The 56,524-nt window shown below is 67.7% G+C and carries 52 protein-coding genes, 1 tRNA gene and 1 other RNA gene (1 of these 54 cut by a window edge); 28 read left to right on the top strand and 26 right to left on the bottom strand.

What is annotated here, in order from left to right:
• Positions 1-305 carry the 3' end of a co-chaperone DjlA gene (gene djlA / locus UU7_RS08560; protein ID WP_007807365.1) on the top strand. The gene continues 508 nt to the left of window position 1, outside the view, so 305 of the gene's 813 nt are visible here — the last part of the coding sequence; its start codon lies off the left edge, out of view; the stop codon is at positions 303-305.
• 187 nt (positions 306-492) lie between these two features.
• Positions 493-1,173 carry a ribulose-phosphate 3-epimerase gene (gene rpe / locus UU7_RS08555; RefSeq protein WP_007807364.1) on the top strand — a complete coding sequence of 227 codons (681 nt, stop codon included), beginning with the start codon at positions 493-495 and terminating at the stop codon, positions 1,171-1,173.
• A gap of 144 nt (positions 1,174-1,317) precedes the next feature.
• Here the strand turns inward: rpe and UU7_RS08550 are convergent, their stop codons facing one another.
• Positions 1,318-1,965, bottom strand: a complete 648-nt coding sequence (locus tag UU7_RS08550) for a class GN sortase (RefSeq protein WP_007807363.1) — start codon at positions 1,963-1,965, stop codon at positions 1,318-1,320.
• Complete coding sequence (locus tag UU7_RS08545; RefSeq protein WP_007807362.1) at positions 1,956-3,917, bottom strand: marine proteobacterial sortase target protein; 1,962 nt, start codon at positions 3,915-3,917, stop codon at positions 1,956-1,958. Before UU7_RS08545 ends, UU7_RS08550 begins: the two co-directional genes overlap by 10 nt.
• Positions 3,918-4,567: 650 nt before the next feature.
• On the opposite strand from UU7_RS08545, the gene pdsR reads away from it, so the two are divergent.
• From pdsR to trpE, 4 genes are all read left to right on the top strand, one after another.
• Complete coding sequence (gene pdsR / locus UU7_RS08540) at positions 4,568-5,257, top strand: proteobacterial dedicated sortase system response regulator (RefSeq protein WP_007807361.1); 690 nt, start codon at positions 4,568-4,570, stop codon at positions 5,255-5,257.
• Positions 5,257-5,835, top strand: a complete 579-nt coding sequence (locus UU7_RS08535) for a hypothetical protein (protein WP_007807360.1) — start codon at positions 5,257-5,259, stop codon at positions 5,833-5,835. The genes pdsR and UU7_RS08535 overlap by 1 nt, the downstream gene beginning before the upstream one ends.
• Before the next feature lie 27 nt (positions 5,836-5,862).
• The gene (locus UU7_RS08530; RefSeq protein ID WP_007807358.1) at positions 5,863-7,887 is read left to right on the top strand and encodes an ATP-binding protein; all 2,025 of its coding nucleotides are present in this window, start codon (positions 5,863-5,865) and stop codon (positions 7,885-7,887) included.
• A gap of 91 nt (positions 7,888-7,978) precedes the next feature.
• Positions 7,979-9,451, top strand: a complete 1,473-nt coding sequence (trpE, locus tag UU7_RS08525; protein ID WP_193385062.1) for an anthranilate synthase component I — start codon at positions 7,979-7,981, stop codon at positions 9,449-9,451.
• A 46-nt stretch (positions 9,452-9,497) separates the two neighbouring features.
• Here the strand turns inward: trpE and UU7_RS08520 are convergent, their stop codons facing one another.
• Both UU7_RS08520 and UU7_RS08515 read right to left on the bottom strand, forming a co-directional pair.
• Complete coding sequence (locus UU7_RS08520) at positions 9,498-9,743, bottom strand: hypothetical protein (protein ID WP_157582036.1); 246 nt, start codon at positions 9,741-9,743, stop codon at positions 9,498-9,500.
• A 59-nt stretch (positions 9,744-9,802) separates the two neighbouring features.
• Positions 9,803-10,291 (bottom strand): hypothetical protein, encoded by a 489-nt coding sequence (locus tag UU7_RS08515; RefSeq protein WP_202946798.1) that lies wholly within the window; start codon positions 10,289-10,291, stop codon positions 9,803-9,805.
• 351 nt (positions 10,292-10,642) lie between these two features.
• On the opposite strand from UU7_RS08515, the gene UU7_RS08510 reads away from it, so the two are divergent.
• The 4 genes from UU7_RS08510 (at position 10,643) to UU7_RS08495 (ending at position 17,298) form a co-directional block, all read left to right on the top strand.
• Positions 10,643-12,199, top strand: a complete 1,557-nt coding sequence (locus UU7_RS08510; RefSeq protein ID WP_238530910.1) for an efflux transporter outer membrane subunit — start codon at positions 10,643-10,645, stop codon at positions 12,197-12,199.
• Complete coding sequence (locus tag UU7_RS08505; RefSeq protein ID WP_050981436.1) at positions 12,196-13,371, top strand: efflux RND transporter periplasmic adaptor subunit; 1,176 nt, start codon at positions 12,196-12,198, stop codon at positions 13,369-13,371. Before UU7_RS08510 ends, UU7_RS08505 begins: the two co-directional genes overlap by 4 nt.
• Positions 13,368-16,487, top strand: coding sequence for an efflux RND transporter permease subunit (locus UU7_RS08500; protein WP_007807346.1), 3,120 nt, complete (start codon positions 13,368-13,370; stop codon positions 16,485-16,487). The genes UU7_RS08505 and UU7_RS08500 overlap by 4 nt, the downstream gene beginning before the upstream one ends.
• A 76-nt stretch (positions 16,488-16,563) precedes the next feature.
• Positions 16,564-17,298, top strand: coding sequence for a hypothetical protein (locus UU7_RS08495; RefSeq protein WP_202946797.1), 735 nt, complete (start codon positions 16,564-16,566; stop codon positions 17,296-17,298).
• Here UU7_RS08495 and UU7_RS08490 read toward each other — a convergent pair.
• The 8 genes from UU7_RS08490 to UU7_RS08455 form a co-directional block, all read right to left on the bottom strand.
• Positions 17,288-18,055, bottom strand: coding sequence for an N-acetylmuramoyl-L-alanine amidase (locus UU7_RS08490; protein WP_007807343.1), 768 nt, complete (start codon positions 18,053-18,055; stop codon positions 17,288-17,290). The two genes, UU7_RS08495 and UU7_RS08490, sit on opposite strands and share 11 nt — an antisense overlap.
• Positions 18,055-19,110 carry a serine hydrolase domain-containing protein gene (locus UU7_RS08485; RefSeq protein ID WP_007807340.1) on the bottom strand — a complete coding sequence of 352 codons (1,056 nt, stop codon included), beginning with the start codon at positions 19,108-19,110 and terminating at the stop codon, positions 18,055-18,057. Before UU7_RS08485 ends, UU7_RS08490 begins: the two co-directional genes overlap by 1 nt.
• Before the next feature lie 31 nt (positions 19,111-19,141).
• Positions 19,142-19,828 carry a M15 family metallopeptidase gene (locus UU7_RS08480; RefSeq protein ID WP_050981438.1) on the bottom strand — a complete coding sequence of 229 codons (687 nt, stop codon included), beginning with the start codon at positions 19,826-19,828 and terminating at the stop codon, positions 19,142-19,144.
• Between the two features lie 215 nt (positions 19,829-20,043).
• Positions 20,044-21,615 (bottom strand): serine hydrolase, encoded by a 1,572-nt coding sequence (locus UU7_RS08475; protein ID WP_425480507.1) that lies wholly within the window; start codon positions 21,613-21,615, stop codon positions 20,044-20,046.
• Between the two features lie 37 nt (positions 21,616-21,652).
• Positions 21,653-22,864, bottom strand: coding sequence for a dipeptidase (locus UU7_RS08470; protein ID WP_007807335.1), 1,212 nt, complete (start codon positions 22,862-22,864; stop codon positions 21,653-21,655).
• Positions 22,861-24,162, bottom strand: a complete 1,302-nt coding sequence (lysA, locus tag UU7_RS08465) for a diaminopimelate decarboxylase (RefSeq protein WP_007807333.1) — start codon at positions 24,160-24,162, stop codon at positions 22,861-22,863. Before lysA ends, UU7_RS08470 begins: the two co-directional genes overlap by 4 nt.
• A gap of 80 nt (positions 24,163-24,242) precedes the next feature.
• Positions 24,243-27,305, bottom strand: a complete 3,063-nt coding sequence (locus tag UU7_RS08460) for a TonB-dependent receptor (protein ID WP_040673121.1) — start codon at positions 27,303-27,305, stop codon at positions 24,243-24,245.
• Between the two features lie 53 nt (positions 27,306-27,358).
• Positions 27,359-28,885 carry a transglutaminase-like domain-containing protein gene (locus tag UU7_RS08455; protein WP_040673119.1) on the bottom strand — a complete coding sequence of 509 codons (1,527 nt, stop codon included), beginning with the start codon at positions 28,883-28,885 and terminating at the stop codon, positions 27,359-27,361.
• Between the two features lie 165 nt (positions 28,886-29,050).
• Between UU7_RS08455 and UU7_RS08450 the strand changes: the two genes are divergently transcribed.
• The 11 genes from UU7_RS08450 to UU7_RS08400 all read left to right on the top strand — a co-directional run bounded on the left by UU7_RS08450 (position 29,051) and on the right by UU7_RS08400 (position 40,242).
• Positions 29,051-30,202 carry a DUF819 family protein gene (locus UU7_RS08450; protein WP_040673137.1) on the top strand — a complete coding sequence of 384 codons (1,152 nt, stop codon included), beginning with the start codon at positions 29,051-29,053 and terminating at the stop codon, positions 30,200-30,202.
• 26 nt (positions 30,203-30,228) lie between these two features.
• Entirely contained in the window at positions 30,229-31,638 is a 1,410-nt protein-coding gene (locus UU7_RS08445) for a C40 family peptidase (RefSeq protein WP_007807325.1), read from the top strand.
• Between the two features lie 48 nt (positions 31,639-31,686).
• A complete protein-coding gene (locus UU7_RS08440) occupies positions 31,687-32,784 on the top strand; it encodes a dipeptide epimerase (protein WP_007807323.1) in 1,098 nt (365 codons plus the stop codon).
• Positions 32,784-33,632, top strand: a complete 849-nt coding sequence (locus UU7_RS08435) for a MurR/RpiR family transcriptional regulator (protein ID WP_007807322.1) — start codon at positions 32,784-32,786, stop codon at positions 33,630-33,632. Before UU7_RS08440 ends, UU7_RS08435 begins: the two co-directional genes overlap by 1 nt.
• Positions 33,633-33,735: 103 nt before the next feature.
• Positions 33,736-34,521 (top strand): L,D-transpeptidase family protein, encoded by a 786-nt coding sequence (locus UU7_RS08430; protein WP_040673118.1) that lies wholly within the window; start codon positions 33,736-33,738, stop codon positions 34,519-34,521.
• Positions 34,518-35,768 carry a dicarboxylate/amino acid:cation symporter gene (locus UU7_RS08425; protein WP_007807316.1) on the top strand — a complete coding sequence of 417 codons (1,251 nt, stop codon included), beginning with the start codon at positions 34,518-34,520 and terminating at the stop codon, positions 35,766-35,768. Before UU7_RS08430 ends, UU7_RS08425 begins: the two co-directional genes overlap by 4 nt.
• A gap of 51 nt (positions 35,769-35,819) precedes the next feature.
• Positions 35,820-36,944 (top strand): NAD(P)/FAD-dependent oxidoreductase, encoded by a 1,125-nt coding sequence (locus UU7_RS08420; protein WP_007807314.1) that lies wholly within the window; start codon positions 35,820-35,822, stop codon positions 36,942-36,944.
• 83 nt (positions 36,945-37,027) lie between these two features.
• The gene (locus UU7_RS08415; protein WP_007807312.1) at positions 37,028-37,624 is read left to right on the top strand and encodes an anthranilate synthase component II; all 597 of its coding nucleotides are present in this window, start codon (positions 37,028-37,030) and stop codon (positions 37,622-37,624) included.
• Complete coding sequence (gene trpD, locus UU7_RS08410; protein WP_007807310.1) at positions 37,621-38,691, top strand: anthranilate phosphoribosyltransferase; 1,071 nt, start codon at positions 37,621-37,623, stop codon at positions 38,689-38,691. Before UU7_RS08415 ends, trpD begins: the two co-directional genes overlap by 4 nt.
• 61 nt (positions 38,692-38,752) lie before the next feature.
• Positions 38,753-39,547: an indole-3-glycerol phosphate synthase TrpC gene (trpC, locus tag UU7_RS08405; RefSeq protein WP_007807308.1), complete on the top strand. Its 795-nt coding sequence runs from the start codon at positions 38,753-38,755 to the stop codon at positions 39,545-39,547.
• Between the two features lie 5 nt (positions 39,548-39,552).
• Positions 39,553-40,242, top strand: coding sequence for a haloacid dehalogenase-like hydrolase (locus UU7_RS08400; RefSeq protein ID WP_040673135.1), 690 nt, complete (start codon positions 39,553-39,555; stop codon positions 40,240-40,242).
• Positions 40,243-40,271: 29 nt separating this feature from the next.
• On the opposite strand, the gene UU7_RS08395 is transcribed toward UU7_RS08400, so the two are convergent.
• Entirely contained in the window at positions 40,272-41,018 is a 747-nt protein-coding gene (locus UU7_RS08395; RefSeq protein WP_007807305.1) for a sulfite exporter TauE/SafE family protein, read from the bottom strand.
• A gap of 92 nt (positions 41,019-41,110) precedes the next feature.
• A complete protein-coding gene (crp, locus tag UU7_RS08390; protein WP_007807303.1) occupies positions 41,111-41,812 on the bottom strand; it encodes a cAMP-activated global transcriptional regulator CRP in 702 nt (233 codons plus the stop codon).
• A gap of 288 nt (positions 41,813-42,100) precedes the next feature.
• On the opposite strand from crp, the gene speD reads away from it, so the two are divergent.
• Positions 42,101-42,886 carry an adenosylmethionine decarboxylase gene (gene speD, locus UU7_RS08385; protein WP_007807301.1) on the top strand — a complete coding sequence of 262 codons (786 nt, stop codon included), beginning with the start codon at positions 42,101-42,103 and terminating at the stop codon, positions 42,884-42,886.
• Between the two features lie 92 nt (positions 42,887-42,978).
• Here the strand turns inward: speD and coq7 are convergent, their stop codons facing one another.
• Positions 42,979-43,620 carry a 2-polyprenyl-3-methyl-6-methoxy-1,4-benzoquinone monooxygenase gene (coq7, locus tag UU7_RS08380; protein ID WP_007807299.1) on the bottom strand — a complete coding sequence of 214 codons (642 nt, stop codon included), beginning with the start codon at positions 43,618-43,620 and terminating at the stop codon, positions 42,979-42,981.
• Positions 43,621-43,910: 290 nt separating this feature from the next.
• Here coq7 and rplM point away from each other — a divergent pair, with 290 nt between their 5' ends.
• From rplM to UU7_RS08360, 4 genes are all read left to right on the top strand, one after another.
• On the top strand, positions 43,911-44,339 hold the full coding sequence (gene rplM, locus UU7_RS08375) for a 50S ribosomal protein L13 (RefSeq protein ID WP_007807297.1): 429 nt from the start codon (positions 43,911-43,913) through the stop codon (positions 44,337-44,339).
• A 9-nt stretch (positions 44,340-44,348) separates the two neighbouring features.
• The gene (rpsI, locus tag UU7_RS08370; protein WP_007807295.1) at positions 44,349-44,741 is read left to right on the top strand and encodes a 30S ribosomal protein S9; all 393 of its coding nucleotides are present in this window, start codon (positions 44,349-44,351) and stop codon (positions 44,739-44,741) included.
• 12 nt (positions 44,742-44,753) lie between these two features.
• Positions 44,754-44,827: transfer RNA gene (locus UU7_RS08365), tRNA-Gln, on the top strand.
• Between the two features lie 182 nt (positions 44,828-45,009).
• A complete protein-coding gene (locus UU7_RS08360) occupies positions 45,010-46,908 on the top strand; it encodes a chloride channel protein (RefSeq protein WP_007807294.1) in 1,899 nt (632 codons plus the stop codon).
• A 64-nt stretch (positions 46,909-46,972) separates the two neighbouring features.
• On the opposite strand, the gene rpiA is transcribed toward UU7_RS08360, so the two are convergent.
• From rpiA to UU7_RS08335, 6 genes are all read right to left on the bottom strand, one after another.
• Complete coding sequence (rpiA, locus tag UU7_RS08355; protein WP_007807292.1) at positions 46,973-47,614, bottom strand: ribose-5-phosphate isomerase RpiA; 642 nt, start codon at positions 47,612-47,614, stop codon at positions 46,973-46,975.
• 34 nt (positions 47,615-47,648) lie between these two features.
• Positions 47,649-48,101, bottom strand: a complete 453-nt coding sequence (locus tag UU7_RS08350) for an EVE domain-containing protein (RefSeq protein ID WP_007807290.1) — start codon at positions 48,099-48,101, stop codon at positions 47,649-47,651.
• Positions 48,098-48,718 carry a 5-formyltetrahydrofolate cyclo-ligase gene (locus UU7_RS08345; RefSeq protein ID WP_007807287.1) on the bottom strand — a complete coding sequence of 207 codons (621 nt, stop codon included), beginning with the start codon at positions 48,716-48,718 and terminating at the stop codon, positions 48,098-48,100. The genes UU7_RS08350 and UU7_RS08345 overlap by 4 nt, the downstream gene beginning before the upstream one ends.
• Before the next feature lie 67 nt (positions 48,719-48,785).
• A non-coding RNA gene (ssrS, locus tag UU7_RS17655) (6S RNA) lies at positions 48,786-48,972 on the bottom strand.
• Between the two features lie 67 nt (positions 48,973-49,039).
• Entirely contained in the window at positions 49,040-49,354 is a 315-nt protein-coding gene (locus UU7_RS08340; protein ID WP_007807286.1) for a cell division protein ZapA, read from the bottom strand.
• Positions 49,354-49,593 (bottom strand): TIGR02449 family protein, encoded by a 240-nt coding sequence (locus UU7_RS08335; RefSeq protein ID WP_007807283.1) that lies wholly within the window; start codon positions 49,591-49,593, stop codon positions 49,354-49,356. The genes UU7_RS08340 and UU7_RS08335 overlap by 1 nt, the downstream gene beginning before the upstream one ends.
• A gap of 110 nt (positions 49,594-49,703) precedes the next feature.
• Between UU7_RS08335 and UU7_RS08330 the strand changes: the two genes are divergently transcribed.
• Together UU7_RS08330 and UU7_RS08325 are read left to right on the top strand one after the other, a co-directional pair.
• Complete coding sequence (locus UU7_RS08330) at positions 49,704-50,267, top strand: UPF0149 family protein (protein ID WP_007807279.1); 564 nt, start codon at positions 49,704-49,706, stop codon at positions 50,265-50,267.
• Positions 50,264-51,604, top strand: a complete 1,341-nt coding sequence (locus UU7_RS08325; protein WP_007807276.1) for an aminopeptidase P N-terminal domain-containing protein — start codon at positions 50,264-50,266, stop codon at positions 51,602-51,604. The genes UU7_RS08330 and UU7_RS08325 overlap by 4 nt, the downstream gene beginning before the upstream one ends.
• A 160-nt stretch (positions 51,605-51,764) precedes the next feature.
• Here the strand turns inward: UU7_RS08325 and cydX are convergent, their stop codons facing one another.
• The 5 genes from cydX to pepQ form a co-directional block, all read right to left on the bottom strand.
• Positions 51,765-51,905 (bottom strand): cytochrome bd-I oxidase subunit CydX, encoded by a 141-nt coding sequence (gene cydX / locus UU7_RS08320; RefSeq protein WP_007807273.1) that lies wholly within the window; start codon positions 51,903-51,905, stop codon positions 51,765-51,767.
• A 15-nt stretch (positions 51,906-51,920) separates the two neighbouring features.
• Positions 51,921-53,051 (bottom strand): cytochrome d ubiquinol oxidase subunit II, encoded by a 1,131-nt coding sequence (cydB, locus tag UU7_RS08315; RefSeq protein WP_007807271.1) that lies wholly within the window; start codon positions 53,049-53,051, stop codon positions 51,921-51,923.
• Between the two features lie 117 nt (positions 53,052-53,168).
• Positions 53,169-54,743 (bottom strand): cytochrome ubiquinol oxidase subunit I, encoded by a 1,575-nt coding sequence (locus UU7_RS08310; protein ID WP_202946799.1) that lies wholly within the window; start codon positions 54,741-54,743, stop codon positions 53,169-53,171.
• Entirely contained in the window at positions 54,743-54,973 is a 231-nt protein-coding gene (cydP, locus tag UU7_RS08305) for a cytochrome oxidase putative small subunit CydP (RefSeq protein ID WP_007807266.1), read from the bottom strand. Before cydP ends, UU7_RS08310 begins: the two co-directional genes overlap by 1 nt.
• Before the next feature lie 82 nt (positions 54,974-55,055).
• Complete coding sequence (gene pepQ / locus UU7_RS08300) at positions 55,056-56,372, bottom strand: Xaa-Pro dipeptidase (protein ID WP_007807264.1); 1,317 nt, start codon at positions 56,370-56,372, stop codon at positions 55,056-55,058.
• Between the last annotated feature and the right edge of the window lie 152 nt (positions 56,373-56,524).

Raw genomic sequence — 56,524 nt, 5'->3', positions numbered from 1 at the left:
TGAAGGGCTATGCATGGAATGCCGGCTCCGGCGGTCCGCGCGGCGGCAACCAGCATTACGGCAGCGGCGGTGGCTACGTGCCGCCGCAGCGCACCCCGCAGGGGCCGGACCCGTACGCGGTGCTGGGCATCGACCGCAACGCCGACGAACGCGCGATCAAGCGCGCCTACCGCAAGCTGATCTCCGAACACCACCCCGACCGCCTCGGCGACCTGCCCGAAGACATGCGCAAGCGCGCCGAATCGCGCGCCAGCGAGATCAATGCCGCGTATGACCGGATCAAGGAACAACGCGGCTTCAAATAGACGAGATGCGCTCCCTCCCCTGCAAGGCAGGGGAGGGCCGGGGTGGGGTCGCTCTTGATCTTCAAATCAAAAGCGCACCCCCTCCCGACCTCCCCCTGCTTGCAGGGGGAGGAGCAAAGCGTCAACGTCGTGGCAGACTTGAAGTTCGTTTTCGCGCACCCGTCGTACTCTTTATCCAGGCCCTGTCATGCCCAAGCAATCCCCCATCATCGCCCCTTCGATCCTCGCCGCCGATTTCGCCCGGCTCGGCGAGGACACCGCCGCGGCGCTGGCCGCCGGTGCCGACTGGGTGCATTTCGACGTGATGGACAACCATTACGTGCCGAACCTCACGATCGGCCCGATGGTGCTGCAGTCGCTGCGCAAGTTCGGCATCACCGCGCCGATCGACGTGCATCTGATGGTCAAGCCGGTGGACCGCATCGTGCCGGACTTCGCCAAGGCCGGCGCCAGCCTGATCAGCTTCCATCCGGAGGCCAGCGAACACATCGACCGCACGCTCGGCCTGATCAGGGAATCCGGTTGCCAGGCTGGCCTGGTGTTCAATCCGGCCACGCCGCTGGATCATCTCGACTACGTGATGGACAAGCTCGACATGATCCTGATCATGTCGGTGAACCCGGGTTTCGGCGGCCAGAAATTCATCCCGGGCACGCTGGACAAGCTGCGCCAGGTGCGCGAGCGGATCGAGGCCAGTGGCCGCGACATCCGGCTCGAAGTGGATGGCGGTGTCACCGCGCAGAACATCGGTGCGATCGCCGCCGCCGGCGCCGACACCTTCGTGGCCGGCTCGGCGATCTTCCACGCCGCGGACTATCGCGCCGAGATCGAGGCCATGCACCGGGCGATTGCCGGATCGCGCACATAAAAATCCCGACGCAGTGAACGGCTGCGCCGGGATAAACGTCGTCGGAGACGTGAGAGGAAACACCATGATTGGTGTGCCGGCACGGCCACTACGGGGAGGGACTCACGCCGTGCCGGCACGTTCCACGGCAAGGAACCGCACCAATCACCAGTTCTGACCGGGCTGGTCAGCTTTGGTTCCCGCGATGCGGGGCGAAACCGCCATGCCGTCATTCAGTTTCAGCCGGCGCGCCTGCACCACGTAGCGCAGCGGGCCGCCCGGGACCACCGCATCGAACGGATAGCAGGTGACCAGCCATAGCCCGTCCATGCTGTCGCGGGGCGGGATGCGCGCCTGCCGGCGGTCGATGACGCGGCTGTCCGTCACCACGTAGTCGCTGCTGCCGCGCGGGCCGTCCAGGACCAGCCGGTCGCCCGGGTGCAGCGAGGGCAGGAAGCGGAACTGGGTGTCGCGATGCGCGCTGATCACGCCGAGTCCCGCAGCACCCGGGCGCACGCCGCCGGTACTCCAGCCCGGGCCGAACGCCAGCGCCTGGCCGCTGTCGCCATCCAGCACGATCAGGTCCTGATGCAGGCGCGGTACGCGCAGCCGCGCCAGCGGCGCGATGTCGGCCCACGGCCACGGCCGCTGCGCCAGCCGTCCGTGATCGGAGCGCGCCCAGGCCCGCTCCAGCAGCAGCTGCGCCAGCGCGGCCTTGGCGTGGATCCAGACGCCGTCCAGGCCCAGCCCCGCGGCCAGCATCAGCGCGCCGAACATCAGCGCGCGCCATGCCCGCTGCCGGATCATCGGCATGCCCGTTGCCGCCACCACGCCAGCGACGCCAGCAGCAGCGCCAGCAGGGCCAGCCAGAGTTCCAGCTCGGCCGCCGTGGCGGTCTGCGCGAAGTGGGTGCCGGCGGGCATCACGTTGGGAATCTGCTGGTGCTTCAGCGCGGCATCGGCGCTGCGCGCCGGGGTCTGGTCCACCGCCACCAGGCTGGTATAGGCGCTGACCAGATGCGCATCCAGCGCGGTGCGGGTGATCGCCTCGACCAGCTCCGGCGCATCGCCGCCGCGGGCCAGCTGGTCGGACAGGTCGGCGATGCGCGACTGCGCCCACAGCCGATCAAGTCCCGCGGCCGGCCTGGCGGCGGACAGATCCGCGGGCACCGTCCACGCCCGCTCGGCCAGCTGGCCGTGCACCTGCACGCGGTCGACCGGCGCGGCCAGCCGGGCGGTGACCAGCAGCGGCTCGCCCAGGTACAGGTCGGGCAACTGCCGCGGATAGACGTCGCTGCCGGCCGGCCAGTCCACCTTGAGGTCGCGCAGGGCAGGGTGATCCAGCCGGGCCAGCAGGCTGACCATCGCCTTGCCCACGTTGCCGGTGTCGGTGACCAGGGTTTCGCTGCCGCGACCATGACGCGCGGCGGCCTGCAGGAAGCCTGCGTTCGGCGCATTGCCGATGCCGATCGGGAACAGTCGCGAATCACCCAGCTGCTCGTCGATCAACTGCATCAGGCCGTTCGGATCGTCGACCGCGCCGTCGGTGGCGAACAGCACCTGGCGCACGTAGCCGGGCGGCGCATGGCCGGCCAGCGCGAAGCGCAGCGCCGGCGCCATCTCGGTGCCGCCGTTGGCCTGCAACTGGTCGACCCAGGCGCGGGCTTTCTGCAACGCCTCGGGCGTGGCGGCCACCGCCTCGCTGGACCACGGGTTCAGTGTCGAATTGAATTCGGCCACGTTGAAGCGGTCGCCCGGCTGCAGCTGGCTCAGCGCCAGATCCAGCGCCGCGCGCGCCTGGCGGATCGATTCGCCGCCCATCGAGCCGGAGGTGTCGATGATCAGGATCAGCTCGCGCGGCAGGCGCTGCGCCTGTTGCTGCGGCGGCATCAGCATCAGCATCGCGTAATGGGCGCCATCGATGTCCTGGCGGAAGCTGGCCACGTTGGGCTGGGTTTGCGGCTGCGGCTGCCAGCTCAGCACGAAGTCGCGGTCCGGCAGCACGCTGGCGTCGCGCAGGCGAATGTCCCAGCGTTGGTCGTGCCGCGTGCTGATGATCGCGTGACTGGAGCTGTCCACGCTGGCCAGCGGCACGCCGGCATCCAGCTGCACCGCGATGTGCGTGCGCAGCGGCGCCTGCGCGTTGTCGTCGGCAAACACCTGCGGCGTGTCGATGCCGGCGTCCCCGGGCCGGGCGCCGTCGCGCATGTGGTAGCGCGGGGTGAAGGTCAGCGGAAAGCGCAGCGAGAACCTGCCCGCGCCGTAGTCGACGCGCTGCCAGTAGCGCAGCACGATCGTCACCGTTTCTCCCGGCGCAACGTTGGTCACCGCAGTGCGGAACAGGTTGCCCTCGTCGGCCTCGACCAGGGCCGCGCGCTTGCCGCTGTTGCGTGCCTGTTCGAACACCTTCTTCGCCGCTTCCTTGCGCTGGATGTCGGCCACGACACGGCGTTCGCCGATCTCCAGCGACATCGAATACACCGCCGCGCCGTCGGGTAGCGGCAGCAGGTACTGCGCCTCCAGCCAGTCCTTGCCGCTGTTGCGGAACTGCTGGCGCAGCTGGACTTCGGCAACCAGTCCGCTGACCTTGTACTCGACATCGGTGTCGAGACTGGCAAGCGCCTGCAGCTGGCCGCTGGCATCGCGCCAGCGCAGTTCGCCGCTGCCAGGTTCGGTGGCGTGCGCGGCGAGCCCGAACGAGGGGCCGGCGAACAGCAGGCCGGCGAACAGCAGCAGGTGAAAGAAGAGTCTGGATGATGCGCGCATGGCCGTCCCTTGGTCGTTGGCGGGGTTGTTGGCGGGTGCTACGGCTGCATTGCCGCATCCGGCGCGGCGCGGGCCGCGTCGGGAATGCGGCGGCTTGCGGCGCAATCGGGGCAGAACGATGGCAGGCGCTACGGACAAAAAAATCCCCTCGCGAGGAGGGGACAAGGAACCACCATGTCGGACGGAACAGGGGAGGCCGGAACTAAAGCGGTTGCCAGTCCGCGTCGGGCTCGTCCTGGCCAACGCCCGCTGCGCTTCCCTGCGCAGCGAACGTGCCAGTGCCTTCCACGGCGGGCGGAAGCAGGCGGAACAGGGGGAATCGGTGGAGGGTCATGACAGTCTCCCGAATCAGGGGTGGAGCATCAGATGCCGAGCAGCAAGCCCAGCAGCAGGGCGCCCAGCGCCAGGGTGATGCGCAGCGGTTCGAAGCCGTGCAGTTCGGCATTCGCGTCGCGCGGGTCGGTATCGAGTTTCATGAGTTTTCTCGTCGGGGGGGCGACTCCATCAAAACGCCGGTGGCGGCGCGTGCGGCGGCGGCGAGCGGCCGGTTTGCCGTTCGCTTGTGGCAAAACGCGGGCATTCGTCGCCGATGGCTTGCGTCCGGGTGCTTCGCATAGCACGCTGCGCCCACCATTCGAAGGGAACGCATCATGGGCCGCAGCATTGCCATCGTCGAAGACGAACCGTTGATCCGCGCCAACTACGTCGAGGCGCTGAACCGCTTCGGCTACGACGCGCGGGGCTACGGCTCGCGCCAGGAGGCGTCCAGCGCATTCGCGATGAAGCTGCCCGAGCTGGTGATCATCGACATCGGCCTGGGCGACGAGCCGGAAGGCGGTTTCGACCTGTGCCGCGAGCTGCGCGCGAAATCCTCGACGCTGCCGCTGATCTTCCTCACCGCGCGCGATTCGGATTTCGACGTGATCTCCGGCCTGCGCCTGGGCGCCGACGACTACCTCAGCAAGGACACCAGCCTGCACCAGCTGGCCGCGCGCATCGCCGCGCTGTTCCGCCGCATCGAATCGCTGAAGGCGCCGGCTTCCAGCGAGACGGTGATCGAGCACGGCCCGCTGAAGCTGGAATCCGAGCGCATGCGGATCACCTGGAACGACGAGGAGATCCCGCTCACCGTCACCGAGTTCTGGATGGTGCACACGCTGATCCGCTTCCCCGGCCACGTGAAGAACCGCGACCAGCTGATGCGCGAGGCGGAACTCGTCGTGGACGACGCCACCATCACCTCGCACATCAAGCGCATCCGCAAGAAGTTCATCGCGGTGGCGCCGGAGTTCGACGCGATCGAGACCGTGCACGGCGTGGGCTACCGGTGGAAGCCGTGATGCGTGGCGCATGGCTGGTCGTGGCGTGGTGCGGATGGGCCACGCTGGCGCAGGCCGCGACGCCGACGGATGACGTGCTGGCCCGCGGCGCCCGCGACGGCAGCGCGCCCGCATGGGCGATCAGCGTGGCCACGCCGGCCGGCTGGACGCGCGACTGCTGCACCTACGCCCGCGCCATCGGCGTCAATGCGGTGCTGTACCAGGGCGAATGGAGCGGCAAGCCGCAGCGGGTGATGGTGCTCAACGTGTGGCCGCGCGAGCTGGGTACGCTGGCCGATGAAGTGCAGGCCGATCGCAAGCGCTACCTGCAGCACGACCCGGCCGGCAAGGCCTCCACCTTCGTCGTGCGCCATCCGGCGATGCCGTGCGAGGCTTCGGTGTACGAAGGCAGCGACCACGTCGACGACGTGCTGGTGTTCTGCGACCCCGGCGCCGCCAGCGGCGTGCGGCTGAGCTGGTCGATGGCCTTCGACGATGCCGATCCCGCGCGCCAGGCGCTGCTCGATGACTTCATGCGCGTGGTGGTGGCCAGCCGCTGGATGAAGGACACCGCGGCACCGGCCACGCATGCACCCTGATCTTCCTCGCCCTGATCGACCGCTCCGATGAGCCTGCGCCGCAAACTGCTGCTGGTTGCGCTGTGCACGCTGGCCCTGCCGATCGCGGGCTGGCTGTACGTGCGGCAGATGGAAACGCTGCTGCGCGAGGGCCAGGCGCAAGCCCTGCTGGCCTCGGCCAATGCGGTGGCGCGCAGCCTGGTGGTGACCGGCGCGCTGCCGCCGGTGAGCGCCAGCAACTGGTACGTGGAATCGAGCGCGCAACCGATCACCGTCGATGGCTACGGTGACGACTGGGCGCCGCTGACGCCGTGGAGCCAGTCGCTGGGGTCGCACGGCAAGCTGCTGCTGGCGGGCGACGACAACTGGCTGTACCTGTATGCCGACGTGCGCGACACCCGTCGCACGCGTGCCGATGCCGATGATGCGAACGCGCTGGCGGCCGACCACCTGATCCTGGCGCTGGGCAATGCGAACGGCCAGCGCCGCTACCTGGTGGCCAGCGCGGCGCCCGGTGCGCTGGCGGCGCGCCCGCTCGATCCGCCGGTCGACGGCCTGCCCGAAATGATCCCCGCGCAATGGCAGGAGGATGGCAGCGGCTACCGTGTCGAACTGCGGTTGCCACGCAGCCTCGCCTTGCGCCGCCTTGGTGTCGGCATCTACGACGCGACGGCCGGCGGCGACCGCATGGCAGCCGACACGCGCCCGCTGCTCGACTACTCGGACAAGTTGTCCGGCGAACTGGCCCAACTGGTGCCCGACCAGGTGCAGGCGCGCGTGCTGGCGCCGCAGGGCTGGTTGCTGGGGCGCAGCGGAAGGTTGAACACCTTGCCGGGCAGCGATGGCCAGCCGGGCTGGTTCGCCGCGCTGGTCTATCGCTCGCTGCTGGCCAACCGCCTTGAGGATGCCAACCTGTGGGCGCAGGACGTGCCGCGGCTGGACAGCGGCGAAGTGCGCCGCGCCGCAGGCGGACAGCCCGCCACGGTGTGGCGCAGCGGCGAGGAGCGCGGCAGCGTGGTGCTGGCCGCCGCGGTACCGATCGAGCGGGCCGGCAAGGTCGATGGCGTGCTGCTGCTGGAACAGCCCAGCCGCACCGTGCCGTTGCTGGCCAACCGTGCCCTGCTCGGCCTGTTGCTGACCAGCTTCGGCGTACTGCTGGTGGCCGGCGGCATCCTGCTGTGGTTCGCCACGCGGCTGAGCCTGCGGCTGGGTCGCCTGCGCAACGCGGCCGAGCGCGCCCAGTTCAACGATGGACGTCTGGACGGCCTTTTCGACAGCGGCAAGTTCCCGATGACCGACGCGCCGGACGAGATCGGCGACCTGGCCCGCAGCTTCGAGCGGCTGTTCGAGGTGGTCGGCAGCTATACCGACTACCTGCGCACGCTGGCCTCGAAACTCTCGCACGAACTGAACACGCCGCTGGCGATCGTGAAGTCCTCGCTGGACAACCTCGAACACGCCCTGCAGGCGCAGGACCGCCTGCCCGCCGACGCGCAGCCCTACCTGGCGCGCGCCCGCGACGGCGTGGCGCGGCTGGGCGCGCTGGTGCGCGCGATGAGCGAGTCGAGCCGGATGGAGCGCTCGATCACCGCGGCGGAGCCGGAGGATGTCGACCTGCGCGAGGTGGTGCGCGGTTGCGCCGAGGCCTACCGGCCGCTGATCGGCACGCGCCGCCTGGCCTGCGAACTGCCGGCCGGCCCGATCAACCTGCACTGCGCGCCCGAGCTGATCGCCCAGGCGCTGGACAAGCTGCTCGACAACGCGCTGTCGTTCACCCCGCCCGACGGCTGGTTGCGCCTGAGCCTGGCGGCCACGCCCGACGGCGCCGAGATCGAGCTGGCCAACCAGGGCCCGCCGCTGCCGGCCGCGATGCAGGGCCGGCTGTTCGATTCGCTGGTCAGCCTGCGCGACAAGGCCACCCCCGGCGACGCGCCGCACCTGGGCCTGGGCCTGTACGTGGTGCGCCTGGTGGCCGAACGCCACGGCGGCGTGGCCAGCGCCCGCAACCTCGACGACGGCAGCGGCGTGGCGTTCTCGTTGCGCCTGCACGGAATGCCGCGGCCGCGGTTGTGAACCGCGCCGTTCGCTCACGCTGTCGCCGGCTCTGCCCTACAATCGGCGATCCTGCCAGCCACGGATTGAGCACGTGATCTCCCCAGACAAAATCAGCCGGGACGAATTCGACGCGCTGGTTGCCCAGGGCCACACCCGCATACCGCTGGTGCGCGAGGTGTTCTCCGACCTCGACACGCCGCTGTCGGTGTACCTGAAACTGGCCGATGGCCCGTACACCTTCCTGTTCGAATCGGTCGAGGGCGGCGCCACCTGGGGACGCTATTCGATCATCGGCCTGCCGGCGAAGCGGGTGTATCGCCTGCGCGGCCACGAGCTGGAGGTCGAGGATTCGGGCGAGGTCACCGAACGTCGCCACCTCGATGATCCGCTGGGCGAAATCGAGAAACTGCGCGCACAGTACGACGTGCCGCGGCTGCCGCAGCTGCCCGCGTTCTCGGGTGGCCTGGTCGGCTACTTCGGCTTCGAGACGATCGGCTACATCGAGCCCCGGCTGGCCCAGTGGGATCGCGCCGACGAGCTGGGCACGCCCGACGTGCTGCTGATGCTGGCCGAGGAAGTGGCGGTATTCGACAACCTCAAGGGCCGGCTGTACCTGATCGTGCACGCCGATCCGTCGCAGCCGCAGGCGTACGCCGAGGCGCAGCGCCGGCTCGATGCGCTGGTCTACCGGCTGCGCCAGGGCGGCGCGTCGTACCCCCAGCTGACCCAGTCGGTCGCGCTGGACGAAGGCGACTTCAAATCCTCCTTCACGAAGGAGGAGTTCGAGGCGATGGTCGAGAAGGCCAAGGAATACATCCGCGCCGGCGACATCTTCCAGGTGGTGCCGTCGCAGCGGCTCAGCGTGGGTTTCAACGCGCGACCGGTCGACGTGTACCGCGCGTTGCGCGCCCTGAACCCGTCGCCGTACATGTATTTCGTCGACCTGGGCGATACCCAGATCGTGGGTTCCTCGCCGGAAATCCTCGCCCGGCTGAAGGACGGCAAGGTGGTGGTGCGCCCGCTGGCCGGCACCCGCAAGCGCGGCGCCACCGACGAAGAAGACCAGGCACTGGAAGCCGAGTTGCTGGCCGATCCCAAGGAACGCGCCGAGCATGTGATGCTGATCGACCTGGGCCGCAACGACATCGGCCGGATCAGCGAGAACGGCACGGTCGAAGTCAGCGAATCGTTCGTGATCGAGCGCTACTCGCACGTGATGCACATCGTCTCGCAGGTGCAGGGCACGGCCAAGCCGAACCTGAGTTACATGGACGTGCTGAAAGCCACCTTCCCGGCCGGCACGCTCAGCGGCGCGCCGAAGATCCGCGCGCTGGAGATCATCCAGGAACTGGAACCGTACAAGCGCAACATCTATGCCGGCGCAATCGGCTGGATCGGCTGGTGGGGCGACGCCGACACCGCCATCGCGATCCGCACCGCGGTGATCCAGAACGGCCGCCTGCACGTGCAGGCGGGCGCCGGCATCGTCTACGACTCCGATCCCGCCGCCGAGTGGGAAGAGACGATGAACAAGGGCCGCGCGCTGTTCCGCGCGGTGGCGCAGGCGGCGAAAGGGTTGTAGCGCTACTGCCGCATGCGGCCACCGTCCGGGAGCTGGCGTCGGATGGTCAGCGCCAATGCCTGGACGCCCACAACGCGATGGCCACGACGACGACGACGATGCCGAGGATGCGTTCCCGGCGCGACTTCGCCGTGGCGATCAGGGCGGCCTGACTGATCACGATCGCGGCCAGCAGCAGCAGCGCGAACATCGCGCCGTTGTCAGAGCCGGCATCCGGCGGTGCGGTGACCGAGGGATCCATCTGCTGCATCCAGTCGTAACGACGGACGGGTAGGGCCAGAAACACCAGCACGCCCCACGCGAACAATGCCCACGCGGCGATCCTGGCGAAAAGTCGGGTCGTTGCCGGTTTCACTTGAGCAGACCGCTGAAGCGGGGCCAGAACTTCACGATGAAATCGCCGTAGCTGGTGTTCTTGCGGATCTGCTCCAGGCTCAGGCCGATGCCGCGGTTGTAGCGCGCTCCTGCAATGCGAACCTCGTCCATGCCCAGCGCGGGCGGCTGCGTCTGCAGTCCGTCGTGGTCGATGAGCATGCGCAGGTGACGGGCGACCAGCGCGATGTTGAACACATCCTTCTGCAGGCAGTCCGCAAGGTTGCTCAACTGTGCGTGCGACATCCGGGCCGGGTCCATGCCGAGGGTCTGCGATGCCGTGCGCAATTGCATGCTGACCGAGCCGAACGATGTCCTGGCCGGGTGATGGGTCACCGTGAGGTGCCGATCAATCCAGTCCGGGCCGCTCCAGTCGAACGAGCGCACGTCGAAGGCCACCCGATCGATGGAGTCGGGATCGCCGCCCACCTCGATCCAGCACACGCCTGCCAGAAGTTCGGCTGGCATGGCGTATTGCGCCGCGTTCGAGGTGATCAATTTCCGGTTGTGCCGGACCCACGCATCCTTGAATCGCTGGATGAAGGGTATGCCGCCGCCGAGTCGTTCCGGCACCAGCTTCCAGGCGAACAGATCCAGCCATCCCCAAGTCGGGGAGCCGTTGGATACGGGGCACGCAAGGTCCGTCATGGTGCGGGTTCTCGGTCCGGGTCATGGCCGGGAGATGCGCCACGTTAGGCGGGCGGTCCGCAATTGACAAGCGGATTCGACGTAATTTCTTGCAGGCTTTCGCCACGGCTTGGTACGTTATATCGTTGCGGCCCCGATCTTTCCGTGCAGACGCCTCCGCATGAACAATCCGTGGTTCGAGCGCTTGCCGGTGCCGTCGAAGTGACGGCTGCGATGTTCGGGCGGGTGCGTTCCCCGGGGCGGCTGCTTGTCGCGGCCATCGCCGCGCTGGCGATCGGCGGTTGCGCGGTGGGGCCCGATTTTCATCGGCCGTCTGCGCCGGACATGGCCAGCGTGGCCGCGGGTCCGCTGCCCGCCAGCACGGCCAGCGCGAACGTGGCTGGCGGCCGGGCGCAACATTTCGTCGCCGGCGCGGATATTCCCGCGCAGTGGTGGACGCTGTTCCATTCCACCGCATTGAACGCACTGGTCGAACAGGCGCTGGCGCACAACGCCGACCTCAAGGCGGCGCAGGCCGCGTTGGACGTGGCGCGCGAAACCACGCGGGCCGGACGCGGCGCCCGCTACCCCAGCGTCAGCGTCGGCATGTCGGCCAGCCGCGAGCAGGACCCGCCCGGCGCGCTGGCGCCGGTGCCCAGCAACAACGCGTTTCTGTACAACCTGTTCACCCCGCAGGTCAGCGTGTCGTATGTGCCGGACGTGTTCGGGCTCAACCGGCGCACGCAGGAGTCGCTGCAGGCGCAGCAGCAGGCGGTGCGTTTCCAGATGCTGGCCACGCGCATCACGCTGAGCACCAACGTGGTGGCCGCGGCCGTGCAGCAGGCGTCGTTGCGGGCGCAGGTCGGGGCGACGCGCGAGCTGGTCGGGATCAACGCCCACATGGTGCAGATCCTGCAGTACCAGCGGGACAAGGGTTATGCCGGCGGGCTCGAGCTGGCCGCGCAGCAAGCGCAGCTGGCGCAGGTCAGGGCGAGCCTGCCGCCGCTGCTGACCCAGCTGGAGCAGCAGAACCACCTGCTGGCGGTGCTGACCGGGCAGTTGCCGGAGCAGGCGTCGTCGCCGTCGTTCGATCTCGCCGCCCTGCAGCTGCCGCAGGCGTTGCCGCTGAGCCTGCCTTCGACGCTGGTCGCGCAACGTCCCGACGTGCGCCAGGCCGAAGCGAACATGCATGCGGCCAGCGCCCAGATCGGCGTGGCCATCGCCAACCGGTTGCCGAACCTTTCGCTGAGCGCGAATGCGGGCAGCACGGCGTTGGCGATCAACCAGCTGTTCAAGTCCGGCACCGGCTTCTGGAGCGTGGGCGCGGACCTGGCTGCGCCGATCTTCCAGGGCGGCAGCCTGCTGCATCAGGAGCGGGCGGCGAAGGCCGCCTATGCGCAGGCCGCCGAGGAATATCGGGGCACGGTACTGACCGCATTCCAGAACGTGGCCGACGTGCTGTCCGCGTTGCAGCACGACGCCGAGGGCCTGCAAGCCGCGGCCGGCGCGGAGCAGGCCGCGAAGCTCACCCTGGACCTGTCGCGGCGCCAGTACCAGACCGGCTACGCCGGCTATCTGTCACTGCTTTCCGCGGAGCAGGGCTACCAGCAGGCGCGCATCGCGCTGGTGCAGGCACAGGCCAGTCGCTACGCCGACACCGCCGCGCTGTTCCAGGCGCTGGGTGGCGGCTGGTGGCATGCGGACGACGCTTCTTCGGATCAGCCAAGGCACAACCCGGGACATCGATGAAAAGCAGATCCTCTTCGGTGGCGCATCGCACGCCGCCCGTTCGCCTGGCCTGCCTGCTTGCGCTCGGCATGCTCATCGGCGTGGCAGGTTGTTCTTCGCAGTCCGCCGCACCGCAGGCTGCGGCGGCCGACACGCCGAAGAACGTGACGATGACCGCGGCGCAGCGCCAGCACATCCGTCTGCTCACGCTGGCGCCGGCGAGTTTCCATCGCACGGTCGACACCACCGGCGTGGTGGATTTCGACAACGACCAGGCCACCAGCGTGCTGGCGCCATTCTCCGGCCCGGTGGCGCGGCTGCTGGTCGCGCCGGGCGACAAGGTGCGCCAGGGACAGCCGCTGGCGCTGGTGGATTCGCCGGACTTTTCCGCGGCGATCGGCAGCTATCGCAAGGCGCTGATCACGGCGCGGAACGCGCGGCGGCTGGCCGACGCCGACAAGGACCTGCTGCAACACGAAGGCGTGTCGCGGCGCGAAACCGAGCAGGCGCAGATCGACGCGGCCAGCGCCGAGGCCGATCGCGATGCGGCGCTGCAGGCGCTGGTGGCGCTCGATGTCGATGCGGCCACGATCAAGGCGATCCAGGCCGGTCGCACGGTGGCGCGGGTGCAGGGCGTCATCCGCGCGCCGATCGGCGGCACCGTGGTGGACAAGCTGATCACTCCCGGGCAGCTGCTGCAGGCCGGCAGCACGCCGTGCTTCACCGTGGCCAACCTGTCGAAGGTGTGGGTGATGGCGCAACTGTCGGCGAAGGAACTGACCGCGATCAGGGTCGGTGATCCGGCGCAGGTGGATGCCGGCACGCCGGGCGAGGAATGGCCCGGCACGGTGGACAACATCGCCGCGGTGGTGAACCCGGATACCCGGGCGATCGCCGCGCGCATCGTGGTCAACAACCCCGAGGGTGTGCTGCGCAAGCAGATGTACTTGCGCGTGCGCATCCAGTCACGCCAGGCCGGCGAGGGCCTGCGGGTTCCCGCCTCGGCGTTGCTGCGCGACGACGAGAACCTGCCGTTCGTCTACCTGCTGCAGCACGATGGCAGCTTCGCGCGCCGCCATGTCACCACGGGGACGCGCAGCGGCGACGGCTACCTGATCAGCGAGGGCCTGCGGGCCGGCGACCGCATCGTGGTCGACGGCGGCATCTTCGTGCAGTTCATGCAAAACCAATGAGCGAGCACCTGCCGCCCATGCCGCCGCGCGCGGCGTCGCTGATGAACCGGCTCGTCGGCGCCTCGCTGGCGCAGCGTTTCCTGGTTGCGCTGCTGGTGCTGGTGCTGGTCGGTGCGGGCGTGCATGCGCTGCACCGGCTGCCGGTGGATGCGTATCCCGACCTGTCGCCGCCCAGCGTGGAGATCGTCACCCAATGGCCCGGCCACACCGCCGAGGAGGTGGAACGGCTGATCACGGTGCCGGCCGAGCAGGGCATGACCGGCATTCCGAAGACCGACAACGTCCGCTCGATTTCGCTGTACGGCCTGTCGGTGGTCACGCTCACCTTCGACAACGGCACCGACAATTATTTCGCGCGCCAGCAGGTGTTCAACCGGCTCGGCGACCTCGACCTGCCCGACGGGGTGAAGCCGTCGGTGTCGCCGCTGTCGTCGCCGTCGGGGCTGATCTATCGCTATGTGCTGCAAAGCTCCGACCGCTCGCCGATGGAGCTGAAGACCTTCGAGGACTGGGTGGTCGAGCCGCAGTACCGCGCCGTGGCGGGCGTGGCCGACGACTCCGGTTTCGGCGGCGGCAGCATGCAGTACCAGGTGTTGCTGGACCCGGCGAAGATCGCCGGGGTCGGGCTCACCGCGCAGCAGGTGCAGGCCGCGCTGGCCGCCAACAACGGCAACGCCGGCGGCGGCTTCTACGCGCAGGGTGGCCAGTTCTACTACGTGCGTGGCGTGGGCCGGCTGCAGACGCTGGAGGACATCGGCAACGTGGTGCTGGCCGTGCACGACGGTACTCCGGTGCTGGTGAAGGACGTCGGCCGCGTGGTGATCGGCGTCGCGCCGCGGCTGGGCCAGTTCGGCTTCGAGCAGCAGAACGACGCGGTCGAGGGCGTGATCTCGCTGCGCACCGGCGAGAAGACCCAGGACGTGCTGAAGCGGGTCGAGGCGAAGACGAAGGAACTCAACGAACAGATCTTGCCGAAGGACATCAAGGTCCATCCGTTCTACGACCGCAGCGATCTCGTCGCGGTGACCACCCAGGTGGTCAGGGACAACCTGCTGCGCGGCATGCTGCTGGTCGTGGTGGTGCTGATCTTCTTCCTGTACGACGTGCGCGCCGGGCTGATCGTGGCGGTGACCATCCCGCTGTCGCTGCTGGTCGCCTTCATCGGGCTGGACCTGCAGGGCGCGTCGGCCAACCTGTTGTCGATCGGCGCGATCGACTTCGGCATCCTGGTCGACGCGGCGGTGGTGATGGTGGAGAACATCCACCGCCAGCTCGCCGATCGCGAAGGCACGAAGTTCAACCTGATCGAGGTGATCCGCGACGCGGCGGCCGAGGTCGATCGCCCGCTGTTCTACGCGGTGGCGGTGATCGTGGTCAGCTTCCTGCCGATCTACGTGCTGTCCGGCCCGTCCGGCACGCTGTTCAAGCCGATGGCCGACACCATGGTGTTCGCCCTGATCGGTTCGCTGGTGGTCACCCTGACCTTGCTGCCGGTGCTGTGCTCCTGGCTGATGCGCAAGGGCGTGCGCGAGCGGCGCAACCGCGCGTTCGAGGCGATCAGGTCGGTCTACATCCGGGGACTGGACTTCTGCCTGGCCCGGGTGTGGCTCACCACGATCGCCTCGGCCCTGCTGCTGGGGCTGTCGCTGCTGCTGATCCCGCGCATCGGCGCGGAGTTCATGCCGCACCTGGACGAGGGCGCGCTGTGGGTGCGCGCGACCATGCCGTACACCATCTCGTTCGACGAGTCGGCGAAGATCACCCCGCAGATCCGCGACATCCTGCGTTCGTTCCCCCAGGTCACCACGGTCGCGTCGGAACTGGGTCGGCCCGACGACGGCACCGACTCCACCGGCTTCTTCAACGTGGAGTTCTACGTCGGGCTGAAACCGTATTCGCAGTGGACCGGAAAATACCGCAACAAGGCCGAGCTGACCGCAGCGATCAACCAGAAGCTGCAGAGCTTCCCCGGCATCACCTTCAACTACACCCAGCCGGCCGAGGATGCGGTGGACGAAGCCGAGACCGGCCTGAAGAGCGCGCTGGCGGTGAAGGTGTTCGGCCCCGACCTCGACACGCTGCAGGCCAGGGGCAAGGCAATCAAGCACGTGCTGGAACAGGTGCGCGGCATCCGCGACGTGACCCTGGTGCAGGAGCTGGGCCAGCCCAGCCTCAGCATCCGCATCAAGCGCGCGGCGATCGCCCGTTACGGCCTCAACGTGGACGACATCAACGGCCTGATCCAGACCGCCATCGGCGGCGACGTGGCGACCGAGGTGATCCAGGGCGAGAAGCAGTTCGACCTGGTGGTGCGGCTGGACCGGCAGTATCGCGACAACGCCGAGGCGATCGGCAACATCCTGGTGGCCACGCCGGGCGGCCAGCAGCTGCCGCTGAAGGAATTCGCCGATATCGAGGTGACCAACGGCGCCTCCTTCATCTACCGGCAGGACAACTCGCGTTACATCGGCGTGCAGTTCTCGGTGGAAGACCGCGACCTGGCCGGCGCGGTGGAGGACGCGATCGCCGAGGTCAATGCGAAAGTGAAACTGCAGCAGGGCTACCGGCTGGACTGGGGCGGCGAGTACAAGGAATACACCGCCTCGCGCGCACAGCTGAACCTGATCGTGCCGCTCACCGTGGGGCTGATCTTCCTGCTGCTGTTCACCCTGTACAGCAACTTCAAGTTTCCGTTCATCACCGTGCTCGGCGTGGTGCTGTCCGCGCCGGCCGGCGGCATCATCGCGCTGTGGCTGACCGGCACACCGTTCTCGGTGTCGTCGGGGATCGGCTTCCTCGCGCTGTTCGGGGTCTCGGTGCAGACCGCCGTGGTGTACATCTCCTACGTCAACGAACTGCGCCGCAACGGTGTCGAGGTGGCCGAGGCAATCCGCGAAGGCGCGATCCTGCGCCTGCGCCCGATCATGATGACGGCGCTGGTGGCGGCGCTGGGCCTGTTGCCGGCGGCGCTGGCCACCGGCGTGGGCACCGATACACAGCGGCCGTTCGCCCTGGTCATCGTCAGCGGCCTGTTCACCCGCCTGCTGATCAGCGTGTTCCTGATGCCGGCGCTGTACGCGCTGGTGGCGCGGCCGGGCGACCGGCTGGAAGTGTGAGGCCACTTCCGGCAGGCTCGGGTTTTCCCGGGAGTCGCGCGTCGCTGCCCGTGCGGCAGGCGCGCGACAGATGACCATGACTCGATCGCTGCGGCGTGCCACCTCGGTTGTCCTGTTCTCGCTGCTGGTCGGCAGCGCCGCCGTCGCACGCGAACCGGTTGCCGGTGGCTGGCGTGATACGCCGCAGGGACGGATGCAGGCGCAGCGGATGCTGCAAACCCTCAATGCCGACCTGCTCGGCCATGACAGCGCCACGCTGACGCTCGAACGCTGGTGCGCCGTGCATCGGATGGCGTCGCCGGCGCGCGTGGTGGCGCACCGGGTGCGCGGCGTGGACAAGCCGCTGCCGCCCGAGCTGCGCGCGCAACTGATGGCGGGAGCCGACCAGCGGGTGAAATACCGACGGGTGCAACTGGCCTGCGGCGACCAGGTGCTGTCGGAGGCGGACAACTGGTATCTGCCCGGTCGCCTCACCGCGGCGATGAACCACCAGCTCGACAACAGCGACGTGCCGTTCGGCAAGGTGGTGCGGGCGCTGCATTTCCGGCGCAGGACACTGAGCGCCCGGGTGCTGTGGTCGGTGTCCGCGGCAGCCGGCACGCAGGCGATTCCCCACGCGATCCTGCAGCATCGTGCGCTGCTGTACGACGCAGGCAACCGGCCGTTCAGCGCCCTGATCGAGACCTATACCGACCAGGTGCTGGCGTTTCCGCTGCGGGCTGCCACGCCGGCCATGATGCCGCGCTTCGAGGACGCGGCGTCCGATCTACGGCGGATCGCCGGGCCGTCCGCGAAAACGCTCAGTCGCTAAGCGGCGTGCCGCGTTCGACGATCTGCGCCAGGTTGTAGAGGATGCGCAGATCCTGCGCGTCGAGCTCATCGCCGCCGATGCCGCGGTAGTGGTTGTGGAACGCGCGCACCGCCGCGGCACGGTCTTCCAGCGGGTAGCCGACCAGGCCCAGCGCCATCCACGGATCAAAGCCTGAGGGCGGATCGATCAGTTCGCCCTGCGGCCACAAGCCGAAGCCGGCGGCAGCCAGTTGCGGCCACGGAAACAGCGGGCCGGGATCGTCCTTGCGCGTGGGCGCGAAATCCTGGTGGCCGATGACCTGCGTGCGCGGGATGTGCAGGCGCGTGGTGAGGTCGGTGAGCAGGCGCAACAGGCTGTCGATCTGCGCCTGGGCAAACGGCGAATGGCCGTCGTTGTCCAGCTCGATGCCGATCGAGGCGGAGTTGATGTCGGTGATCGTGCCCCAGTGGCCGCCGCCGCCGTGCCAGGCGCGCAACTGGTCGGACACCAGCTGGTAGATGTGGCCGTCGCTGCCCACCAGGTAGTGCGAGCTCACCGGGCCGCCGCTGTTCTTCGTGCGCAGCGTGTCCAGGCTTTCCTGCGCCGAGTGCTGGTTGGTGAAGTGCACCACGATCAGCACCGGCCGGCGGATGTCGTGGTTGGGCGAGGGCACCCAGGTCGCCAGCGGGTTGCGCGGCGGCGCGTGGGCGCAGGCGGCGAGCAGGGCGACCAGCGCCAGGACGGCGACGCTGCGCGACAAACGGAGCGGACGGGACATCACGGTTCCTGCAGGTAAGGCTGCGCGATCGCCAGCGCGGTGCGGTACGGTTCCGGCCCGTTGCGGTTGCTGAGCAGGATCACGGTGAGGTGCTGCTTCGGCCAGCGCACGATCACGTTGCGGAAGCCGATGCTTTCGCCGGAGTGCCACAGCGTGTCGCCGGTGATGCGCCAGCCGTAGCCGTAGCTGGCCTCGTACGGTTCGCCGGTGACCTTCACGTGGGGGCTGAAGGCCAGCTGGCGCGAGGCGTCGCTGAGCAGGCGGTTGTCGTACAGCGCGGCGTCCCACTTCGCCATGTCCTCGACCGAGGAATAGATGCCGCCGTCGCCGCGGGTGGCGCTGGTGACGCTCTGGTCGGTGCGCGTCCACTGGCCGTGCTCTTCGCTGTAGCCGTAGGCGCGATGCGCCACTTCCGGACCACCGCTCATGTACATCAGGGTGTGGTCCATGTGCAGCGGACGGAAGATGTGCTGCTGCAGGTACAGCGGCAGGCTGACGCCGGAGGCGCGTTCCACCACCAGGCCCAGCAGCACGTAGCCCGAGTTGCTGTAGCGATAGCTCGTGCCCGGCGCGAAATAGCTCTTCGAGGTGGCGGACAGCATCCGCAGCACGTCGTTGTCGCTGACCTGGGCGGTGGTGCCGGGCGGAATCAGGTCTTCGTAGTCGACCAGACCGCCGGTGTGCGTCAGCAACTGGCGCAGGGTGACGGCGGAGTCCGTCTCCGGCAGCGTGGGCAGCCAGCGACGCACCGGGTCGTCGAGGTGCAGCCGGCCGCTTTCGGCCAGCAGCAGGATCGCCGCCGCGGTGAACTGCTTGCTCACCGAGGCGAGCCGGTAGTTGGTGGCCGGCGTGGTCTCGTCATGGTCCTCGAGATTGGCCAGGCCGTAGCTGCGGCTGACGATGGCCCTGCCGTCCTTGAGCACCAGCAGCGAGGCGCCGGGCACGTCGCCGGCGTAGCGCGCCATCAGCGCATCGGTGGGATCGACCGGCTTGGTGGCGGAGGCGCAGCCGCCGAGCAGGACGGCAACGGCGAGGCTGGCAAGGGGTTTGTACATGGCATGTCGCCTTTGCGCTGCGGGTTTCGGGTCACTGCACCGGCACGTCGTAGAGCGTGTGCGGCGTCGGTTCCGGGTCGAGGGTGTAATGCCACCACTCCATCGGATAGTTGCGGAAGCCCTCGCGCTCCATCGCGTCGCGCAGCAGCAGGCGGTTCGCGTGTTGCTGCGGCGTGACGTCGGGCGTGTCGGTGTGCGCGCGCACGTCGAAGAAGTCGAAATCCGTGCCCATGTCCAGCGGCATGCAGCGGCTGCCGTCGGCGGCGCACTGTTGCATGGTCAGGTCGATGGTGGCGCCGCGGCTGTGGCCGGAGCTTTCCGCGATGTAGCCGTGCAGGAGTTCGGACTTGTCCAGGCGCGGGTAGTGCTGCGGCTTGGTGCGCTGGTCGGAAAGATCGTGGGCCCAACGCACGAAATGCGCCACCGCGCGGGCGGGGCGGTAGCAGTCCCAGATCTTCAGGCGCTGGTGGCGCGTGCGCAGGTCACGCTCGACCCGTGCCAGCGCTTCGGCGACCGGACGCAGCAGCAGGCAGGCCGGGGCGCGATAGCCGTCCGCCGGCGTGTCCATGAAATTGTCGCTGCCGGCGTACTTGATGTCCTCGGCGATGTCGGGCACCAGCGTGCGGATGTCGACCAGTTTGGCTTCGGCGGCGGTTTTCGCGGGCGACAGGGCGGGTTTGTCCTGGGCGTGGAGGCTGCCGATGCAGAGGCCGAACATCAAGGCCAAGACAACCTTCCTTCCCCCGCTGGCGGGGGAAGGTGCCCGGAGGGCGGGTGGGGGCACACGCCGACCCCAAGCCCCCCATCCGCCTTGCGTGCCGCTCCTGCGGCACGCCCTTCGGGCCGGCTTCGCCGTCCGCTTCGGCATCCTGCCTTCGCAGTTGGCACCTTCCCCCGCCAGCGGGGGAAGGGGTTTTGCGAGGGGCGCGTTCTTCATGGGCAGTCTTCCGTGCGCTGGAAGTCGAGGTCTTCGTAGTCGGAGCTGAAGTCGCCCTGCGGATCGAGCTTGGCCATGCGCAAGGTGGTCGGCGTGCCGGCGGAGGCGGCGTGGAAATCGAGCCATGCATCGAGCTCGCCGCCGTCCCAGTGCACCAGGTAGCGCTCGCCCAGGCGCATCACGGTGCCGGTCAGCGAAGGCGACTTCGTGGCGGCGAAACGGACCTTGCCGTCGCGCGGGCACAGCGAGACGCCGCCGAACCACGGGTCGCGGTAGGCGCCGGTCCATGAGGCGAGTTCGGTGGTGGTGGCCGGGCGTTGTGCCGAGGTGTCCGGCGCCGTGGCGTCGGCGGGGCGTTGCGCGGCTCGTTGCTCCAGCGCGTCGGCGTACCAGTTCACGTCCCGCGGTTCGGCCGGCGCGGTGAAGTGCTTGGTCAGCATTTCGCCGAGCACGGTGCGCGCATCGTCCGCCTCGCCGTTGATCATGAACACGAAGCCGCTGTTGCGATCCGGCAGCAGGGCCAGCATCGAGTACATGCCGTTCAGGGTGCCGGTGTGCCAGACCAGCCACTGGCCGTCCACGTCGGTCATGCGCCAGCCGTAGCCGTAGGCCATCACGTGCGAGTGGTCCCAGGCGCGGCGTTGCGCGGAGACCGGAATCAGCATGTGCGGCGCCTGCAGCACCTCGCGTTGCACCGGCGACAGCCACTGCAGCTGTGCGTGGGTCGGCACCAGCCAGTTGCGCGCCCAGCTCAGCATGTCGGTGAGGTCGCAGCGGATGCCGCCGGCCGGCGCGGAGGTGATCGCCGGGATCGCGGCGGCTTCCGGGATCGGCACGTTGCGCTCGCCGTCGCGGCGATGCGGCGTGGCCACGTCGCCCACTGTGTCGCGGTTCCACGCGCCGACCTGGCAACGGTCCAGCTGCAGCGGCGCGAACACTTCGCGATGCATCAGCGTTTCGTACGACGCGCCGCCTGCGGCGGCGGCGACTTCGCCGGCCACCACGTAGAGCAGGTTGTCGTACTGGTATTGCGAACGGAAGCTGTAGCCGGGCTTGATGAAGCGCAGGCCGTGGATGATGTCGGCGCGGGTGAACGCGTTCGGCTCCGGCCACAGCATCAGGTCGCCGCCGCCCTCGGGCAGGCCGCTGGAATGGGTGAGCAGGTCGGCCACGCGCATGTTCGCGGTGACCCACGGATCGTGCATGCGGAATTCCGGCAGGTACTTCGTCACCGGATCGTCCCAGCGCAGCTTGCCCTGGTCGACCAGGCGGCCGAGCAGGGCGGTGGTCATCGCCTTGCTGTTGGAGGCGATCTTGAACAGCGTCTGCGGGGTGATCTTCCGGCCGGAGCCGGCGACGGTTTCGCCGGCAGTGCGGGTGTAGACGACCTTGCCGTTCTCGATCACGCCCACGGCGATGCCGGGCAGGTGGTAGCGGGCGATGGTGGCGTCGACGATCTTGTCGTAGGCGGGGTTGGCGGTTTGGGCGACGGCGCCGGGCGGGACGGCGAGCAGGAGCGCAAGAGAAAGAGCAAGAGCAAGAGCAAGAGCAAGAGCACCCCACCCCAGCCCTCCCCTGCGGTGCAGGGGAGGGAGCAATGCTTGATCAGTGCTGTGCATGGCGCTCGACCTCGCCCCACACGCGCAGCAGGTTGCCGCCCCACAGCTTGGCGATATCCGCGTCGCTGAAGCCGGCCTGGCGCAGGGCGGCGGTGACGTTGCGGGTTTCGCTGGCGTCTTTCCAGCCGGTGATGCCGCCACCGCCGTCGAAGTCGGAGGAAATGCCGACGTGGTCGATGCCTGCCACCTCCACCATGTGGCGGATTTGCTTCACGTAGTCGTCCAGCGTGGCCAGCGGGTATTTCTTCTGGATCTCGGCCATGCCCGCTTCCATCTCGGGGCGGTAGTCGTCGCTGTCGCTGTCGTACTTCTTTTCGCCGGCCTGTTTCGCCACGGCGTCCTGCAGCTTCTTTTCCGCGGCCTCGCGGCCCGGGTCCTTCTTGAGGAATTCCTTGTAGGCGACGGCGTCGATCACGCCGCCCTTGGCGGCGATCGCCCGCAGCAGGTCGTCGGGCAGGTTGCGCGGATGGTCGAGCACGGCGCGGGCGCCGGAGTGGGTGGCGATGATCGGCGTGGCGGAGGCCTTCAGCGCGTCGCGCACGCAGTTGTCCGAGGCGTGCGAGATGTCGATCATCATGCCGAGCTGGTTGGCCCGCTTCACCACGGCGCGGCCGAAGTCGCTCATGCCCCGGTCGCCGGCGCTGTTCATCGCCGGCTCGCCGTGTTCGGTGTCGGGCAGCGAGCTGGTGCACAGGTCGTTGTTGCCGACGTGGACCAGGCCGACCGAGCGTGCGCCGCGATCGAAGGCGGCGTCGAGGCGGCGCAGGTCGTGGCCGAGCGAGTAGGCGTTCTCGATCTCGATGGTGGCCGAGAGCAGGCCGGCCTTGTGGTTGGCCAGCAGCTGCTCGGGCGTGGTGGCCAGGCGGATGCGGTCGGGATACATCATCAGCATGCGGCCGATGCCGTCGTACTTCTGGCTGGCCTGCTGTACCGCCTTGGCGTAGCCCGCGGCGTCGAGCTGGTGCTGCGGCACCCAGATCACGAAGAACGCCGCGTTGAGTCCGCCGCGTTCCATCTTGCCCAGGTCGACCAGCAGGCGGGTGTCCTTGCCGGCGTCGAAGCGCGGCTCGCCCATGTAGTTGAACGGGATGTCGACGTGGCTGTCGATGGTGACCGGCGGGTCCTGTACGGGCCGCGCCGATACGGCGGTGCTGGCGGCCAGTGCGGCGAGCAGGGCAAGGCGGAGGATGGTGTTCATGCGGTCTCCCATTGGCGGGCCGGCTGCTCGCCGGCAATCATTTCCTCGAAGTGCTGGCGGCGCCGCACGATGGCATAGCGGCCGTTCTGCACCATCACCTCGGCGGCCAGCGGTCGCGAGTTGTAGGTGGACGCCATCGATGCACCGTACGCGCCGGTGGCCCTGATCAGCAACAGGTCGCCCGCATCGCAGCGGGGCAACTCGCGGCCGCGGGCGAAGGTGTCGCCGGTTTCGCAGACCGGGCCGACGATGTCGTAGGTGGTGACGGGCCGGCCCTCGTCGATGACCGGGACGATGTCGTGCCAGGCGTCGTACAGGCTGGGGCGCTGCAGGTCGTTCATCGCCGCGTCCAGCACCAGGAACTGGCGCTGCTCGCCCGGCTTGACCCGGATCACCCGGGTCAGCAACACGCCGGCCTCCGCCACCAGGTAGCGGCCGGGCTCCAGCAGCAGGCGGCCGTGATAGCCGGCCAGCGCTGCGCGGATCACGGCCACGTAGTCGGCGGCGGCCACCGGCTGGTCCACGCCGGCGCGGTAGCACACGCCGAGCCCGCCACCGACGTCGATGCTGCGGATCGGGTGGCCGGCCTGTTCGAGCTCGCGCCAGAACGCGGCGACGCGCTGCAGCGCGAGCCGGAACGGTTCGACGCTGAGGATCTGCGAGCCGATGTGCACGTGCAGGCCATCGAGTTGCACGTGGCTCAGCGACTTGCGTTCGGCGAACCAGCGGCGCGCCTCGTCGATGCTGACGCCGAACTTGTTCTCCGACTTGCCGGTGGAAATCTTCGCGTGGGTCTGTGCATCCACGTCGGGGTTGATGCGCACGGCGGCGCGCGCCACCACGTCCTGGGCCCGGGCCACGCGTTGCAGGGTGAGCAGTTCGTCGTGCGATTCCACGTTGAAGCGCTGGATGCCGACGTTCAGCGCGCCGGCGATCTCGTCGGCGTTCTTGCCGACGCCGGAGAACACGATGCGTTCGGCGGGAATGCCCGCATGCAGCGCGCGGCGCAGTTCGCCCACCGAGACGATGTCGGCGCCCACGCCGGCATTCGCCATCAGCTGCAGGATGGCCAGGTTCGAATTGGCCTTCACCGCGTAGCAGATCAGTGCGTCCAGCCCGTGCAGGGCGGCGTGCAGTTCATCGATGCGCTGGCGGATCGCGCTGGCCGAGTAGGCGTGCAGCGGCGTGCCCATGCGTTCAGCCAGCCGTGGCAGGTCGACGCCATCGAACAGGCGGGACTCGTCGGTGGTTTCGGAGATCGGCGCCGGCGATGCGGGACGGCTGGTTTGCGGAAACATGGCAGGTACGCCGTCTTTCGGGAAAGGGGTTTCAAAAAAGTGCGGCCCGCCAGCTGGCGGGCCGCGATCGGGGAGGTCGATCAGAAGTTGATGGACATGGTCAGCTGGGTGAACCGCGGCGACTGGAAGCCCAGCGGCTGGCGGAACGTCGGATTGAGCTGGCCGACGCCAGTATCGTTTCCTTGGTCGTCAATCACGTCGCCGATGTCGGTCTGCAGGTCCTGGTCCACCCGGGTGGTGCGCTTCTGGTTGAGCAGGTTGTAGACGGCCAGTTTCACCCGGAACTCTCCACCGTCAAATGGCTTCACGTAGGTGATGCCGGCGTTGAGGTTGTAGGTCCACGGCAGGCGGCCGTACTTGCCGCGCGGTGAGCGCTCGTAGACACGTTCCGCGGAAAACGGCGAGTTGCAGTTATCCACGCAGATGAAGTAGCTGTGGTAATTCTTGGTGTCGTAGGGATTGCCCACGCCGAAGCCGGTGATCGGGCCGCCGGAGGCCACGTTGAGGTCGGCGCCGAGCTGCCAGTGAGGAGTCAGCGCATAGGCGCCGCGCAGCTTGAACTGGTGACGGCGGTCGTTCGGCAGGTAGCCATCGCCGCCCATGTTGACCCACGGATCATCGAAGTTCTCGGTGCGGCCAGTGTCGTCGAAGTTGGTGTCGGAGTTGACCGGGCCTTCCGCGTTGCCGCGGTTCCACGACATCGTGTACGAGGCGTTCATCGACCACTTCTCGTCCCACGCACGGTCCAGTTGCAGCTCGACGGCCGCGTAGGTGCGCTTGGGCTTCACCCAGCCATGTTGCCCGATGTAGGTCATGATCGGTTCGTTGTTGGCATCGACGCCGTCCTGGCGATACATCGCCCAGCCTTCCTTCGCGGTATCGACAGTGAGGTAACCGTCAGGCGTGCCGTCGCAGTTGGTGTCGCCCCACACGGTAACTTTCGTTCCCGGGTTGGCCATCACCCAGCCGATGTAGCCGTCTTCACCACATTGGGCGGTGGCGCTGATTTCCATGTCGTCGATCGCGTTGTGCAGGCGACGATAGGTGCCCTTGACGCCCCACGACCAGCTGTTGCTGATCAGCTGCTGGAAGCCGAGGATCGCCTCGTCCTGGTAGACCGGGTCCATGTTCTTGTCGACTTCCGAGCGCAGGTCGCCGACGGTGCCGTCGCCCTGCGAATCGTCGACCGCACCGATCTGCGGGCCGAGCTTCGGGATGGCGTACTCGACGCCGTTGAGGGTCTGGTAGTCCCAGCCGTCGAACGCGTAATAGGTGCGCTCATCGAGCAGGCCGCCGGCCTGCTTGATGTTGATCACGTTGGCCACCGGCAGGTAGTAGCGGCCGAGGTTGCCGAACAGCTTGGTACTGCCGTCACCCTTCATGTCCCAGGAGAAGCCCAGTCGCGGGGCGATCTGCCGGTCCATCTTGATGTAGCTGCGGCCTGCCGCGTCCTGGTTGTCGAAGCTGTCGTTGCGCACGCCGAGGTTGAGCACCAGGTTGGGCGTGACCTGCCAGTTGTCCTCGATGTAGTAGGCGGCGTTCTTGGTGGTGAACGTGCCGGAGATCTCGTAGCGGCGGGCGCGGATGTAGGAGTCGTAGCCGGCCGGCACCACGCCGCCGTTCGGGATGGTGGTGCCGGCGTTGGCCGCATAGAGGTTGTAGTAGTACGCACCCGGGCCGGCGTAGTAACGGCTGTAGTCGGAGGTGTCGTTCTCGTGGTCGTAGCCGAAGCGCAGCAGGTGGTCGCCCAGCGTCCATTCGAAGTCGGCGCGCGCCTGCTTGCGGATGTCGTTGCGATCGTAGACGGTGGAATTGCTGGTGCAGCCCAGCGCGACGCCCGGGTCGTGGAGCTGCAGGAAGGCGTTGTTGCCCGACACGTAGTTGCAGCTGATGTCCAGCTGCGAGCGGGTGAACGCTTCGCGTTCGTTGCGGCCGTACATCAGCTTCATCGACAGGTCGTTGGTGAGGTAGCTGGTCCAGGTCAGCGCCCAGTTCTTGCCACCGGTGTCGGAGAAGATCTTGTTGCTCAGGGCGTCGATGGTGTTCGTGTCGTAGTGGTAGCCGTAGACGTCGCCGGTGTTCTTGTTCTTGTTGGAGAACGCCATCAGCTGCAGAGCGTTGCTGTCGGTGATGTTCCAGTCGATCGTGGTGCCCCAGAAACCGGTGTTGGCGCTGTTCGAGGTGAGCGTGTTGCCGGGGTCGTTGGTATTGCGCGGGCTGCTGCCGCGGGCTTCGTACATCGCGAAGATGAACAGCTTGTCCTTGATGATCGGGCCGGACGCCCAGACGTTCGTCTTCACCAGCGAGTCCTGGTCGCGGCTGGCGGTGATGTAACGCTTGCCCTCGGCGTTGTACTGGTCATCGGCCCGCGAATGCCAGTTGCCCGGCTCCAGGGTGATCTCGACGCCGCCCTTCAGCTCGTTGGTGCCCGAGCGCGCCACCGCGTTGACCACGCCGCCGGTGGTGCGGCCGAACTCCACCGAGTAGCCGCCGGTCTTGACCTGGAACTGGTCGTAGAAGGCGAACGGGGCTTCGGAGAAGCCGTTGCGGTTGTAGAAGTCGGTGACGTTGAGGCCGTTGACGTAGAAGGAGTTCTCGGCGATCGATGAGCCGCCGAAGGAAATGCCGCCGAAGCCCGCGTTGCCCTTGACCACGCCCGGCGCCAGCAGGGCCACCGAGGTGACGTTCTGGTCGACCGGCAGGCGCACCAGTTCGGCGCGCGAGACATTGGTGGCCGACTCGGTCGAGGTCACGTCGATCACCGGCAGGCCGTTGCCGGTGACCTGGATCGCCGACAGGTCGGTGGCGCTGGGCGAGGCGCCCAGGTCCAGCGTGGTGGCATTGCCGAGGCTGACGGTGACGGTGCGCGGCTGACCAACCGGCTGGCCATTCACGCTGGCGCTGACGGTGTAGTCGCCGACGGGAAGGAACGGGAAGCGGTAGTTGCCGCGCTGGTCGGCGGTGATCGTGCGGGTCAGCCCGGTGGCCGGATTCACCGCGGTGATCACCGCGCCGGCCTGGGCATGGCCCACCACCGAACCGTCATTGTTGCCGGCGAAGGCCGCCGGCGTTGCCAGTGACCCCAGGCCGAGGCCCAGCGCCATGCAAAGTACGGTTCTGCGCAAGCTGCGACTGTTGCTCATTTCCCCATCTCCCCATCGACGCCGTCGATGCCATGTTTATTGAAGGCTTTCTGTTATTTGCCGCTGCGTCCCTGCGCCGCCGGCAGAAGCTGCCAGTCGAAGTCGTAATCCAGCTGATCGAAATAGATGTTGCCGCCGCGCCACTCCGCCTCGCCGCGCTGCGAGTCCACGTTGTCCGAGCGGAACTGCTGCTTGGCCGGCTGGAACGGACGGTCGTAGTCGCTGTTGAAGGCGATGCGGTATTCGTCAAGCCCGCCGAGGTAGAACCATTCCAGCGCCGGGTCGTCCGCGGGCGACGGATGCAGGCGGCCGGTGGTGACGTCCATCGGCACCCAGCCGTAGGGCGCGAGGTAGGCGAAGCCCCAGTCGTGGATGTTGCTGTAGCCGCTGCCGTCACTGGAGAACACCATGCCCGACTGCCAGCGCGTGGGGATGCCGTTGAGCCGCAGCAGCGTCATCAGCAACAGGGTCTGCTGGCCGCAGTCGGCATGGCCGGCGTGCAGGGCGTAGTCGCTGATGTTGGAGATCGTCGAGTATTCGCGGGCGCCGGCCCAGGGAATCCGGTCGACCGCGGCGAACAGTTTCTGCGCGATGCGGTACGGGTTCTTCTCGTCGCCGACCACCTTGCGCGAGAACGCGCGCATCGCGTCGGTGAACACGATGTGCGGCGAGCGCTCGGCCACGAACGGCGCCAGCTCGGGGGTGATCGTGGCGGGTACCACGCGGGCCGGATCGATCGCGTGGTACTGCGCGTACTGGGTCAGTTCCCAGGTGACCGAGAACACGGTCTTCTGCCCGGCCACCGCCGGCTTCTCCAGATACGCGGTGCGCTGCGGCGCGGACTCGGGCGCGATGCGGTGCTGCGCCGGCACGCTGGCCACGTAGCGGATGTCTTCCTGCTGGCCGGGTATCGCCTGCGGATACGGAATCCAGGCGCGCACGATTTCGCCGGCGGGGACGGCGTCGGCGGCGACGGTCAGCGTCTGCGTCATGCGCAAGCGGCGCGGCAAAACGCTGCTGCGATGTCCGGCCAGCGCCGCCTTGTAGATCGCGCGCTGGTGATCGTTCAACGCTTCCATCGGGCCGTCGCTGATCGGCGTCTGCACGGCGCGCCGCGCCACCGCCTCGGCGCTGAGCCGGAACAGGTTGCCCGGCGAACGCTTGAAATAGAGCGTCTTGCCGTCGATCAGCTGATGCTCGAACAGGCCGGCCGCGTTCCACTTGGCGAACTCGGCGTCGGTGAGGTCGGGGATCTGCTTGCGCGCGCGCGCCTTGACGTCGTCGGCGCTCAGGGTGAAGTCGAGCAGGATGCGGCGCATGCGCTCGCGCTGGAACGCCAGTTGGTGCTGCGTGTCGGCCGGCACGCCGGGTTGTGCCAGCGCAGCGGTGATCGCTGCTTCGGCCGCCTGGAAATGGCCGGCGTCGATCTGGGCGATGATGGGGGCGGTGGTTCCGTTGCTGGCATCCGCGCCGGCGAAGGCGACGGGGCTGGCAAGCAGCAGGGCGAACAGGCACGCCACCAGGCGCAGCCTGCGTGTGGGCTGACGTGTTGCCAGTGCGACAGGTAGCAACGTATCCATCGACAAACGTCCCCGCGATTGACCCCTGAAACGGTTGTGTAACACGCTTGCAAATGCCGGTCAATAATTTATGCTTCGGTTGAACTCAACAAGAATCAGCTATTCCTTGCTGGCCGCACACCGTCAGCCTGTGGATGCCCGCAAACGATCCACGAGGGGGTGCACGTGATCCATACGGTCTGGCCTTATCTGGCGCTGATGTTGCTGGTCGCGGGGCTGTTTCCGGCGATCGAGCGCCGCTTCGGCTGGAAGATCTTCTCGGTGCTGCCGCCGATCGTGCTGACCTACCTGCTGGTCACCGCGCTGGCGGTGTCGGGGCTGTGGCAGGTCAATGCCGAGATCAAGGCGGCGCAGTCGATGCTGGTGTCGCACATGGTGCCGGCGCTGCTGTTCCTGCTGATGATCAACTGCGACCTGCGCGCGATCTGGCGGCTGGGGCCGCGCGTGCTGGGGGTGTTCGCCTGCACCTCGGTCAGCCTGTTCGTGGCCTTCATCGCCAGCTTCCTGATCTATCGCCACTGGTTGCCGGGCAACCAGTGGCAGCCACTGGCCGCGCTGTCCGGCAGCTGGGTCGGCGGCACCGCCAACATGATCGCGGTGAAGCAGGCGATCGCCATGCCCGACGACCTGCTGGCGATGTCGCTGCTGACCGATGCGCTGTGCTACTCGATGTGGGTGGTGGTGCTGTTCTCGGTGGCACGGCTGGCACCGGCGTTCAACCGCTGGACCCGGGCCAGGTCCAGCGGCGACATCCCGCTGGCCGAGCCGAAGACCAGCGCGCCGACCACCTACGACAGCGTGCTGCTGTGGCTGGGCATGGCGCTGGCAGTGGCGGCGCTGTCGGGCTGGCTGGCCGGCTGGCTGCCGGTGTCGGGCATGGTCAGCGCCACCACCTGGACCATCCTGCTGGCCACCGGTTGCGGGCTGGTGGTGGCGCATACGCCGCTGGCGCGGTTTCCCGGCGCCGGCACGATTTCCAGCGCGATGCTGATCAGCGTGGTGGCGGTGCTGGCCTCGCAGAGCAATTTCCACGGCATCGCCGCGGCGCCGCTGTACCTGCTGTGCGGAGCCACCGTCATCGCGATCCACGCGGTGCTGCTGGTCGGCTTCGCCAAGCTGTTCCGCTTCGATCTCTACCTGTGCGGCATCTCCTCGCTGGCGCATATTGGTGGCGTGGCCGCCACGCCGATCCTGGCGGCCAGCTATTCGGCCGCGCTGGTGCCGGTGGGTATCCTGCTGGCCTTGCTCGGTTACATCCTGGGCACCGGTTTCGGCCTGCTGGTGGCGACGATCATGTCGACACTGGCGCTACCGTGACGCGTATTCGATACAGGACCGGAACGATGCGATTTTCCCTGATTGCCGCCAGCGTGCTTGCCTTCGCCTTCGCCTTCGCCGGCGCACCGCTGCAGGCGCGCGAGGCGAATGACGCGCTGACCATACCGCCGTCGGGCGTGCTGGGCGTGGGCGAGGCGCAGCTGACCCCGCAGTTCTGGATCGGCCTGCAGGCGCAGCCCGACCGGGTGATCATGGATCGCGCCACGATCGAGGCGGAGAACGCGAAGCTGCTGCAGCTCGACCCGTCGATGCACGACCTGCGCAAGCTGCCGGCCACGCTCTCCCGCGAGCAGGTCAGTGGCTGGATCACGCATGTTTCGGAGCGCCCCACGCACCAGCGCTACGACGTCGAGGGCAAGCCGGTGCCGTCGGCGACGTTCGATGCGCTGGTGGCGGATCTCGCCCTGGACAAGGTCCCGGCCAGCCAGCCCACACGTTACGGACTGATCGTGCAGCGCGCCGCGTTCCGCGCGTTTCCGACCGACCTGCGCGTGTTCAGCTCGAACGATGACACCGACATCGACCGCTTCCAGGAAACTGCCGAGTTCCCCGGCGTGCCGGTGGTGATCGCACATGCCAGTGCCGACGGCCGGTGGCTGTTCGTGCTGAGCCCGCGCTACGCCGCGTGGACGAAGGCGGAGAACGTGGCCGAGGGCAGCGCGGGGCAGGTCTTCGGTTACGTCGACAAGTCGCCGTACCGGGTGATCACCGGAGCCAGCGAGCGCACGGTGTTCACCCGCGAACGTCCCGAGCTGTCGCAGCTGCAACTGGACATGAGCACGCGCGTGCCGCTGGCCGGCGGCCTGGCGCCGGACCAGCCGGTCAACGGGCAAACGGCGTACGCCGCGTACACGCTGGAACTGCCGTGGCGCGATGCCGCCGGCAAGCTGCAGTTCTCGCCCGCGCTGCTGCAGAAGAACACCGACACGGCCGGCGACTACCTGCCGCTGACCCCGGCCAACATCCTCCACCAGGCTTTCAAGTTCCTCGGCGAGCGCTACGGCTGGGGGCATGCGTACGACGGCCGCGACTGCAGCGGCTTTGTTTCCGACGTGTATCGCAGCATGGGCGTGCAGATGCCGCGCGATACCAGCAAGCAGTCGATCAGCCCGGCGCTGGAGCATCGGCTGTTCACCGACAAGGACAGCCGCGAGGCACGCCTCAAGGCCGCGCATGAACTGCAGGTGGGCGACCTGGTCTACATCCCGGGCCACGTGATGATGGTGATCGGCCAGTACAAGGGACAGCCCTGGGTGATCCACGACGTGGGCGGCATGAGCTATCGCAAGGCCGATGGCAGCAAGGCCCATGTCAAGCTCAACGCGGTATCGGTGACGCCGTTGCTGCCGATGCTCTACAACGACAAGCAGACCTTTGTCGACCGCATGACCAGCATCGTGCGCATCCGTCATTGAGCCCGCCTGCAACAAAAACAAGGACACGGATTCCATGAAGGTTTGCCCATGAAAATCACCGACATCCAGTTCGGCATGCTGCGGGTGCCGCTGAAGACCCCGTTCAAGACGGCCCTGCGTACCGTCTCCACGGTGGAAGACATCGTGGTGATGGTGCACACCGACAGCGGCGAGATCGGCTATGGCGAAGCGCCGGCCACCGCGGTGATCACCGGTGACACCCACGGCTCGATCATCGACGCGATCCGGCACTACATTTCGCCGCGGCTGATCGGCCAGGAGATCGCCAACCTCAACCACATCACCCAGCTGATCCAGTCCTCGATGGAGAAGAACACCAGCGCCAAGGCGGCGGTGGAGATCGCGGTGTACGACCTGTGGGGCCAGCTCTACAACGCGCCGCTGTACAAGCTGCTCGGCGGCGGCGATCCGGTGATCACCACCGACATCACCATCAGCGTCGACTACATCGACAAGATGGTGGCCGACTCGATCTCGGCGGTGGAGCGCGGCTTCGAGTCGCTGAAGATCAAGGTCGGCAAGGACATCGGCGTCGACATCGAGCGGGTCAAGGCGATCTACGCCGCAGTCGAAGGCCGCGCGCTGCTGCGGCTGGACGCGAACCAGGGCTGGACCGCCAAGCAGGCGGTGTACGCCTTGCAGACGCTGGAAGACGCCGGCATCAAGCTGGAGCTGATCGAGCAGCCGGTGAAGGCGCGCGACCTGGCCGGCATGCGCTACGTCACCGAACGCGTGCACACGCCGGTGATGGCCGACGAGAGCGTGTTCGGTCCGATGGAGGTGATCGAGCTGATCCGCCTGCGCGCGGCCGACATCATCAACATCAAGCTGATGAAGACCGGCGGCATCTCCAACGCGATCCGCATAGCCGACATCGCCGGCATGCACGGCATCGAATGCATGATCGGCTGCATGCTGGAGACCAGCATCAGCGTGGCGGCCGCCGTGCACGTGGCGGTGGCCAAGGCCGACGTGATCACCAAGATCGACCTCGACGGACCTTCGCTGGGCCAGTTCAACCCGGTCGACGGTGGGGTAATCTTCAACGAATCGGAGATCTCGGTGACGGACGCACCCGGCCTGGGCATCCGCGAGATACGGGGCCTGGAGAGGATCGAAGACTGATGTCGCCGCTGGTCAAAATCCGTTCGGAACGCGACCAGATGTCGGCAGTGGAGCGGCGCATCGCCGACTTCGTGCTGGAGAACGCGCAGCTGCTGCGCGACTACTCCTCGCAACAACTGGCCAATGCGCTGGGCATCAGCCAGTCCAGCGTGGTGAAGTTCACCCAGAAGCTGGGTTTCAAGGGCTATCCGGATCTCAAGTATTCGGTGGGCGAGGCGATCGCCCGCGCCGACAACAGCGACGCACCGCAGCTGGCGACGGCCAGCGACGGCGATGCCGGTGGCTCGACCCTGTGGCGGCGCAAGTCCGAGGCCGAGGAGGCGACCCGGCTGATCAACCCGCCGGAAACGCTGCAGGCGGTGGCCGAGGCGATCGCCTTGGCGGGCCGCAGCGGCAAGGTGTTCATCATCGGCCTGGGCGAAGACGACATCTACGCGCGCAACTTCGCGCTGCGGCTGTCGCTGCTGGGCATCCTGACCGTGCACAATTTCGACACCGCGCGGATGACCGCCAACATCTCCGTCGCCGGCGCCGGCGACGTGCTGCTGGTGTTCTCCGAGCACGGCAACCATCCGGCGCTGGGCAAGATCGCCCGCTACTTCCGTGAGCGCCGTGGCCAGGTGATCACGGTGACCCGGCACACCGCCAACCCACTGCGCACGCTGGCCGACCTCGCCCTGGTGGTGTCCGCCCACGACGAGCTGCCGTACATCCAGCCGCTGCTGTACCAGTCGGCGCTGCAGCACCTGCTGGACGGCCTGTTCGTGCAGCTGTGCGAAGGCGGCGACGACCGGCACGCGCAACTGCTGGCCAACCTCGATCGCATCCAGCTGATGCTGGAGCCTTGAAGGCCGGGAACGGGGAACGGGGAACGGGGAGTGGCAGGAGCCCGTTTGCCGGTGATGCTCCTGCAGATGACCGGATGATGATGGTTTACCGGATGGAAAGCTGATGACTGATAACCGCCGAACCCTTGCCTTGCTGACGTTCGCCGTCACCCTCGCCGGCGTCGCGCACGCCGGCACGGCGAAGACGCCGTGGCATGACGCGCGCCAGATGATCGTGGTGACCACGGCCGGCTGGAACGTGGACCATGGCACGCTGCGCACGTTCGAGCGGGCAGGCGATGGCTGGCGCGAAGTGCGCGCCGCGGTGCCGGTGACCGTCGGCAAGAACGGTGCCGGCTGGGGCCTGGGGCTGAACGCGCCGCAGACCGACGGGGGCGGCCCGGTCAAGCGCGAGGGCGACAACCGCAGCCCGGCCGGGGTGTTCCGCATCGGCGACAGCTTCGGTTATGCCGCCAGCGTCGACACCGCGATGCCGTACCTGGCGCTCAACGCCACCGAATACTGCGTCGACGTCAGCGGCGCGAAGCATTACAACCGCATCGTCGACGCCAGCGTGGTCGGCGCCGCGGCGGTCAAGGGTTCCACCGAGCCGATGCGGCGCGACCTGCACGCGTACGGCGACCAGCGCTACCGCATGGGCTTCGTGATCGAGCAGAACCCCGCGAACGTTCCGCAGGCCGGCAGCTGCATCTTCGCCCACCTGTGGAAGTCGCCCAGCGACGCCACCGCCGGCTGCACCGCGATGACGCCGGCGGTGATGCAGTCGCTGCTGGCGTGGCTGAAGCCGGAAGATCATCCGGTGTTCGTGCTGCTGCCGCAGGGCGAGTACGAGCGCCTGCGCACGGCATGGCAGTTGCCGGCCTTCGCCGCCACGGATGCCGCCCGATGAGTGCGACGTCCCGCGTGCTGACCGGACTGGCCGCGGGCGCGGTGATCGGCCTGCTGCTGGCCGGCTGGAACGAAACCGCGGCGCTGCAGGTGGCCAACGTGGTGCAGCCGATCGGCAAGCTGTGGCTGAACGCGCTGCAGATGACCGTGGTGCCGCTGGTGCTGGCGCTGGTGGTGGTGGGCGTCAACACCGCCAGCGACGCGGCGGCGTCCGGGCGCATCGCGCGGCGGGCGATCGTGACCTTCCTGCTGATCCTGACCGGCGGCGCGCTGTTCGCGGCGCTGGCCGCGCCGCTGGTGTTCTCGCTGTTTCCGCACAATCCCGCCCTGGTCGTGGCGCTCGATCACGCCAGCGTGCCGGCCGCCGCGCAGGCGGCGCCGAACTGGATCGATACGCTGGTGGCGATCGTGCCCAGCAACGCGATCATGGCCGCGGCGCAGAGCGCGATGCTGCCGCTGGTGGTGTTCGCGCTGTTCCTGGGTTTCGCGCTGACCCGGATCGAGTCGGCACGTCGCGCGATGCTGGTGGAATTCTTCCAGGCGATCGCCGACGCGATGATCGTGATCGTGCGCTGGGTGCTGTGGGTGGCGCCGCTGGGCGTGTTCGCGCTGATCCTTTCGGTATGCGCCCGTTCCGGGCTGGGCATGCTCAGCGCGCTGGGTGTCTACGTGCTGGTGGAGTGCCTGCTGTACCTGTCGGTCACCGTGATGATGCTGCCGGTGGCGCTGTTCTTCGGCGGCGAACGGCTGCGCCGCTTCGTGCCCGCGCTGGTGCCGGCGCAGGTGGTGGCGATCAGCACGCAGTCGTCGCTGGCCTCGTTGCCGGCGATGCTGGAAAGCGCCGACCGCCGGCTGGGTTATCCGAAGCAGGTGGCCGCGCTGGTGCTGCCGATGGCGGTGAGCCTGTTCCGCCTGACCAGCCCGGTGCAGTACGTTACCTCGGCGGTTTTCATCGCCTGGGCTTACGGCGTCGACCTGTCCACCGCGCAGTTGCTGGCCGGTGCGCTGCTGGCGGTGGTGATCAGCCTGGGCTCGGTGGGCTTGCCGGGGCAGGTCACCTTCGTCGCCACCAACCTGCCGGTGGCGCAGGCGATGGGCCTGCCGCTCAGTCCGCTGGGCCTGATGCTGGCGGTGGACACGATTCCCGACGCGCTGGCCACCCTGGGCAACGTCACCGGCGACCTTGCCGCCACCAGCGTGGTCAATCGTCAGTCACGGCAAGTCGGGAATGGCGAAGCAGAGCCCTAGAACCACCGCCTTTCCCGCTCCCCATTCCCCATCTTCAACCCCGAGCTCGAAATGGATCTGATCGAAACCGACGTGATCGTGATCGGTGCCGGCATGGCCGGCGCCTCGGTCGCCTACTTCCTTGCGCCGCATGCGCGCGTGCTGGTGCTGGAGCGCGAGTCCTACGCCGGCATGCATTCGACCGGCCGCTCGGCAGCCCTGTTCAGCGAAACCTATGGTTCGGCCCAGGTGCGTGCACTGACCCGCGCCACCCGGCCGTTCCTGGCTTCGCCGCCGGCCGGCTTCACCGCCGAGCCCATCCTCGGTCCGCGCGGCGCCACCCTGGTCGGCAACGCGGCGCAGGTGGATGACGTCAGCGCGTTGTACGAGGCGATCCGGCCGTTCACGCGCGACATCGAGCTGCATGACGCAGCGCAGTTGCAGGCCGCCGTGCCGGTGCTGCGGCCGGAGTTTGCGCAGATCGGCCTGCACGAGCCGGGCGCGGCCGACATCGATGTCAACGAATTGCATCAGGGTTTCCTGCGCGGGCTGCGCGCCCGCGGCGGCCAGTTGCGGGTGGACGTGGCGATCCGGGCGATCGAGCGCGATGCCGGCGGCTGGCGCGTGGAGGCTGGCGAGCACGCGTACCGCGCGCCGTTGCTGGTCAACGCGGCCGGCGCCTGGGTCGACCAGGTGGCCAGGCTCGCCGGCGTGGCGCCGCTGGGCATCGTGCCGAAGCGGCGCTCCGCCTTCGTGTTCGATCCGCCCGAGGCGCTGGCCACCGCGCGCTGGCCCTTCATCAACGACTTCGGCGAAACCTTCTATTTCAAGCCCGACGCCGGCCTGTTGCTGGGCTCGTGCGCGAACGCCGATCCGGTCGAGCCGCACGACGTGCAGCCGGAGGAATACGACATCGCGCTGGGCATCCACAACATCGAGCAGGCGACCACGATGACGATCCGCCGGCCCCGCCGCAGCTGGGCCGGCCTGCGTTCGTTCGTCGCCGACGGCGACCTGGTCGGCGGGTTCGCCACCGATGCGCCCGGCTTCTTCTGGGTCGCCGCGCAGGGCGGCTACGGCATCCAGACCAGCGCCGCGATGGGCGAAGCCTGCGCCCACCTGGCGCTGGGCCTGCCGCTGCCGGCGCCGCTGGTGGATGCGGGACTGTCGGCGGCGATGCTGGCGCCCCGCGGCTGAGCCAGCTTCCCCGTCGGCGCGGGCGCGGCAGGCGCACTGTGGTTATCATGACGCACTGCGCCAATGCCACGAAGCGATGCCCCATGCTGCTGATGATCGACAACTACGACAGCTTCACCTACAACCTCGTGCAGTACCTGGGCGAGCTGGGTCAGCAGGTGAAGGTGGTGCGCAACGATGCGCTGGATGTCGCCGGCATCCGCGCGCTGCGTCCTTCGCACATCATGATTTCGCCCGGACCGGGCACGCCGGATGATTCGGGCGTGTCGCTGGACGTCCTGCGCGAGCTGGCCGGCGAGATCCCGGTGTTCGGCGTGTGCCTGGGCCACCAGGCGATCGGCCAGGTGTTCGGCGGCAAGGTGATCCGGGCCAAGCAGATCATGCACGGCAAGACCTCGCCGGTGATCCATCGCGGCCAGGGCGTGTTCGCCGGCCTGCCCAATCCGTTCGAGGCGACGCGCTACCACTCGCTGGTGGTGGAGAAGTCGTCGCTGCCCGATTGCCTCGAAGTCACCGCCTGGACGGAAAATCCGGACGGCTCGATCGACGAGATCATGGGCCTGCGCCACAAGACACTGGCGGTCGAGGGCGTGCAGTTCCACCCCGAGTCGATCCTGACCCAGCACGGCCACGACCTGCTGCGCAATTTCCTGGGGCAGCCGCTGCGGGCCGCGGCATGAACGGTTCCGCCCAGACCATCACGATCACGCCGCAGGAAGCCCTGCAACGGCTGATCGAGCATCGCGAAATCTTCCACGACGAGATGATCGCACTGATGCGCCAGATCATGAACGGCGAGGTGAGCCCGCTGATGACGGCGGCGATCATCACCGGCCTGCGGGTGAAGAAGGAAACCGTGGGCGAGATCACCGGCGCGGCGCGGGTGATGCGCGAGCTGTCGGCGAAGGTCGATGCGCCGGCACATCCGCATTTCCTGGATATCGTCGGCACCGGCGGCGATGGTGCGTCGAGCTTCAACATTTCCACCGCCTCGATGTTCGTGGCGGCGGCGGCCGGCGCGCGCATCGCCAAGCATGGCGGTCGCAGCGTGTCGTCGAAGTCGGGCAGTGCGGACGTGCTGGAGGCGCTGGGCGCGTCGATCGAGCTGGCGCCGGCACACGTCGCCGCGTGCATGGCCGAGACCGACATCGGCTTCATGTTCGCGCCGAACCATCATCCGGCGATGAAGGTGGTGGCGCCGGTGCGCAAGGAAATGGGCGTGCGCACGCTGTTCAACATCCTCGGCCCGCTGACCAACCCGGCCGGCGCCCCGAACATCCTGATGGGCGTGTTCCATCCCGACCTGGTCGGCATCCAGGTGCGCGCGCTGCAGCAGCTCGGCGCGCGGCATGCGCTGGTGGTGTGGGGCCGCGACGGCATGGACGAGATCTCGCTGGGCGCGGCGACCCTGGTCGGCGAACTGCGCGACGGCGTGGTGCGCGAGTACGAGGTGGAGCCGGAGGATTTCGGCCTGGCGATGGCCTCCAGCCGCAACCTGCGGGTGGAGAACGCGGAGGAATCGAAGGCGATGCTGCTGGGCGCGCTGCAGGGCGAGGCCGGCGTGCCGCACGACATCGTCTGCCTCAACGCGGGCGCGGCGCTGTACGCCGCCGACGTGGTCGCTTCGATCGCCGACGGCATCGAGCTGGCCCGCGCCACGATTGCCAGCGGTGCCGCGCATGCGAAAATGCAGGCCTTCGTGGCGGTCACCCGTCGACTTTCCGGCCTGGTGCCCGTGGGCGTTTGAACTTCGCCGACGTCGCCATCGCCTTCATCGCGCCACCTGCGCACCATCCAAGTGAGATGCCATGACTGACATCCTCAATCGCATTCTTGTCCGCAAGGCCGAGGAAGTGGCCGAGCGCCGCGCCCGCGTGCCCGAGGCCGAGCTGGTCGCGCGCATCGCCGAGCTGCCGCCCACGCGCGGTTTCGGCGCGGCGATCGAGGCGAAGATCGCCGCGGGAATGCCGGCGGTGATCGCCGAAGTGAAAAAGGCCAGCCCCAGCAAGGGACTGATCCGTGGCAATTTCGATCCCGCCGCGATCGCGGCCAGTTACGCGGCGGCCGGCGCGGCCTGCCTGTCGGTGCTGACCGACAGCGACTTCTTCCAGGGCAGCGAGGCGTTCCTGCAGCAGGCGCGCGAAGCCTGCGCGCTGCCGGTGTTGCGCAAGGATTTCATCATCGATGCGTACCAGGTGTACGAGGCGCGGGCGATCGGCGCCGACTGCATCCTGCTGATCGTCTCGGCGCTGGATGACGACATGTTGCTGCAGCTGTCGCTGCTGGCGGCCGAGCTGGACATGGACGTGCTGTGCGAAGTGCACGACGAGGAAGAGCTGGAGCGCGCGCTGGCCTTGCCGGTGCCGCTGATCGGCGTCAACAACCGCAACCTGCGCAGTTTCGAGACCTCGCTGGAGACCTCGCTGGCGCTGCAGGAGCTGATCGAATACGACCGCGTGCTGGTGGCCGAGTCCGGCATCCACACTCCGGAGGACGTGGCGCGCCTGCGCGAAGGGGGCATCCAGGCGTTCCTGGTCGGCGAGGCGTTCATGCGCGCCGAGGACCCGGGCAGCGAACTGCGGCGGCTGTTCTCGCTGCCGTGACCGTGATGCCGGAGCTGGAGACCCTGACCGCCGATGTCGAGGCGGTCGCGCCGCGGGTGGTGCTGTTCGATTTCGACGGCGTGCTGTTCCGCGGCGACGCGTTCCATCTGTTCATCCGCGAGCGTTATCGCCGCTCGTGGTGGCGCTGGTTGCCCGCCGTGCTGGTGGCGCCGTTGCTGCTGCTGATCCTGCCGTTCTCGTGGCGCGTGCCGATGCATGTGCTGGTGCGCATTGCGCTGTTCGGGCTGGGCGAGCGCCGTTACCGGCTTGCCGCGGAGACGTTTGCCGCCGATCTCGCACGCCGGCCCCGGCAGTTTCATCGCGACGCCTTGCAGGTGTTGCGCCAGCATCAGCTGCAGGGCGACCGGGTGATCGTGGTGACCGGTTGCGAACACGCCCTGGTCAGCGGGATCGTGCAGCAACTGGGGCTGACCGGCCTGGATGTGCTGGCCTCGCAACTGCGCCCCGGCTGGCTGGGCATGCGCGTGCACTGGCACAACGTGGGCGGGCGCAAGGTGCAGCTGCTGGCGAAGCAGGGTCTGTCGGCATGGCAGGTCGCCTACGGCGATTCGATGCATGACGTGGCGATGCTGAAGGTCGCCGCCGAGCCGGTGCTGGTCAATGGCACGCCGACCCTGTGCAAGAAGGTGGAGAAGGCGCTGGGCCGTACGGTCGCCCGCGTCGAGTGGTTCTGAGGACGATCCGCAGGTCGCGCGGTTCCCGTCTATCGAAGCAAGGTCTGCACCAGCTGGCCCAGACTGATCAGCACGATCAGGCTGCCGACGGCCGCCATCACCGCGCGTTCGGGCAGGTGCCGCACCAGCCAGGCGGCGAATGGTGCGGCGATCACGCCACCGGTGAGCAGGCCCAGCACGATCGACCAGTGGCCGATGCCCACATGCAGCACCAGGGTGGCGGAGACGCAGAGGGTGACCACGAACTCGGCCGCGTTGACCGAGCCGATCGTGCTGCGCACGGCGCCGCCGCGGGCGAGCAGTGTGCTGGTGGCCAGCGGTCCCCAGCCACCTCCGCCGATCGCGTCGAGCAACCCGGCAAGAAAGCCCAGCACGCCGCTGTGCTGCACCTGGTGCCGGGTCAGCCGCTTGCCGAAGGCGCGCAGCAGGATCATCGCGCCGAGGATCAGCAGGTAGGCATTGACCCAGGGGCGGATCGCCTCGCCGGGCACGCTGGCCAAGAAGGTGGCGCCGAGGATGCCGCCGATGGCGCCGGGAATCGCCAGTTGCCAGAACAGCGTCCAGCGCACATTGCCGAACCACGCGTGCGAGGCGCCGGAGACGCCGGTGGTGACCACTTCGGCCGTATGCACGGTGGCACTGGCCACCGCCGGTGGCAGGCCCAGCGCCAGCAGGATCGAGTTGGAGACCAGGCCGTAGGCCATGCCCAGCGCGCCGTCGACCAGCTGGGCGAGCAGGCCGACACCGACGAAGATGAAGAACTGTCCGTAATCCAAGCGTGGTCTCGCAACTGGCGGCGGAAAGCCATCCTCAACCAGTCGTCGTAAAAAACCGGTTCAGGCAGGGCTTCCCGGGAGTGCGCCAGCGATCAGCGGGTGCCGCGCACCACGATGGTCTTGCCGGACACGTCGATCATGCGCTGCTCTTCCAGCTGCTTCAGCACGCGGCCGACCATTTCGCGCGAGCAGCCCACGATGCGGCTGACTTCCTGGCGCGAGATGCGGATCTGGGTGCCGTCCGGATGGGTCATCGAATCCGGCTCCTGGCACAGGTCGAGCAGGGTGCGCGAGATGCGATTGGTGACGTCCATGAAGGCCATCCGGCTGACCTGTCGCGACGTGCGCAGCAGACGGTTGGTGAGCTGGGCGCCGATCGCGAACAGGATCTTCGGGCACTCCTCGCGCAGCGGGCCTTCCATCAGCTGGAACAGGCGCTCGTAGCTGATCTCGGCCATCTCGCAGGCCGTGCGCGTGCGCACCATCGACTCGCGCTGGGCCTGTTCGACGAACAGGCCCATTTCGCCGATGAACTGGCCGCGGCTGATGTAGGCGAGGATGAGTTCGCGACCCTGTTCGTCCTCGGTGCACACCGCCAGCGAACCGTCCACCACGTAGTACAAGGTGTTGGCCGGGTCACCCGGACGGATGATGGCCGTCTTGCCCGGGTAGCGGCGGCGATGGCACAGCCCCAGGAAACGTTCCATCGCGGCGGGGTCGGGAGCGAAGCCCAGCGGGGCCTGCGAGCGTTCGAAAGCTTGTTGGAGCTGGTACTTGAGCTGAGCCACGGGCATCCCCTACAGGTAATTCTTGTCACGCCGGGCATCATGGCCACATGTCGTACACGTCCGTCGGGACATCATGACAGGCTTGCTCATTATGACAAAGCCGCGGATTCCACGCAGGTTCTAATTCCTTCGCTTTTGCCGCATACTTCGCGGTCTTTCGACAGCAGCCAGTACATCGCTGTCGTTCACAAGGGTCGTGCAGGCACCTGCCTGTACTCCAAACCAATGCCGCGGGGACCCTTGTCGCTAACCCGCCTCTGATGTTGGCCGATATCCGGTCATGGAGCGCCGCCCGTGGTCAAACCACTTCCCCGTCTGCGTCTGCAGGGTTTCAACAACCTGACCAAGGCGTTGAGCTTCAACATCTACGACATCTGCTATGCGGTGTCGGAAGACCAGCGTCGCCGCTACATCGAATACATCGATGAGCAGTACGACGCCGACCGGCTGACCCAGATCCTCACCGACGTGGCCGAGATCATCGGCGCGAACATCCTCAACGTGGCGCGCCAGGACTACGACCCGCAGGGTGCCTCGGTGACGATCCTGATCTCCGAGGAGCCGGTGGTCGAGAAGCTCGGTCGCGACACCATCTCCGGTGCCGTGGTCGCGCACATGGACAAGAGCCACATCACCGTCCACACCTATCCGGAAACGCATCCGCACAACGGCATCGCCACCTTCCGCGCCGACATCGACGTGGCCACCTGCGGCGTGATCTCGCCGTTGAAGGCGCTGAACTACCTGATCGACAGCTTCGAGTCGGACATCGTGATCGCCGACTACCGCGTGCGCGGCTTCACCCGCGACGTGAAGGGCAAGAAGCACTTCATCGACCACAAGATCAACTCGGTGCAGGACTACCTGGCGCGGCACATCCGCCAGAAGTACGAGATGTTCGACGTCAACGTGTACCAGGAAAACATGTTCCACACGAAGATGCACATCAAGGACTTCGACCTGGACACCTACCTGTTCGAGGCCCACGCCGACGACCTGTCGTTCAAGGAGCGCCAGCGCATCGAGTCGCTGCTGCGACGCGAGATCGAGGAACTGTTCCACGGTCGCAACCTGATGTGACAAAAGCCCGCCGAAAGGCGGGCTTTTTTTCAGGCATGCGCCCACCGAAAGGCGGTTTTTTCAGGCATGCGCCCGCCGAAAGGCGGGTTTTCCTACAGCCGGTAGGCCACCGTCTTCATCACCATCGAGCTGGCGTGCATCAGCTGCGGCAGCGGAAACGGCAGGTCGATGCCGCCGCGTTGCTGCGCGGCCTGCGCATGACGGATCTCGTCGGCCTGCATCCGGGTCAACACGGCGCGCGATCGCTCGTCCTGGGGTGGCAGCTGCTGCAGATGATCGGCCAGGTGGGCCTCGACCTGGCGCTCGGTCTCCACCACGAAGCCCAGGCTCAGCGCGTCGCCGGCCAGCGCGGCGGCGGCGCCGATCGCGTAGCTGCCGGCATACCACAGCGGATTGAGCAGGCTGGGGCGGCTGTCCAGTTGCTGCAGGCGTTCGGCGCACCATGCCAGGTGGTCGGTTTCCTCGGCGGCGGCATGCAGCAGGTGCTCGCGGTTGTCCGCGTCGCGGGCGAGCGCGGCCTGGCCCAGGTAAAGCGCTTGCGCGCAGACCTCGCCGGTGTGGTTGATCCGCATCAGGCCGGCGGCGTGGCGGCGCTCTGCCTCATCGAGTTCGCTTTCGGCAAGATCGGCGGATGGCGAGGGGCGCTGCGCCAGCGGCGCGCCGCCGACCGCTTCCAGTGCGCGCTCGCAGCCGGTCAGCAGGCGGTCGATGCGGCTCAGGGTGCGTACGCTCATGCGTTGTTCTCCAGCTAGAGTATCGGTCAGCAGGTCAATGTGGGTTGCTTCGGCCACGGCAACGGCGCCTCACGCCAGCGGCAAGGTGCCGGGGACCCCAACGGCCATGCGGGTTGCGCCCGGGAACCCTGGGGGGTCTTTTCAAGCGGCCCGGTGGTCATGCTATCATTGCCAGCTCACAGCCCGCCGGTCGGTGGGCTTGCGCCGTGGATGAAGGCTCCGCTATCATCTCGCGCCTTTGATCCACCGATTACGCGTACCGCCTCACGGCGGCAGACAGGTATTCTGAAATGAAAACGTTTAGCGCCAATGCAGACAACGTCAAGCGCGACTGGTTCGTGGTTGACGCCACGAACAAGACGCTCGGTCGCCTGTCGACCGAAATCGCCCACCGTCTGCGCGGCAAGCACAAGCCGGAATACACCCCGCATTGCGACACCGGCGATTATATCGTGGTGATCAATGCGCAGAAGGTGCACGTTACCGGTGCCAAGCTGGACGACAAGATGTACCACCGCTTCACCGGCTACGTCGGCAACCTGAAGACCACCAGCCTGAAGGATCTGCTGGCGACCTACCCGGAGCGCGTGATCGAGATCGCCGTCAAGGGCATGCTGCCGAAGAACCCGCTGGGTCGCGAGATGTATCGCAAGCTCAAGGTCTACGGCGGTGCCGAGCATCCGCATACCGCACAGCAGCCGCAGGCGCTGGAAATCTAAGGAAATATCATGAGCATCCAGCAGAATTACGGCACCGGCCGCCGCAAGACCTCCGCCGCTCGCGTGTTCCTGCGCAAGGGCAAGGGCGAAATCATCGTCAACGGCAAGACGCTCGAAGCCTTCTTCGGCCGCGAGACCTCCTGCATGATCGTGCGCCAGCCGCTCGAGCTGACCGACAACACCGACAAGTTCGACATCAAGGTGACGGTTGCCGGTGGCGGCATCACCGGTCAGGCCGGCGCGATCCGCCTGGGCATCGCCCGCGCGCTGGTCGAGTACGATGAAAGCCTGAAGTCGCCGCTGCGCAAGGCCGGTTTCGTGACCCGTGACGCCCGTGAAGTCGAGCGCAAGAAGGTCGGTCTGCACAAGGCACGTCGCGCAACCCAGTTCTCCAAGCGCTAAGCTCAGTTCCACAGCCCCGTCGCCAAGCGGTAAGGCACCTGACTCTGACTCAGGCATCGGTGGTTCGAATCCATCCGGGGCTGCCAATACAAACGCCGTCGCTCGCCGCAAGGCGTGGCAAGTCGGCCGAGAAGCCCGCCATCCGGCGGGCTTTTTCGTTGGCAAGGGGCGCTGGCGCAGGATCTTTCGTCGCCGCTCGTGCTTCCGTGCCCTTCGGTTATGCACTGCAGCAGCGTAAAATTTCCGCCTTTGACTCGTGAGCACCCTGATGACGACGGCAAGCGACAGCGATCCCGGCCGCCCGGCGGTCCGCACCGAGGGCAGTACCGACGCGTTGCCGCTGGCGCCGACCATGGGCATGAGCCTGGATGCGGCGCGGATGCCGCGCCGCTCCACCCTGGTCGATCGACGGGTGTTGCGCATCACCGCGGTGTCGATCGTGCTGGGCGTGCTGGCTGCGCTGATTGCGCGATTGCTGACGGCTCTTATCGGTGTGGTGACCAATCTGGCCTTCTACGGCCGCTGGTCCACCGCGTTCTCCTCGCCTGCCGACGCGGTACCCCGACTGGGCTGGTGGGTGGTGCTGGTGCCGGTGGTCGGCGGCCTGATCGTGGGCGTGATGGCGCGCTGGGGTTCGCGCGCGATTCGCGGCCACGGCATCCCCGAGGCGATGGAACAGGTGCTGCTCAACGAGTCGAAGATTCCGCCGCGGATCACCTTCCTGAAGCCGGTCTCCTCGGCGATCGCGATCGGCACCGGCGGTCCGTTCGGCGCCGAGGGTCCGATCATCGCCACCGGCGGCGCGCTGGGTTCGTTCATCGGCCAGGTGCTGAAGGTGACCGGGAGCGAGCGCAAGGTGCTGCTGGCAGCGGGTGCGGCAGCGGGCATGGCCGCGGTGTTCTCGGCGCCGATCGCGGCCGTGGTGCTGGCGGTGGAGCTGCTGCTGTTCGAGCTGCGCCCGCGCTCGCTGATCCCGGTGGCGCTGGCTTGCGTTGCTTCGACCGGCACGCGTTACCTGTTGCAGGGTTCGACCGCGGTGTTTGCGATGGGGGCGGTGACGTCGCCGGGAGCGATGGCCTTGCTCGTCTACGTGCTGCTCGGCGCGCTGATCGGCGTGGTCAGCGTGTGGACCACCCGCATCGTCTACGGCATCGAGGACCTGTTCGAGAAGCTGCCCATCCACTGGATGTGGTGGCCGGCGATCGGCGGACTGGTGGTTGGTGTGGTCGGCTACTTCGCGCCGCTGACCCTGGGCGTGGGCTATACCAACATCGAGGACATCCTCAACGGCAGGCTGACGCTGACCGCGCTGGCCTTCCTGTGCGTGATGAAATTCATTTCCTGGTCGATCGCGCTGGGCAGCGGCACCTCGGGCGGCACGCTGGCGCCGCTGTTCACCATCGGCGGTGCGCTGGGCGCCCTGGTTGGCCTCGGCATCGCCGCCGTGGCGCCGCAATTCGGCGTGGACCCGCGCATTGCCGCCCTGGTCGGCATGGCGGCGATCTTCGCCGGCGCCTCGCGCGCGCTGCTCACCGCGGTGGTGTTCGCGTTCGAGACCACCGGCCAGCCCGCGGGACTGCTGCCGTTGCTGGGTGGCTGCACCGCGGCCTACCTGGTCTCGGCCCTGATGATGCGCAACACCATCATGACCGAGAAGATCGTGCGGCGTGGCGTGCGCGTGCCGTCCGAGTACGTGGCCGACTATCTCGACCAGGTCGGGGTGGGCGAGGCCTGCACGCGCGACGTGGTGACCCTGGACAGCACGCAGACGCTGGCTGAAGTGCGGCGCTGGCTGGCCGAGGACGTCGCACAGACCCAGCACCAGGGGTACCCGGTGCTGGACGAACGCCGCCGCGTGCTTGGCGTGCTGACCCGACGCAGCCTGCTCGACCCGCAGTGGCACTACACGCTGAGTCTGGGCGAACTGCTGACCCGGCCGCCGATCGCGGTCAGCGAGGCACATTCACTGCGCGAGGCCGCGGATCACATGGTGGCCGAGAGCGTGGGCCGGCTGGTGGTGGTGGGCAAGGATGACCCGCACAAGCTGGTGGGCATCATCACCCGCGGTGACATCCTGGCGGCCCATGCGCGCCGCCTGCGCGAAGCGCGGCACTCGGCCCGCCACCTGCGTTTCCGCGACGGCCTGAAGCCGCGGCCGGCGCAGTAAGGTGCTGAAACAAAAGACGGCCCGCAAGGGCCGTCTTTTTTCGGGAAGCGGACGATGCGACGAATCACATCTCCCGGTCGCCGATCAGCACCACGTCGGCGGGACGCCGCGCGAACAGACCCACGGTGACGATGCCGGCCAGCTGGTTCAGCTCGCTTTCCAGCGCGGCCGGGTCGACGATCTGCCAGCCGTGCACGTCGATGATCCAGTTGCCATTGTCGGTGACCACGCCGTCGCGCCAGACCGGGTTGCCGCCGCGCTTGACGATCTCGCGGCCGATCAGGCTGCGCGCCATCGGGATCACCTCGATCGGCACCGGGAACTTGCCGAGCAGGTCGACCCGTTTGCTGGAGTCGATGATGCAGACGAACTTCTCGCTGGCCGCCGCCACGATTTTCTCCCGGGTCAGCGCCGCGCCGCCACCCTTGATCAGCCGCTTGTACGGATCGCATTCGTCGGCGCCGTCGATGTAGATGGTCAGCGGGCCGGCGGCGTTGAGGTCCAGCACCGGAATGCCGAGGCGCTTCAGCTGCGCGGTCGATTGCTCCGAGCTCGACACCGCACCCTGGATACGGTCCTTCAGGTCGGCCAGCGCATCGATGAAGAACGCCACGGTGGAGCCGGTGCCGACGCCCACGATGGCGCCGTCCTCGACGTAGCGGATGGCGGCTTCGCCGGCCAGTTTTTTCTCGTTTGCGTTGCTCATGAATGGTTTCCGGTGAAAGGGGATCGGGTGACGTTCATTCCAGCGCCAGGATGTATTTCCAGTGCGCCGCATCGACCGGCATCACCGACAGCCGGTTGCCCTTGCGCAGCAGCGGCATCTCGGCCAGCGCAGGATCGTTCTTCATTTCGTCGAGGCTGATCGTGCGCTTGAGCTTCTTCACGAACTTCACGTCGACCAGCATCCAGCGCGGCTTGTCGCGCGAGCTGCCGGGGTCGAAATACTTGCTCTCCGGATCGAACTGGCTGGGATCGGGGTACGCGTCGGAGGCCACCTCGGCGATGCCGACGATGCCGGGCACGGCGCAGTTGGAGTGGTAGAAGAACACCTTGTCGCCGGGACGCATGCCGTCGCGCATGAAGTTGCGCGCCTGGTAGTTGCGCACGCCGTCCCAGGCCTCGCGCTTCTTGCGCTTGAGGTCGTCGATCGAGAACGCGTCCGGTTCGGACTTCATCAGCCAGTGGTTCATGGATGAGTCTCACTGTCTTGCTGGGCGAGGGTGCAGTCGATCAGCTCGCGGTCGGTGGCGACGAAATCCAGCGGAACATCCCAGGGTTCCTCATTTACGATTTCCAGTTCCTGGAAGTCGTAGGCAATGCCGACCAGCAGCGGTTCGGTGGGGCGCACCTGTTCGTTGAGGAAGGCGAAGCCGCGGTCGTAGTAGCCGCCGCCGTGGCCGAGCCGGTTGCCGCGACGGTCGAAACCGAGCAGTGGCACCAACACCAGGTCGATCTGGAACGGCTCGAACAGTTCGGGCGGATCGACCGGCTCGGGAATGCCGTAGCGATTGGGCTGCACCTGGTCGCCGGCCTTCCATGGTGCGAAGCGCAGTTTCCGGCCCGCGCCGATCACCGGCAGCAGGAATTGCTGGCCGCGCGTGGCCAGCGGCGGGATCACCAGATTCAACGGCAGTTCGCCGTGGCTGGCCCAGTAGCCGGCCACGCGCGCGTCGGTGAAATACTCGGGCAGTTGCTCCAGGCTGCGGCGCAGGCCCTGGGCCGCGGCGATGCGTTCGGCCGGCGGCAGGGCGCGGCGACGTTCGGCCAGTTGCTGGCGCAGATCGCGGCGTTGGGCGTTGACGTCCACGTGGCGCGCGGCTCCGGCGTGATCGTCCCGGTCGTGGCTCGACGATCGGAACGGGGAATAAGAAGTGGCGTAGACCGCGATGCCGCTGCCCACCGAACGACCTTGATCCAAGATGGATCAGGTGGGAGGGTTACATGGCCTAAAGGCTTTCCGCACGCGGCGGACATGCACAACAACCGATGTGAAACCGACCCGGGGCCGTATGTAGGAACAAGGCAAATGTAAGAGTGTGCTGGCGCACATCGCAGAAAACGCCGGGTGCCATTTTAGGCGCTTGGTCCGCAATGTGCCACTGGGGCGATGGATGTCGCAGGCTGCGGTTCAGCGCCTCGGCACTTCGTGCTCGAACGCGTCGTCGAGCTTGCGCTGCAAGGTGGCAAGGCCGTCGCTCAGGCGCTGTTCCCGGCTTTCATGCTGCTTGCGCAGGCCGAGGAATTCGTGCGCCACGCTGATCGCGGCCAGCACGGCCAGTCGTTCGAAGCTGGGTGCCTTGGCGTTCGCACGCAGTTCGCGCATCTTGCGATCGAGAAAGCCGGCGGCTTCGAGCAGGCCTTCGCGTTCTTCGGGCGCGCAGGCGATCAGGAATTCGCGGTCGATCAGTCGCAGCGCGACCGGTTCACTGGCGGGTGTGCTCATCAGCCGTTGCTCTCCAGCGACTTCAGGCGCTGGATCATCGCCTCGACGCGGCTGCGGGCCTGTTCGTTGCGCGCCATCAGGCCGGCGCGCTCGCCGGACAATTGTTCCTGGCTCTGCCGCAGGCTGCGGTTTTCCTCGTTCAGCCGGCGCACCGTCTCCAGCAAATGGTCAAGCTGGCGGGCCAGCGCGGCCAACTGCTGGTGAACCGGATCGGACGGGGCGGGATCGGGCGTGCTCATGCCCGAAACTATAGCAGGACGTTGCGGGAAATCTGCGAGCCGGTCGACGGGTGCGGAGGGCGCCGCCCGGTGCATTAAACTGGCCGCCATTCTTGCGAAGGAGCACCGCCATGGCGGCTACCGGGCCGATCGGCCACGATGATATCGATGCGCTGGTCATGCGTCTGCGACTGGGCACCGAAGCCAGCGAACTGCACGGGTCGCTGTGCGGCTACCTGGCCGGCGGCGCCCGTCCGCAGGGCGGCGACGTGCTTGCCGCCCTGCAGCTGGATGGCGAGGCGACCGACCCCACGGCCGAGGATCTTGCGCTGCTGCAGCGACTGACCCGCCAGTGCGAGCGCGAGCTGGCCGACAGCGAACTGGGCTTCGAGCCGCTGCTGCCCGATGACGATCGCCCGCTGGTCGAACGCGCCGAGGCGGTGGTGGACTGGTGTCGCGGCTTCCTCGGCGGCTTCGGCCTGGCTGGTACCGCGGCGCACGCGTCATTGTCGGAGGAGGCGCAGGAGATCCTGCGCGACTTTGGCACCATCGCCGCCTCTTCGTTCGACTTCAACAACGAGGACGAAGACGAGGATGCGCTGATCGAGGTGCAGGAGTTCGTTCGGGTCGGCGCGCTGCTGCTGCATGCCGAGTGCAACCGGCATGATCCGGCGTCCAGCGGCAGCGTGCATTGATACCGGTCGAACACGGCTCGACCCCTGCGGCGATCGACCCCGAGGAATTCGCCCGTCGCCGTCGCCAGCTGATGAAGATGGCCGGCGAGGACGCCGTGCTGCTGGTCGCCGCCGCGCCCGAGCGCATGCGCAACGCGGACGCCGCCTGGCCGTACCGGCAGGACTCGGACTTCCACTACCTGGCCGGCTTCCCGGAAAGCGACGCCGTGCTGGCGCTGTTGCCCGGGCGCCAGCACGGCGAAGTGGTGCTGTTCTGTCGCGAGCGCGATGCCGAGCGCGAGCGCTGGCACGGCCATGCGATCGGCACCGAACAGGCGGTGGCCGGTTACGGCATGGACGATGCGTTCCCGATCGATGACATCGACGACATCCTGCCCGGCATGATCGAGGGCCGTGCCCGCGTGTACTGCCATTTCGGCCGCGAGCCCCAGTTTGACGCGCAACTGCTGGGCTGGATGCGCCGCCTGCGCCAGTTGCGCGGCGGCGGCGTGGTGCCCAAGGAATTCGTGGCGCTGGGCCACCTGTTGCACGACCTGCGGCTGTACAAGTCGAGGGCCGAACTGCGACTGATGCGCGCGGCGGCGGGGATCGCGGTGGAAGCGCACATGGCGGCGCTGGGCGCGGCCAGGCCCGGACGCCACGAGTACGAAGTGGAGGCCGAACTGCTGCGGGTCATGCGCAGCCGGGGCGCGGTGCCGGCGTTCGTGCCGATCGTCGCTGGCGGCGCCAACGCCTGCGTGATGCACTATCAGAACAACCGGGCGCGACTGTGTGACGGCGACCTGCTGCTGATCGATGCGGGCGCCGAGTGGGATTGCTACGCTTCCGACATCAGCAGGACGTTTCCCGTCAACGGCCGTTACAGCCGCGAGCAGCGGGCGCTGTATGAAGTGGTGCTGGCCGCCCAGCTGGCGGCGATCGACGAGGTCCGTCCCGGCCGTCCGTTCAACGCGGCGCATCTCGCGGCGGTGCGCGTGCTGAGCGAGGGCCTGTGCGAGCTCGGCCTGCTCAAGGGCAGCGCCGATGCCGCGGTGGCCGATGGCAGCTATCAGCGGTTCTTCCCGGCCAAGACCGGCCACTGGCTGGGACTGGACGTGCATGACGTGGGCGACTACCGCATCGACGGCGAGTCGCGCCTGCTCGAGCCGGGCATGGTGTTGACCGTCGAGCCGGGGTTGTACGTGCCGCCGGACGACCGCTCGGTGGCCGAGCGCTGGCGCGGCATCGGCATCCGCATCGAGGACGACGTGGCGGTCACCCGCGACGGCAACGAGGTGCTCACCGCGGCGATGCCCCGGCAGGCCGAGGAGATCGAGGCACTGCTGGCCGCGCGCTAGGAGCGTGGGTCGCAGGAACCGTTCGGTCTGCAAAGTCGCCTGCTTGGTCCATTTTTCCGCCGATTCTTGACCCATAGAATGACTATGGGCCGGCGAATCGTCGAAAAACTGTCCCGGCGCAGGCAACTTTTCGCCACGAACGTTTCTGCGACCCACGCTCCTAGCTCAATTCGTCCGGCAGTTCGGCATCGGTCAGTTGGCGATTCGCCTCGTCCGTGGCGTGCACCTCGTACCACATCGCGTTGAGGATGGCGAAGGCGCAAGCCAGGCCCAGGCCGAGGATCCACGAGAAATACCACATCGGTTCGTACTCCTTTCAATAACCGCCGTGCGCCTTGCGCACCTGCTCCAGCGTCACCCGTCCGCGCATCACCCGATAGACCCAGCCGGTATAGAGCATGACGATCGGCAACAGCACCGCGGTGGCCAGCAGCATCAGCTGCAGGGTCCCACGACTGGACGAGGCATCCCATACGGTCAGGCCGGACCGCGGGTCCAGGCTGGAGGGCAGCAGGAACGGAAACAGCGCAAACCCGGCCGAGGCGATCGTGCCGCCCACCATCAGGCTGCTGGCGATGAAGCCGGCCAAACTGCGCCGGCCGATCAGGGCCTGCACGCCCACGGCCGAGGCCAGTGCCAGCAACGGTGCCAGCCAGAACCAGGGATACTGCATGTAGCCCGCAAACCAGCTGCCGCCCACCGCGACCTGCTTGAACAGCGGGTTGGCCGGGCCATCGGTCACCACCGGCCCGGCGATGGCATGGCCGGGGATGCCCCAGGCCAGCCACACCCCGGCCAGCACGTACAGCACGGCGAACAGCAGGGTGGTCCAGCGTCCGACCACCACCGCCCGCGCCGCGATGGCGTGGTCGGCCTTCATCGCGGCGAAACAGCTGCCGTGCGCCAGCAGCATGGCCAGCGAGACCAGGCCGCACAGCAGCGCGAACGGGTGCAGCAGGTCGAAGAAGCTGCCCTGCCAGCTCATCCGCAGATCGCCGTCGAAGCGGAACGGCAGGCCCAGGAACAGATTGCCGAACGCCACGCCGGCCACCAGCATCACCACCAGTCCGGAGCCGCTCAGCACCCAGTCCCACAGGGAAGCCCAGCGCGGGTCGTGGATCTTGCCGCGGAAGTTGAAACCGACCGGGCGCAGGATCAGCGCCAGCAGCACCAGCGCGATGGCGAAGTACATGCCCGAGAACGACACCGCGTACAGCATCGGCCACGCCGCGAAGGCGGCGCCGCCGGCCAGGATGAACCACACCTGGTTGCCTTCCCAGGTCGGCTCGATGCCTTCCAGCAGCACCTGTCGTTCCTCGTTGTCGCGGCCCAGCAGCTTCAGCAACGCGGCGACGCCGAAGTCGAAGCCGTCCATGATCGCGAAGCCGATCAGCAGCGTGCCGAGGAGGGCCCACCAGATCACCCGCAGGCTTTCATAATCAAACATCGCCTTTCTCCTTTGCCTCAGCTGCCCCTCGTGGAGAGGATCGAGGTGAGGGGCGGGTGCTCGCCATGGTGCTGATCGAAGCACGCTTCAACGTGTGCACGTCGCCAGCCCAGCCCATCATCCCAACCCTCTTTCCGCAGGCAAGAGGGGGCCATCCGTGGACGGCCAGATGCCCAGGCCATCCGGCCCCTTGCGCACGAACTTCAGCATCAGGAACACGTCGACCACCGCCAGCGCGGTGTAGAACAGCACGAAACCGCCCAGCGAAGTCATCACCTGGCCCGCGCTCACCGATGACACGCCCAGCGCGGTGGGCAATACACCCTCGATGGCCCACGGCTGGCGGCCGTACTCGGCGACGACCCAGCCCAGTTCGATCGCGACCCAGGGCAGCGGCAGACTCCACAGCGCCAGACGCAGGTACCAGCGCTGCGTATCGAGCTTGCGGGTGCTGGCCTTCCAGAACGAGAACGCGAACAGCGCGATGAAATAGAAGCCGCAACCGACCATGATGCGGAACGCCCAGAACAGTACCGGCACGTTGGGGATGGTGCTGTCGGCGGCCTTCTGGATATCCGCCGGCGTGGCCTGGCGCGGGTCGTCGACATACTTCTTCAGCAGCAGCGCGTAGCCCAGGTCCTTGTCGTGCGCGGCCAGCGTGGCCCTGGCTTTCGCATTGTTCCTGTCCTGACGCAGCACCAGCATGGCGTCGTAGGCCTGGATGCCGGTGCCGATGCGACCCTTGGCGGTCTCCACCAGCTCGGCGATGCCGGGCATCGTCTCGTCGATCGAGCGGGTGCCGATCAGGCCCATGACCCAGGGGATTTTCACGGCATAGTCCGTGCTGCGTCGCTGCACGTCCGGAAGTCCAAACACGGTGAACGGGGCTGGCGCCGGTTCGGTGTGCCACATCGCCTCGATCGCGGCCATCTTCATCTTCTGGTTCAGCGACACCGTGTAGCCCGAGGCGTCCCCCAGCACCACCACCGACAGCGCCGCGGCCAGGCCGAAGCTCGCGGCCACGGTCATCGAGCGTTTGGCGAAATCCACGTTGCGCCCGCGCAGCAGGTACCACGCGCTGATCGACAGCACGAACATCGCACCCAGCACGTAACCGGCGCTCACCGTGTGCACGAATTTTTCCTGCGCCACCGGGTTGAAGAACACCTCGGAGAACGAGGTCACCTCCATCCGCATCGTGGTCGGGTTGAATTCCGAGCCGACCGGGTGCTGCATCCAGGCATTGGCGACCAGGATCCACAACGCCGACAGGCTGGTGCCCAGCGCGAGGAACCAGGTCACCAGCAGGTGCTTGATCCGCGAGATGCGATCCCAGCCCATGAAGAACACGCCGATCAGGGTGGCCTCCAGGAAGAACGCCATCAGTCCCTCGATCGCCAGCGGCGCGCCGAAGATGTCGCCCACGTAGTGCGAGTAGTACGCCCAGTTCATGCCGAACTGGAATTCCATGGTCACTCCGGTGGCCACGCCCATCGCGAAGTTGATGCCGAACAGCACGCCCCAGAAGCGCACCATCTGCTTCCACACCTCGCGTCCGGTCATCACGTAGACGCTCTCCATGATGGCCAGCATCCACACCAGGCCCAGGGTCAGCGGCACGAACAGGAAGTGGTACATCGCCGTCAGCGCGAACTGCAGGCGCGACAGCGTGACGACATCGGCATCGATGATCATGGGCGGGTTTCCGCGGCGGCTTGGGGTGCGGGGGCGAGTCGCCGAGCGATCGCCTCCGCGCTGGTGTCAGGCTTCGGCTGCGGCGCAAACACGACCCACCAGATCAGCGTCAGCGCCGCGATCTTCAGCGCGATGATCGCGAGCAGTTCAAGGCTCAACCGCCGCAATGGCTGCGGCGACGTGCCGAAGGTCTCGGCGGACATGCTGGAAACCGGGGAACTGGACATGCGACGAATCCGGGCCTTGCCTGACCGTCAGCATACGCCGCGGCGACGTCTCGGCCATGTGGACGAATGTCGCAGCAGCGGCTTACGGCATGCCGAACGCATCCCGGGTGAGGTTTTCCGGTTCGCCATCGGTGCATGCCACGTCGTCCTCGATGCGGATGCCGCCGTACTGGCGAAAGTGGTCGACCTTCGCCCAGTCGATGTCGGCCGCGACCGGCTTGTCGCGCAGTTCGGCCAGCAGCATGTCGATGAAGTACAGGCCGGGCTCGATCGTCACCACCATGCCCGGCTCCAGCACGCGGGTCATGCGCAGGTACGGATGGCCGTCCGGACGCGCGATGCTGCCGCCGCGTTCGCCCTGCTGGAAACCGGCCACGTCGTGCACCTGCAGGCCGATCGGATGGCCCAGGCCGTGCGGAAAGAACGCGCTGGTCACGCCGGATTCGATCGCGCTTTCGGCGCTCATGCGCAGGAAGCCATGCTCGCGCAGCACGCCGGCCAGCACGTGGTGGGCGTGGATGTGCAGCTCGGGGTAGCTCTGCCCGGCGCGCACTTTCGCCGCGAAGCCGCGCTGCGCGGCGTCGACGCTGTCGATCAGCGCCTGGAATTCGCCTGCGTGCGGCGAGGCGTAGGTGCGGGTGATGTCGCTGGCGTAACCCGCCGCGCTGGCGCCGGCGTCGATCAGGAACGAGCGCGACGCCGCTGGCGGCGTGCGGTCGAAGTGCGTGTAGTGCAGCACCGCGCCGTGTTCGTTCAAGGCCACGATGCTGGCGTAGGGCAACTCGGCATCGATCTGTTTCGCGGCGGCGAGATAGGCCATGTGGATGCCGAACTCGCTTTCGCCGGCGCGGAACGCCGCTTCGGCGGCGCGATGGGCGCGCGTGCCGATGCGGCTGGCTTCGCGCATCAGGGCCAGTTCGTACGGCGTCTTGTAGCTGCGGTGCCAGTGCAGGTAATCGAGCACGGCCGGCGGGTTGTTCGCCTCCACGCCATCGGTGACGGGGCAGGCGGCGGCGATCACCGCGCGCCTGCCGGCGGGCAGTTGGGCGATCGCTTCGGCGGCGCTGCGCACGATCACGATGTCGAAGTGCTCCACCCAGTAGCCGTGGGGCGCCGCAGGTACCACGTGCCAGTAGTCGCGCGGTTGCACGAAGACCAGCTTCGGCTTGCTGCCCGGCGTGTACGCGATCCAGCTGCCCGGCGCGTCGGTCAGCGGCAGCCAGTGCCTGAAGTGCGGATTGGCCACGAACGGGTAGTCCTGGTCGTCGAGGAACTTGCCCGGTGGCGTGCCGGCGGCGACCAGCAGGTGGTCGTAGCCGCCCAGCGCCAGCGCGCGGTCGGCACGTTCGCGCACGGTGGCGAGGTGCTGAGGATACAGCGGGGCGAACAGGTCGGACATGGAGACTCCTGCGACGACGAATCATTGCGCGGCCGCCGCGCGGATGCGGCGGGTGCGAACGCTTCGCCATGGATCGGGGACGGGCGGGCCAGGCGTCATGATGACGCCGCCACGCCGCGACTTCCAGTCGGGGCCTGTGAAGAAAACCACTT

The sequence above is a fragment of the Rhodanobacter spathiphylli B39 genome (assembly GCF_000264295.1).
Classification (GTDB): Bacteria; Pseudomonadota; Gammaproteobacteria; order Xanthomonadales; family Rhodanobacteraceae; genus Rhodanobacter; species Rhodanobacter spathiphylli.
Note: the sequence above shows the minus strand (reverse complement) of the source record. Positions and strands in the feature narration are given on the sequence as shown.

Excerpts from the sequence above, each read along its gene's own strand:
- rpe (WP_007807364.1), top strand. The coding sequence starts at position 493 with ATGCCCAAGCAATCCCCCATCATCGCCCCTTCGATCCTCGCCGCCGAT.
- cydP (WP_007807266.1), bottom strand. The coding sequence starts at position 54,973 with ATGTCCAGTTCCCCGGTTTCCAGCATGTCCGCCGAGACCTTCGGCACG.
- cydX (WP_007807273.1), bottom strand. The coding sequence starts at position 51,905 with ATGTGGTATTTCTCGTGGATCCTCGGCCTGGGCCTGGCTTGCGCCTTC.
- UU7_RS08455 (WP_040673119.1), bottom strand. The coding sequence starts at position 28,885 with ATGGATACGTTGCTACCTGTCGCACTGGCAACACGTCAGCCCACACGC.
- rpiA (WP_007807292.1), bottom strand. The coding sequence starts at position 47,614 with ATGAGCAACGCAAACGAGAAAAAACTGGCCGGCGAAGCCGCCATCCGC.
- coq7 (WP_007807299.1), bottom strand. The coding sequence starts at position 43,620 with ATGAGCGTACGCACCCTGAGCCGCATCGACCGCCTGCTGACCGGCTGC.
- UU7_RS08535 (WP_007807360.1), top strand. The coding sequence starts at position 5,257 with ATGCGTGGCGCATGGCTGGTCGTGGCGTGGTGCGGATGGGCCACGCTG.
- rplM (WP_007807297.1), top strand. The coding sequence starts at position 43,911 with ATGAAAACGTTTAGCGCCAATGCAGACAACGTCAAGCGCGACTGGTTC.
- UU7_RS08350 (WP_007807290.1), bottom strand. The coding sequence starts at position 48,101 with ATGAACCACTGGCTGATGAAGTCCGAACCGGACGCGTTCTCGATCGAC.
- rpsI (WP_007807295.1), top strand. The coding sequence starts at position 44,349 with ATGAGCATCCAGCAGAATTACGGCACCGGCCGCCGCAAGACCTCCGCC.
- UU7_RS08545 (WP_007807362.1), bottom strand. The coding sequence starts at position 3,917 with ATGCGCGCATCATCCAGACTCTTCTTTCACCTGCTGCTGTTCGCCGGC.
- pdsR (WP_007807361.1), top strand. The coding sequence starts at position 4,568 with ATGGGCCGCAGCATTGCCATCGTCGAAGACGAACCGTTGATCCGCGCC.
- UU7_RS08460 (WP_040673121.1), bottom strand. The coding sequence starts at position 27,305 with ATGAGCAACAGTCGCAGCTTGCGCAGAACCGTACTTTGCATGGCGCTG.
- trpC (WP_007807308.1), top strand. The coding sequence starts at position 38,753 with ATGACTGACATCCTCAATCGCATTCTTGTCCGCAAGGCCGAGGAAGTG.
- UU7_RS08505 (WP_050981436.1), top strand. The coding sequence starts at position 12,196 with ATGAAAAGCAGATCCTCTTCGGTGGCGCATCGCACGCCGCCCGTTCGC.
- UU7_RS08400 (WP_040673135.1), top strand. The coding sequence starts at position 39,553 with ATGCCGGAGCTGGAGACCCTGACCGCCGATGTCGAGGCGGTCGCGCCG.
- UU7_RS08430 (WP_040673118.1), top strand. The coding sequence starts at position 33,736 with ATGACTGATAACCGCCGAACCCTTGCCTTGCTGACGTTCGCCGTCACC.
- UU7_RS08485 (WP_007807340.1), bottom strand. The coding sequence starts at position 19,110 with ATGTACAAACCCCTTGCCAGCCTCGCCGTTGCCGTCCTGCTCGGCGGC.
- UU7_RS08340 (WP_007807286.1), bottom strand. The coding sequence starts at position 49,354 with ATGAGCACACCCGCCAGTGAACCGGTCGCGCTGCGACTGATCGACCGC.
- pepQ (WP_007807264.1), bottom strand. The coding sequence starts at position 56,372 with ATGTCCGACCTGTTCGCCCCGCTGTATCCTCAGCACCTCGCCACCGTG.
- UU7_RS08470 (WP_007807335.1), bottom strand. The coding sequence starts at position 22,864 with ATGAACACCATCCTCCGCCTTGCCCTGCTCGCCGCACTGGCCGCCAGC.
- trpD (WP_007807310.1), top strand. The coding sequence starts at position 37,621 with ATGAACGGTTCCGCCCAGACCATCACGATCACGCCGCAGGAAGCCCTG.
- UU7_RS08515 (WP_202946798.1), bottom strand. The coding sequence starts at position 10,291 with ATGCCAGCCGAACTTCTGGCAGGCGTGTGCTGGATCGAGGTGGGCGGC.
- UU7_RS08445 (WP_007807325.1), top strand. The coding sequence starts at position 30,229 with ATGCGATTTTCCCTGATTGCCGCCAGCGTGCTTGCCTTCGCCTTCGCC.
- UU7_RS08490 (WP_007807343.1), bottom strand. The coding sequence starts at position 18,055 with ATGTCCCGTCCGCTCCGTTTGTCGCGCAGCGTCGCCGTCCTGGCGCTG.
- UU7_RS08495 (WP_202946797.1), top strand. The coding sequence starts at position 16,564 with ATGACTCGATCGCTGCGGCGTGCCACCTCGGTTGTCCTGTTCTCGCTG.
- UU7_RS08530 (WP_007807358.1), top strand. The coding sequence starts at position 5,863 with ATGAGCCTGCGCCGCAAACTGCTGCTGGTTGCGCTGTGCACGCTGGCC.
- UU7_RS08440 (WP_007807323.1), top strand. The coding sequence starts at position 31,687 with ATGAAAATCACCGACATCCAGTTCGGCATGCTGCGGGTGCCGCTGAAG.
- UU7_RS08420 (WP_007807314.1), top strand. The coding sequence starts at position 35,820 with ATGGATCTGATCGAAACCGACGTGATCGTGATCGGTGCCGGCATGGCC.
- UU7_RS08425 (WP_007807316.1), top strand. The coding sequence starts at position 34,518 with ATGAGTGCGACGTCCCGCGTGCTGACCGGACTGGCCGCGGGCGCGGTG.
- UU7_RS08360 (WP_007807294.1), top strand. The coding sequence starts at position 45,010 with ATGACGACGGCAAGCGACAGCGATCCCGGCCGCCCGGCGGTCCGCACC.
- cydB (WP_007807271.1), bottom strand. The coding sequence starts at position 53,051 with ATGTTTGATTATGAAAGCCTGCGGGTGATCTGGTGGGCCCTCCTCGGC.
- UU7_RS08480 (WP_050981438.1), bottom strand. The coding sequence starts at position 19,828 with ATGTTCGGCCTCTGCATCGGCAGCCTCCACGCCCAGGACAAACCCGCC.
- UU7_RS08550 (WP_007807363.1), bottom strand. The coding sequence starts at position 1,965 with ATGCCGATGATCCGGCAGCGGGCATGGCGCGCGCTGATGTTCGGCGCG.
- crp (WP_007807303.1), bottom strand. The coding sequence starts at position 41,812 with ATGCCCGTGGCTCAGCTCAAGTACCAGCTCCAACAAGCTTTCGAACGC.
- UU7_RS08435 (WP_007807322.1), top strand. The coding sequence starts at position 32,784 with ATGTCGCCGCTGGTCAAAATCCGTTCGGAACGCGACCAGATGTCGGCA.
- UU7_RS08500 (WP_007807346.1), top strand. The coding sequence starts at position 13,368 with ATGAGCGAGCACCTGCCGCCCATGCCGCCGCGCGCGGCGTCGCTGATG.
- UU7_RS08335 (WP_007807283.1), bottom strand. The coding sequence starts at position 49,593 with ATGAGCACGCCCGATCCCGCCCCGTCCGATCCGGTTCACCAGCAGTTG.
- lysA (WP_007807333.1), bottom strand. The coding sequence starts at position 24,162 with ATGTTTCCGCAAACCAGCCGTCCCGCATCGCCGGCGCCGATCTCCGAA.
- UU7_RS08330 (WP_007807279.1), top strand. The coding sequence starts at position 49,704 with ATGGCGGCTACCGGGCCGATCGGCCACGATGATATCGATGCGCTGGTC.
- UU7_RS08415 (WP_007807312.1), top strand. The coding sequence starts at position 37,028 with ATGCTGCTGATGATCGACAACTACGACAGCTTCACCTACAACCTCGTG.